The 57,671-nt window shown below is 52.9% G+C and carries 45 protein-coding genes and 1 pseudogene (2 of these 46 only partly in view); 22 read left to right on the top strand and 24 right to left on the bottom strand.

Going from position 1 to position 57,671, the window contains the following annotated elements; all coding sequences use genetic code 11:
- From ycaO to pflA, 4 genes are all read left to right on the top strand, one after another.
- Window positions 1–801 carry the 3' portion of a 30S ribosomal protein S12 methylthiotransferase accessory factor YcaO gene (gene ycaO, locus M987_RS13085; protein WP_014069577.1) on the top strand. The gene continues 960 nt to the left of window position 1, outside the view, so only the last 801 of its 1,761 coding nucleotides appear in the window; the start codon falls outside the window, past its left edge; its stop codon occupies window positions 799–801.
- Between the two features lie 406 nt (window positions 802–1,207).
- The gene (gene focA, locus M987_RS24670; RefSeq protein WP_014069576.1) at window positions 1,208–2,065 is read left to right on the top strand and encodes a formate transporter FocA; all 858 of its coding nucleotides are present in this window, start codon (window positions 1,208–1,210) and stop codon (window positions 2,063–2,065) included.
- 51 nt (window positions 2,066–2,116) lie between these two features.
- Window positions 2,117–4,399 (top strand): formate C-acetyltransferase, encoded by a 2,283-nt coding sequence (pflB, locus tag M987_RS13075; RefSeq protein WP_014069575.1) that lies wholly within the window; start codon window positions 2,117–2,119, stop codon window positions 4,397–4,399.
- A 201-nt stretch (window positions 4,400–4,600) separates the two neighbouring features.
- Window positions 4,601–5,341, top strand: coding sequence for a pyruvate formate lyase 1-activating protein (gene pflA, locus M987_RS13070; protein WP_014069574.1), 741 nt, complete (start codon window positions 4,601–4,603; stop codon window positions 5,339–5,341).
- A gap of 33 nt (window positions 5,342–5,374) precedes the next feature.
- Here the strand turns inward: pflA and M987_RS13065 are convergent, their stop codons facing one another.
- The 9 genes from M987_RS13065 to lrp form a co-directional block, all read right to left on the bottom strand.
- Entirely contained in the window at window positions 5,375–6,523 is a 1,149-nt protein-coding gene (locus M987_RS13065) for an MFS transporter (protein ID WP_014069573.1), read from the bottom strand.
- Between the two features lie 274 nt (window positions 6,524–6,797).
- On the bottom strand, window positions 6,798–7,661 hold the full coding sequence (locus M987_RS13060) for a dimethyl sulfoxide reductase anchor subunit family protein (protein WP_014069572.1): 864 nt from the start codon (window positions 7,659–7,661) through the stop codon (window positions 6,798–6,800).
- Between the two features lies 1 nt (window position 7,662).
- Window positions 7,663–8,280, bottom strand: coding sequence for a DMSO/selenate family reductase complex B subunit (locus M987_RS13055; protein WP_014069571.1), 618 nt, complete (start codon window positions 8,278–8,280; stop codon window positions 7,663–7,665).
- Between the two features lie 10 nt (window positions 8,281–8,290).
- On the bottom strand, window positions 8,291–10,735 hold the full coding sequence (gene dmsA / locus M987_RS13050) for a dimethylsulfoxide reductase subunit A (protein ID WP_014069570.1): 2,445 nt from the start codon (window positions 10,733–10,735) through the stop codon (window positions 8,291–8,293).
- A 208-nt stretch (window positions 10,736–10,943) separates the two neighbouring features.
- On the bottom strand, window positions 10,944–12,236 hold the full coding sequence (gene serS, locus M987_RS13045; RefSeq protein WP_014069569.1) for a serine--tRNA ligase: 1,293 nt from the start codon (window positions 12,234–12,236) through the stop codon (window positions 10,944–10,946).
- Window positions 12,237–12,328: 92 nt separating this feature from the next.
- Window positions 12,329–13,672: a replication-associated recombination protein RarA gene (gene rarA / locus M987_RS13040; RefSeq protein WP_014069568.1), complete on the bottom strand. Its 1,344-nt coding sequence runs from the start codon at window positions 13,670–13,672 to the stop codon at window positions 12,329–12,331.
- Window positions 13,673–13,681: 9 nt separating this feature from the next.
- Entirely contained in the window at window positions 13,682–14,296 is a 615-nt protein-coding gene (gene lolA, locus M987_RS13035; protein ID WP_014069567.1) for an outer membrane lipoprotein periplasmic chaperone LolA, read from the bottom strand.
- A gap of 128 nt (window positions 14,297–14,424) precedes the next feature.
- Window positions 14,425–18,120 carry a DNA translocase FtsK 4TM domain-containing protein gene (locus M987_RS13030; protein WP_014069566.1) on the bottom strand — a complete coding sequence of 1,232 codons (3,696 nt, stop codon included), beginning with the start codon at window positions 18,118–18,120 and terminating at the stop codon, window positions 14,425–14,427.
- A gap of 135 nt (window positions 18,121–18,255) precedes the next feature.
- Window positions 18,256–18,750: a leucine-responsive transcriptional regulator Lrp gene (gene lrp, locus M987_RS13025; protein ID WP_000228469.1), complete on the bottom strand. Its 495-nt coding sequence runs from the start codon at window positions 18,748–18,750 to the stop codon at window positions 18,256–18,258.
- A gap of 544 nt (window positions 18,751–19,294) precedes the next feature.
- On the opposite strand from lrp, the gene trxB reads away from it, so the two are divergent.
- The 5 genes from trxB (at window position 19,295) to infA (ending at window position 25,119) form a co-directional block, all read left to right on the top strand.
- Window positions 19,295–20,263: a thioredoxin-disulfide reductase gene (gene trxB, locus M987_RS13020; protein ID WP_041162025.1), complete on the top strand. Its 969-nt coding sequence runs from the start codon at window positions 19,295–19,297 to the stop codon at window positions 20,261–20,263.
- 114 nt (window positions 20,264–20,377) lie between these two features.
- Window positions 20,378–22,144: a heme ABC transporter permease/ATP-binding protein CydD gene (cydD, locus tag M987_RS13015; RefSeq protein WP_014069564.1), complete on the top strand. Its 1,767-nt coding sequence runs from the start codon at window positions 20,378–20,380 to the stop codon at window positions 22,142–22,144.
- Complete coding sequence (gene cydC / locus M987_RS13010; protein WP_014069563.1) at window positions 22,144–23,865, top strand: heme ABC transporter ATP-binding protein/permease CydC; 1,722 nt, start codon at window positions 22,144–22,146, stop codon at window positions 23,863–23,865. Before cydD ends, cydC begins: the two co-directional genes overlap by 1 nt.
- Before the next feature lie 46 nt (window positions 23,866–23,911).
- Entirely contained in the window at window positions 23,912–24,616 is a 705-nt protein-coding gene (aat, locus tag M987_RS13005; RefSeq protein ID WP_014069562.1) for a leucyl/phenylalanyl-tRNA--protein transferase, read from the top strand.
- A 284-nt stretch (window positions 24,617–24,900) separates the two neighbouring features.
- On the top strand, window positions 24,901–25,119 hold the full coding sequence (gene infA, locus M987_RS13000; RefSeq protein ID WP_002211347.1) for a translation initiation factor IF-1: 219 nt from the start codon (window positions 24,901–24,903) through the stop codon (window positions 25,117–25,119).
- A 70-nt stretch (window positions 25,120–25,189) separates the two neighbouring features.
- Here the strand turns inward: infA and M987_RS12995 are convergent, their stop codons facing one another.
- From M987_RS12995 to clpS, 4 genes are all read right to left on the bottom strand, one after another.
- The gene (locus M987_RS12995; protein WP_014069561.1) at window positions 25,190–25,639 is read right to left on the bottom strand and encodes a hypothetical protein; all 450 of its coding nucleotides are present in this window, start codon (window positions 25,637–25,639) and stop codon (window positions 25,190–25,192) included.
- Window positions 25,623–25,832, bottom strand: coding sequence for a hypothetical protein (locus tag M987_RS24665; protein ID WP_128738896.1), 210 nt, complete (start codon window positions 25,830–25,832; stop codon window positions 25,623–25,625). Before M987_RS24665 ends, M987_RS12995 begins: the two co-directional genes overlap by 17 nt.
- A 622-nt stretch (window positions 25,833–26,454) precedes the next feature.
- A complete protein-coding gene (gene clpA / locus M987_RS12990; RefSeq protein ID WP_014069560.1) occupies window positions 26,455–28,734 on the bottom strand; it encodes an ATP-dependent Clp protease ATP-binding subunit ClpA in 2,280 nt (759 codons plus the stop codon).
- Between the two features lie 27 nt (window positions 28,735–28,761).
- Entirely contained in the window at window positions 28,762–29,082 is a 321-nt protein-coding gene (gene clpS, locus M987_RS12985; RefSeq protein WP_014069559.1) for an ATP-dependent Clp protease adapter ClpS, read from the bottom strand.
- Window positions 29,083–29,349: 267 nt separating this feature from the next.
- Between clpS and cspD the strand changes: the two genes are divergently transcribed.
- Window positions 29,350–29,571, top strand: coding sequence for a cold shock-like protein CspD (gene cspD / locus M987_RS12980; protein ID WP_014069558.1), 222 nt, complete (start codon window positions 29,350–29,352; stop codon window positions 29,569–29,571).
- Window positions 29,572–29,641: 70 nt separating this feature from the next.
- Here cspD and macB read toward each other — a convergent pair whose 3' ends face one another.
- Window positions 29,642–31,582, bottom strand: coding sequence for a macrolide ABC transporter ATP-binding protein/permease MacB (macB, locus tag M987_RS12975; protein WP_014069557.1), 1,941 nt, complete (start codon window positions 31,580–31,582; stop codon window positions 29,642–29,644).
- On the bottom strand, window positions 31,579–32,694 hold the full coding sequence (gene macA / locus M987_RS12970) for a macrolide transporter subunit MacA (protein WP_014069556.1): 1,116 nt from the start codon (window positions 32,692–32,694) through the stop codon (window positions 31,579–31,581). Before macA ends, macB begins: the two co-directional genes overlap by 4 nt.
- A gap of 159 nt (window positions 32,695–32,853) precedes the next feature.
- Here macA and M987_RS12965 point away from each other — a divergent pair, with 159 nt between their 5' ends.
- Window positions 32,854–33,810, top strand: coding sequence for a VirK/YbjX family protein (locus tag M987_RS12965; RefSeq protein ID WP_014069555.1), 957 nt, complete (start codon window positions 32,854–32,856; stop codon window positions 33,808–33,810).
- Here M987_RS12965 and M987_RS12960 read toward each other — a convergent pair.
- Window positions 33,807–35,465, bottom strand: a complete 1,659-nt coding sequence (locus M987_RS12960; RefSeq protein WP_014069554.1) for an ATP-dependent endonuclease — start codon at window positions 35,463–35,465, stop codon at window positions 33,807–33,809. The genes M987_RS12965 and M987_RS12960 overlap by 4 nt on opposite strands.
- Before the next feature lie 375 nt (window positions 35,466–35,840).
- Here M987_RS12960 and aqpZ point away from each other — a divergent pair, with 375 nt between their 5' ends.
- From aqpZ to hcr, 4 genes are all read left to right on the top strand, one after another.
- Window positions 35,841–36,536 carry an aquaporin Z gene (aqpZ, locus tag M987_RS12955; protein ID WP_014069553.1) on the top strand — a complete coding sequence of 232 codons (696 nt, stop codon included), beginning with the start codon at window positions 35,841–35,843 and terminating at the stop codon, window positions 36,534–36,536.
- 177 nt (window positions 36,537–36,713) lie between these two features.
- Window positions 36,714–37,613: a LysO family transporter gene (locus M987_RS12950; protein WP_014069552.1), complete on the top strand. Its 900-nt coding sequence runs from the start codon at window positions 36,714–36,716 to the stop codon at window positions 37,611–37,613.
- Window positions 37,614–37,757: 144 nt separating this feature from the next.
- Window positions 37,758–39,410 carry a hydroxylamine reductase gene (hcp, locus tag M987_RS12945; protein WP_014069551.1) on the top strand — a complete coding sequence of 551 codons (1,653 nt, stop codon included), beginning with the start codon at window positions 37,758–37,760 and terminating at the stop codon, window positions 39,408–39,410.
- A 10-nt stretch (window positions 39,411–39,420) separates the two neighbouring features.
- Window positions 39,421–40,389, top strand: a complete 969-nt coding sequence (hcr, locus tag M987_RS12940) for an NADH oxidoreductase (protein ID WP_014069550.1) — start codon at window positions 39,421–39,423, stop codon at window positions 40,387–40,389.
- 53 nt (window positions 40,390–40,442) lie between these two features.
- On the opposite strand, the gene M987_RS12935 is transcribed toward hcr, so the two are convergent.
- Complete coding sequence (locus M987_RS12935) at window positions 40,443–40,877, bottom strand: DoxX family protein (RefSeq protein ID WP_014069549.1); 435 nt, start codon at window positions 40,875–40,877, stop codon at window positions 40,443–40,445.
- A 152-nt stretch (window positions 40,878–41,029) separates the two neighbouring features.
- Between M987_RS12935 and poxB the strand changes: the two genes are divergently transcribed.
- The 7 genes and pseudogenes from poxB to M987_RS12900 all read left to right on the top strand — a co-directional run bounded on the left by poxB (window position 41,030) and on the right by M987_RS12900 (window position 49,016).
- Window positions 41,030–42,748 (top strand): ubiquinone-dependent pyruvate dehydrogenase, encoded by a 1,719-nt coding sequence (gene poxB, locus M987_RS12930; protein WP_014069548.1) that lies wholly within the window; start codon window positions 41,030–41,032, stop codon window positions 42,746–42,748.
- 38 nt (window positions 42,749–42,786) lie between these two features.
- Complete coding sequence (gene ltaE, locus M987_RS12925) at window positions 42,787–43,788, top strand: low-specificity L-threonine aldolase (RefSeq protein WP_014069547.1); 1,002 nt, start codon at window positions 42,787–42,789, stop codon at window positions 43,786–43,788.
- 14 nt (window positions 43,789–43,802) lie between these two features.
- Window positions 43,803–45,239: an SDR family oxidoreductase gene (locus tag M987_RS12920; RefSeq protein WP_014069546.1), complete on the top strand. Its 1,437-nt coding sequence runs from the start codon at window positions 43,803–43,805 to the stop codon at window positions 45,237–45,239.
- 93 nt (window positions 45,240–45,332) lie between these two features.
- A complete protein-coding gene (locus tag M987_RS12915) occupies window positions 45,333–46,346 on the top strand; it encodes an NAD-dependent epimerase/dehydratase family protein (RefSeq protein WP_014069545.1) in 1,014 nt (337 codons plus the stop codon).
- A gap of 404 nt (window positions 46,347–46,750) precedes the next feature.
- Window positions 46,751–46,897: pseudogene (locus M987_RS24940) on the top strand (tyrosine-type recombinase/integrase); the annotation flags it as partial.
- 261 nt (window positions 46,898–47,158) lie between these two features.
- On the top strand, window positions 47,159–48,619 hold the full coding sequence (locus M987_RS12905) for a PAAR domain-containing protein (protein ID WP_014069543.1): 1,461 nt from the start codon (window positions 47,159–47,161) through the stop codon (window positions 48,617–48,619).
- A complete protein-coding gene (locus M987_RS12900) occupies window positions 48,612–49,016 on the top strand; it encodes a hypothetical protein (RefSeq protein WP_014069542.1) in 405 nt (134 codons plus the stop codon). Before M987_RS12905 ends, M987_RS12900 begins: the two co-directional genes overlap by 8 nt.
- A 573-nt stretch (window positions 49,017–49,589) precedes the next feature.
- On the opposite strand, the gene M987_RS12890 is transcribed toward M987_RS12900, so the two are convergent.
- The 7 genes from M987_RS12890 to gspK form a co-directional block, all read right to left on the bottom strand.
- Window positions 49,590–51,410: a glycoside hydrolase family 19 protein gene (locus M987_RS12890; RefSeq protein WP_014069541.1), complete on the bottom strand. Its 1,821-nt coding sequence runs from the start codon at window positions 51,408–51,410 to the stop codon at window positions 49,590–49,592.
- A 140-nt stretch (window positions 51,411–51,550) separates the two neighbouring features.
- Window positions 51,551–51,997 (bottom strand): type III secretion system invasion protein IagB, encoded by a 447-nt coding sequence (gene iagB / locus M987_RS12885; RefSeq protein WP_014069540.1) that lies wholly within the window; start codon window positions 51,995–51,997, stop codon window positions 51,551–51,553.
- A gap of 139 nt (window positions 51,998–52,136) precedes the next feature.
- Window positions 52,137–54,854 carry a glycosyl hydrolase family 18 protein gene (locus M987_RS12880; RefSeq protein ID WP_014069539.1) on the bottom strand — a complete coding sequence of 906 codons (2,718 nt, stop codon included), beginning with the start codon at window positions 54,852–54,854 and terminating at the stop codon, window positions 52,137–52,139.
- A 251-nt stretch (window positions 54,855–55,105) separates the two neighbouring features.
- A complete protein-coding gene (locus tag M987_RS12875; RefSeq protein WP_014069538.1) occupies window positions 55,106–55,903 on the bottom strand; it encodes a prepilin peptidase in 798 nt (265 codons plus the stop codon).
- Window positions 55,900–56,385 (bottom strand): type II secretion system protein GspM, encoded by a 486-nt coding sequence (gspM, locus tag M987_RS12870; protein WP_014069537.1) that lies wholly within the window; start codon window positions 56,383–56,385, stop codon window positions 55,900–55,902. The genes M987_RS12875 and gspM overlap by 4 nt, the downstream gene beginning before the upstream one ends.
- Complete coding sequence (gspL, locus tag M987_RS12865) at window positions 56,382–57,515, bottom strand: type II secretion system protein GspL (RefSeq protein WP_014069536.1); 1,134 nt, start codon at window positions 57,513–57,515, stop codon at window positions 56,382–56,384. Before gspL ends, gspM begins: the two co-directional genes overlap by 4 nt.
- A gap of 15 nt (window positions 57,516–57,530) precedes the next feature.
- Window positions 57,531–57,671, bottom strand: partial view of a type II secretion system minor pseudopilin GspK gene (gspK, locus tag M987_RS12860; protein ID WP_014069535.1) — the end only. Its footprint extends 870 nt past the window's final position; only the last 141 of its 1,011 coding nucleotides appear in the window; the start codon falls outside the window, past its right edge — the gene reads right to left on this strand; its stop codon occupies window positions 57,531–57,533.

The raw sequence follows: 57,671 nt of genomic DNA, 5'->3' as shown, positions 1-57,671 counted from the left end.
ACCCACTTCATCGATTCAAGCGGTTTGATCTCCTGGGATATGTTTAAACAGGATGCAGACTACCCGTTCGTTGACTGGAGCTTTGCAGGCACCACCGAAGAAGAGTTCGCCACCCTGATGGCTATCTTCAAAGCTGAAGATAAAGAAGTCTACATTGCCGACTACGAACACCTGAGCGTATACGCTTGCCGTATTCTGGTGCCTGGCATGTCTGACATTTATCCGGCAGAAGATCTGTGGCTGGCAAATAACAGCATGGGTGCGCATCTTCGTGAAACGCTGCTGTCACTGCCAGGTAGTGAGTGGGAAAAAGAAGACTATCTGAACCTGATCGCGCAGCTGGACGACGAAGGTCACGATGACTTTACCCGCGTGCGTGAGCTGCTTGGTCTGGCAACCGGTAAAGACAATGGCTGGTACACCCTGCGCATTGGCGAGCTGAAAGCGATGCTGGCCCTGGCGGGTGGTGACCTGGATCAGGCGCTGGCATGGACAGAATGGACGATGGAGTTCAACCAGTCCGTCTTCTCCGCAGAGCGCGCTAACTACTACCGTTGCCTGCAAACCCTGCTGCTGCTCGCGCAGGAAGAAGAACGTCAGCCACTGCAATATCTGAATGCCTTCGTGCGTATGTATGGCGCCGACGCTGTAGAAGCAGCCAGCGCGGCCCTGAGCGGTGAAGAGCCGTTCTACGGCCTGCAAACGGTAGATAACGATCTGAAAGCCTTCCCGGCACATCAGTCACTGCTGAAAGCGTATGAGAAGTTACAGAAGGCAAAAGCCGCTTACTGGTCAAAATAAGCGCATATAACATTACCAACTGTAGGCGGATTCAATCGTCTGGGCTATATTACGGGGCAATTTCATTGCCCCGTTTTTTTATTTCTTTCGCAATGATTTTTGATTGTAATAATAAAGTTAAACACGGGTAAATATAATAATACTTACCCGAGATTAACTGTTACTTTTTATGGTAAATACTCCATTTTAATTAACTGTTTTAAGGGAGCGCGAACGAAAAAATTCAACTCTTTTCATAACTTTTAAAATTTATTTTTATACGGATAATCAAATACTTACTCCGCTTTCGCTGTAAAACCGTACGCATTGCGGGCCTATAAGCCAGGCGAGATATGATCTATATCAATTTCTCTTCTATAATGCTTTGTTAGTATCTCGTCGCCGACTTAATAAAGAGAGAGTTAGTGTGAAAGCTGACAACCCTTTTGATCTTTTACTCCCAGCTGCGATGGCCAAAGTTGCCGAAGAAGCGGGTGTCTATAAAGCAACGAAACACCCGATGAAGACCTTTTATCTGGCGATCACCGCGGGCGTGTTCATCTCCATTGCTTTTGTCTTTTACATCACTGCCACGACCGGTACTGCCACAATGCCTTTTGGTATGGCGAAACTGATTGGCGGTATCTGTTTCTCACTGGGACTTATCCTCTGCGTCATCTGCGGCGCTGACCTCTTCACCTCAACGGTGCTGATTGTCGTCGCAAAAGCCAGCGGAAGAATTACCTGGGGCCAACTGGCACGTAACTGGTTAAACGTCTATGTTGGTAACCTGATTGGGTGTCTGCTCTTTGTTTTGTTGATGTGGTTGTCTGGCGAATACATGACCGCCAACGGCGGCTGGGGGCTTAACGTCCTGCAAACCGCAGACCACAAAATGCACCATACATTTATCGAAGCTGTCGCTCTTGGCATTCTCGCAAACCTGATGGTCTGCCTGGCTGTCTGGATGAGCTACTCTGGTCGTAGCCTGATGGACAAAGCCATGATTATGGTTCTGCCGGTTGCGATGTTTGTTGCCAGCGGCTTTGAGCACAGTATCGCAAACATGTTTATGATCCCTATGGGGATTGTAATCCGCAACTTTGCGAGCCCGGAGTTCTGGACTGCAGTTGGTTCAACCCCGGAAAGTTTCTCTCACCTGACTATTATGAACTTCATTACTGATAACCTGATCCCTGTCACTATCGGGAACATTATCGGTGGGGGTCTGTTAGTTGGGTTGACATACTGGGTCATTTACCTGCGTGGCGGCGACCATCATTGATGGTTTTCTCAGGCAGTAAATAAAAAATCCACTTAAGAAGGTAGGTGTTACATGTCCGAACTTAATGAGAAGTTAGCCACAGCCTGGGAAGGTTTTACTAAAGGTGACTGGCAGAATGAAGTAAACGTCCGTGACTTCATTCAGAAAAACTACACCCCGTATGAAGGTGACGAATCCTTCCTGGCTGGCGCAACTGACGCGACCACCAAGCTGTGGGACAACGTAATGGAAGGCGTTAAACTGGAAAACCGCACTCACGCGCCAGTTGATTTTGACACCTCCGTAGCTTCCACCATTACTTCTCACGATGCTGGCTACATCAACAAAGCCCTTGAGAAAATCGTTGGTCTGCAAACTGAAGCTCCACTGAAACGTGCAATCATTCCGTTCGGTGGTATCAAAATGGTTGAAGGTTCCTGCAAAGCGTACAACCGCGAGCTGGACCCAATGCTGAAAAAAATCTTCACCGAATACCGCAAAACCCACAACCAGGGCGTATTCGATGTTTACACCAAAGACATTCTGAACTGCCGTAAATCTGGCGTTCTGACTGGTCTGCCAGATGCATATGGCCGTGGCCGTATCATCGGTGACTACCGTCGTGTTGCACTGTACGGTATCGACTTCCTGCTGAAAGACAAATACGCACAGTTTGTTTCTCTCCAGTCTGACCTGGAAAATGGCGTTAACCTGGAAGCGACAATCCGTCTGCGTGAAGAAATCGCTGAACAGCACCGTGCGCTGGGCCAGATCAAAGAGATGGCTGCTAAATACGGTTGCGATATCTCTGGTCCTGCGACCAATGCTCAGGAAGCTATCCAGTGGACCTACTTCGGCTACCTGGCCGCTGTTAAGTCTCAGAACGGTGCAGCAATGTCCTTCGGCCGCGTATCCACCTTCCTGGATGCGTACATCGAACGTGATATCAAAGCAGGCAAAATCACTGAACAAGACGCTCAGGAAATGATTGACCACCTGGTCATGAAACTGCGTATGGTTCGTTTCCTGCGTACTCCTGAATATGATGAACTGTTCTCTGGTGACCCAATCTGGGCAACTGAGTCTATCGGTGGTATGGGCGTTGATGGCCGTACTCTGGTTACCAAAAACAGCTTCCGCTTCCTGAACACCCTGTACACCATGGGGCCGTCTCCGGAGCCGAACATCACTGTTCTGTGGTCTGAAAAACTGCCTCTGAACTTCAAGAAATTCGCCGCTAAAGTGTCCATCGACACCTCTTCTCTGCAATACGAGAACGATGACCTGATGCGTCCGGACTTCAACAACGATGACTACGCTATCGCTTGCTGCGTAAGCCCAATGGTCGTTGGTAAACAAATGCAGTTCTTCGGTGCGCGTGCAAACCTGGCGAAAACCATGCTGTACGCAATCAACGGCGGCGTTGATGAAAAACTGAAAATGCAGGTTGGTCCTAAGTCTGAACCAATCAAAGGCGACGTGCTGAAATTCGACGAAGTGATGGACCGCATGGATCACTTCATGGATTGGCTGGCTAAACAGTACGTCACTGCACTGAACGTTATCCACTACATGCACGACAAGTACAGCTACGAAGCCTCTCTGATGGCGCTGCACGACCGTGACGTTGTCCGCACCATGGCGTGTGGTATCGCTGGTCTGTCCGTTGCTGCTGACTCCCTGTCTGCAATCAAATATGCGAAAGTTAAACCAATTCGTGACGAAGACGGCCTGGCTGTTGACTTCGAAATCGAAGGCGAATACCCGCAGTTTGGTAACAACGATTCTCGCGTTGATGACATGGCGGTTGACCTGGTAGAACGTTTCATGAAGAAAATTCAGAAACTGACTACTTACCGTAACGCTATCCCGACTCAGTCTGTTCTGACCATCACCTCTAACGTTGTGTATGGTAAGAAAACCGGTAACACCCCAGACGGTCGTCGTGCTGGTGCGCCATTCGGCCCAGGTGCTAACCCAATGCACGGTCGCGACCAGAAAGGTGCGGTTGCCTCTCTGACCTCCGTTGCTAAACTGCCGTTTGCATACGCTAAAGATGGTATCTCTTACACCTTCTCTATCGTTCCAAATGCACTGGGTAAAGACGACGAAGTGCGTAAAACTAACCTCGCGGGTCTGATGGATGGTTACTTCCACCACGAAGCGTCCATCGAAGGTGGTCAGCACCTGAACGTGAACGTGATGAACCGTGAAATGCTGCTCGATGCGATGGAACACCCTGAGAAATATCCTCAGCTGACCATCCGTGTATCTGGCTACGCAGTACGTTTTAACTCCCTGACTAAAGAACAGCAGCAGGACGTTATCACCCGTACTTTCACTCAGTCCATCTAACTGGAATTGACTGAAATCACGCGTTAAAAAGCGTACAATAAAGGCTCCACGCAAGTGGGGCCTTTTTAACACCTTCCTCTCCATAGTCTCTTTTGCCTGCAATCTATACTTTATGGATAACAGCCAAAACAGACTTAACAGCCGGTTTGAGCTGTGCATACAACAGGTCCTGGACGGGCCGAATCTGGAGATATCACCGCAATGTCAACTATTGGTCGTATTCACTCCTTTGAATCCTGTGGCACCGTTGATGGCCCGGGGATCCGCTTTATCACCTTCTTCCAGGGCTGCCTGATGCGCTGCCTGTACTGTCATAACCGTGATACATGGGATACGCACGGCGGCAAAGAAGTCACCGTTGATGATTTAATGAAAGAGGTCGTGACCTATCGCCATTTTATGAATGCATCAGGTGGCGGTGTAACGGCATCCGGCGGTGAAGCCATTCTTCAGGCTGAATTCGTGCGCGACTGGTTCCGTGCCTGCCGTAAAGAAGGTATTCATACCTGCCTCGATACGAACGGCTTTGTGCGTCGTTACGATCCGGTCATCGATGAACTGCTTGAAGTGACCGACCTGGTCATGCTCGATCTCAAACAGATGAACGATGAGATCCACCAGAATCTGGTTGGCGTTTCCAACCACCGAACCCTGGAGTTCGCCAAATACATCTCCGGTAAGGGTATCAACACCTGGATCCGCTATGTGGTTGTGCCTGGCTGGTCAGATGATGATGACTCTGCACATCGACTGGGCGAATTTACCCGCGACATGGGCAACGTAGAAAAAATTGAGCTACTGCCCTATCACGAACTGGGTAAACATAAATGGGTGGCGATGGGTGAAGAATATAAGCTCGATGGCGTTAAACCACCGAAGAAAGAAACCATGGAACGCGTGAAAGGCATTCTTGAGCAGTACGGTCACAAAGTGATGTATTAAAAAAATCCCGGCGAGTAAGCCGGGATTTTTTTATCAGGCATGTGCCACTGGCGTTGGATGTTCGCCTGCTTTACGCAGCAGCATCAGGAGATAAATAAACGATACGCTGGCAATCATGATAAACAGCAGGTTGTCAGAATAGTTCTGCATCAGCATGGCCGTCAGCGTCGGCCCCAGTAAACTGCCGATGGTATAACTCAGGAGCAGTGCCTGGTTCATTGCCACCAACTGATGATGTTCGACTTTCTCACAGGCCCAGGCCATCGCTACCGGATAGAGAGTAAATCCCGCCGCCCCCAGAATAAACAGCGCAGGTGCCATTGCAGCACTGCTGAGCATCGCGAGGCACCCCATGATCACCACGAAGACCTGAACGCGCAGCACCAGCAGGCGGCCAAAGCGATCGGCAAGACGCCCAATCGGCCATTGCCCGACAATCCCCGCACTGACCATCACCGCCATCCAGAAACCGATCCCGGAATCACTAACCCCCTGATGGTTCAAATACAGCGGCATCAGGCCATAAAGCGAACCCAGCACTATCCCGGAAATGATACAGCCATTAACCCCCAGGCGCGCCTGACGCAGCCTCAGCATCGGCCAGACATGGGTCACTTCCTGGTGTTCGCTCTGCTGGTTAACAATGCGGGTAAAGAGCAACGGCAGAATAGCGGCCAGGATCATGCCCGTCACCCACGGCAGAACGCTCATCAGGTCGGTCGGCAATTTACTGACCATCAGTTGCCCAAGCACGGTTCCAACGTAGTAAACCATCATATATGCCGCCAGCAGGCGACCACGATTGCGCGACGTACCGCTACACATCAGGGCGCTTTCAACCACCACCCAGATCATCGCACAGCCCACACCCGCGATAAAACGCCAGACCATCCAGCTCCAGAATCCCACCATCAGGCCTAACCCAGCGCATCCGGCGGCAAAAATCAGCGATGCCAGATAATAGCTACGGTTAAAACCCACACGCTTAATCAGGCTCCCCGTGACCAGCGTTCCCAGGAGGTTACCTGTAAAAAAGGACGAGCTAACCATACCCACCTGCCAGGTCGGTAAGTTTTCATGGGCGAGCCAAAGCGGGACGAGGGTGTTTAACACCGCTATCGCCAGCGTCAGCAAAAGCAGGCCACAGAGCAACAGGAGCACTGGGCGGGTATAGGTGGGCATGGATTAAAAACCGTGAGGAAGTTCAGATTTCGTGCGCATCATGCCACTGGCAAAAACAAAGTCAATCCACCGATTCAGGGCGCACGCACGATATGCTCCCTGTCGATTTAAAAAACTAATCCTGCTAATGCAACGCTTGCTATCGATATAAACTATCTGATTGTTTTTATTTACCAATACTCAGAATTAAAACCAAACGACAGTCGAAAAATTTCATGATTGAAAACAAAAAAGCCGGGCGCTATGTCCCGGCTTTATATAACAAAAAACAACGTTAACTGGCGATGGCCATACCAACCGTCATATGCAGGCCATAGAACACACCGCGGCCAATCAACTCACCTGCCAGCACCAGCACAAAGGCCAGGGACAACAGCGGTACCGCAGGCTGATGACCCTTAAGCTGAGGCACAATCCAGCACACCAGTGCCGCTACCAGCAACACCACGCGCCAGGCCATCAGCGAGCCGTAATCAGGCACCAGCGCAGACGCCTGCTGAATAGAGCTGTGGATCGTTGCCAGCTCTGCCCCCTGCATCAGGGCTACGATGGCACTCACCACCAGTGCCAGGAGTGAAACAGCCGGCAGCAAACGCATCGCCCAGCCGTCTACGCCCGCCACACGCAGCAACAGGAAGCCCAGTAACGGCCCGCCGATGAACATCGTCAGGAAGAAGCTCATTGGCGTCCAGACGCTGTACCAGGTTGGCACGGTGTCGATAGTGTTATAAACCCGCACCATCATCCACACGAACACCACACCCAGAACCATAGTGACGATTAGCCACAGGCTACGCAGCCCTGTTGGCAACTTTTTCAGTGCAGCCAGCAGCCAGCCCAGCCCCCCCACCGCAAAGAAAATAGCGCCGCTGGCAATTTCGTTACTGAGTGATGATGCACCCACGCGGTTAAGGGAATTAAACGCCCGCATCGGTGAACCGAGGTGCAGGGTTGAGGCGATAAAGCCAATGCCCATCAACACCCACAGGCCAAACATACTCAGCACCAGGCGTTGTTGCTGTTCCGCATTGAGATTTCCCTTGAGCAGCGCCAGAGCGAGGACGATAAAACCACCCGCAACGCACTGCCCGAAGACCGTGAAGATCATCAGCGGCCATTCATTCCATCCACTTCCCATCTCACACCTCCTTCGGATTTGCCAGGTAGCCGGTGGTGTCACCCGTCGGACGGCTGTTGGCGTTAGGTTTAATCACAATGCTCGGCTTCGTGAAGTGCGCAGACGGCAGGGGTGCCACTGCTGCAAGCTGGCCGTGCTTTTGGCGCAGCTCTTCAATCGGGCCAAAGTCCAGCGCACGCAGCGGGCAGGATTCCACGCAAATCGGCTTTTTGCCGTCCGCCACGCGGGTGTGGCAACCGTCGCACTTGGTCATATGGCCTTTGGCGGCGTTGTACTGCGGCGCGCCATACGGGCAGGCCATGTGACAGTAGCGGCAGCCGATGCAGACATCTTCATCCACCACCACAAAACCGTCGTCACGCTTGTGCATCGCGCCGCTCGGGCACACTTTGGTGCAGGCCGGATCTTCGCAGTGGTTACAGGCAATCGACAGGTAGTAGGCAAACACGTTCTGATGCCAGACGCCGTTGTCCTCCTGCCAGTCGCCACCGGCGTATTCGTAAATACGGCGGAAGCTGACATCCGGAGTTAAATCTTTGTAATCCTTACAGGCCAGTTCGCAGGTCTTGCAACCGGTGCAGCGGCTGGAATCAATAAAAAATCCATACTGGGTTGTCATCGGTTACTCCTTACACCTTTTCAACCTGAACAAGGTTTGTGTGGGACGGATTACCCTTCGCCAGCGGCGATGGGCGCTGCGTGGTCAGTACGTTAATACTGCCGGCCTGATCGATGCGATTTGCATCCGGGTTGTACCAGGCCCCTTCCCCTAACGCGACAACGCCAGGCATCATACGCGGTGTAACTTTGGCTTCGATATGCACTTCGCCACGACCGTTAAAGATACGCACGCGATCGCCATTTGAAATACCGCGCGCTTTCGCATCCATCGGGTTGATCCACATTTCCTGACGGCAGGACGCTTTCAGTACATCAACGTTGCCGTAAGTCGAGTGAACCCGCGCTTTGTAGTGGAAGCCCGTCAGCTGCAACGGGAATTTCGCGGTCAGTGGATCGTTGTAGTTTTCGAAACCTGGCGTATAAATTGGCAGCGGATCAATCACATCCCCTTCCGGTAGCTCCCAGCTGGACGCAATTTTTGCCAGTTCTTCAGAGTAGATTTCGATTTTCCCTGACGGGGTGGTCAGCGGATTGGCATGAGGATCGTCGCGGAATGCCTTATAAGCAACATGATGCCCTTCCGGGTCGCGTTGCTTGTACATGCCCTGCTGGCGGAAGGTATCGAAGTCAGGCAGGTCAGGGATCGCTTTGCGGGAAAGTTCATGCAGATGACGCATCCATCCTTCCTGAGAACGTCCTTCAGTGAACTGCTGCTCAACGCCGAGACGCTTCGCCAGCTCAGACGTCATCTGATAGATGGTTTTGCATTCGAATCGCGGTTTAATCGCCTGATCGGTGAAGATCACATAAGACATGTTGCCGCAGGAGGCATCCAGCGCGAAGTCCATCTGCTCTGATGCGGTGCAATCCGGCAGAATGATATCGGCATATTTCGCCGACGAGGTCATGTGACAGTCGATGACCACAATCATCTCGCACTTCTTATCATCCTGAAGGATCTCATGAGTGCGGTTGATCTCGGAATGCTGGTTAATCAGGCAGTTACCGGCATAGTTCCAGATCATCTTAATCGGAACATCCAGTTTATCTTTACCGCGCACACCATCGCGCAATGCCGTCATTTCCGGGCCGCGTTCAATCGCGTCGGTCCACATAAACATGGAAATACTGGTCTGGACCGGGTTGTCCAGAGTCGGCATACGTTCAAATGGCACTTCATAAGAGCCTTCGCGCGCGCCTGTATTGCCCCCATTGATACCCACGTTGCCCGTCAGAATAGAGAGCATTGAAATGGCACGGGTGGCGATTTCACCGTTCGCATGACGCTGCGGCCCCCAGCCCTGGCTGATATAGGCCGGTTTCGCCGAACCAATTTCACGTGCAAGCTGAACAATACGTTCTACCGGAATACCGGTGATCGTGGATGCCCACTGAGGCGTTTTTGCCACGCCGTCACTGCCCTGGCCAAGGATGTATGCTTTGTAGTGCCCGTTAGCAGGCGCACTGGCTGGCAGAGTTTTCTCGTCGTAACCAACGCAGTATTTATCAAGGAAAGGCTGATCAACGAGGTTTTCAGTGATCATCACCCACGCCAGCGCACTGACCAGCGCGGCATCGGTACCCGGACGGATAGGGATCCACTCATCTTCACGCCCGGCACCAGTATCGGTGTAACGCGGATCGACGATGATCATGCGGGCATTAGATTTAGCACGAGCCTGCTCGAGATAGTACGTCACCCCGCCGCCGCTCATACGCGTTTCACCCGGGTTGTTACCGAACAGCACCACCAGTTTACTGTTCTCGATATCAGATGGACTGTTGCCATCAGCCCAGCCGCCATAAGTGTAATTCAGCCCTGCGGCGATCTGCGCGGAAGAGTAGTCGCCATAGTGATTGAGATAACCGCCGCAGCAGTTCATCAGGCGCGCAACCAGCGTTTTTCCTGGTGGCCAGGAGCGGGTCATGGTGCCGCCAAGCGTACCTGTACCGTAGTTCAGATAGATGGATTCGTTGCCGAACTCTTTGATTAAACGCTGCATGTTGGTCGCGATGATGTCGTAGGCTTCGTCCCAGCTAATGCGCTCGAACTTCCCTTCCCCGCGTTTTCCAACGCGTTTCATCGGGTACTTGAGACGATCCGGATTATAGACGCGACGGCGCATTGAGCGGCCACGTAAACAGGCGCGAACCTGGTGTAACCCGTCATAGTTATCGTCACCGGTGTTATCCGTTTCGACATATTTGATTTCGCCATCCACCACGTGCATCCGCAGCGGGCAACGGCTACCACAGTTAACGGTACAGGCGCTCCACACCATTTTTTCCGGAGCTGACGCCGGAGACAGCGCATCCGCCGCCGACACCATACGAGAAAAAGGCAGAGTTAACGCACTGCTGGCAACAGCCAGACCGCCTATTGCCGTGGTTTTCATCAACCCACGGCGAGTGACCTCGGCAGCCAGTAAAGCATCAGGCGCTTTGATTTTCATAAAGACTCACTTTGGTTGCTCACAAATAAAAGAGATACGGTAGAAACCGCTATATAGTTTTATATATAACGGATTTCTCCGTTATTAGTTTTTTATGCTGGCTTTCATTCGGAGGAGTATTACTACTTTAGAGGGAGGCGATATTGTTTCGTGTCAAAGCAGGGGCATAAAAAAAGCGCCCGTAGGCGCTTTTTTAATTTAAGACAAATTAACCGATGTACTGCTGGCCTTTCATGTACGGACGCAGCACTTCCGGGATCTCAATACGACCATCAGCCTGCTGGTAGTTTTCCAGCACCGCAACCAGCGTACGACCCACAGCCAGACCAGATCCGTTCAGGGTATGAACCAGACGGGTCTTCTTGTCTGATTTGCTGCGGCAGCGAGCCTGCATCCGGCGAGCCTGGAAATCCCAGACGTTAGAGCAGGAAGAGATCTCACGGTAAGTATTCTGTGCAGGAACCCAGACTTCCAGGTCGAAGGTTTTGCAGGCACCAAAGCCCATGTCACCCGTACACAGCGCCATACGGCGGTACGGCAGACCCAGCAGTTCCAGCACTTTCTCAGCGTGGCCGGTCATCTCTTCCAGCGCGTCCATGGACTCTTCAGGACGGACGATCTGTACCATCTCAACTTTGTCGAACTGGTGCATACGGATCAGACCACGGGTGTCACGACCGTAAGAACCTGCTTCAGAACGGAAGCACGGAGAGTGTGCAGTCAGTTTAATTGGCAGGTCGTCTTCGTCGATGATCTCATCACGCACGAGGTTGGTCAGCGGCACTTCAGCGGTTGGGATCAGCGCGTAGTTGCTGCTGTCTGCTTCTTCGTCCAGAGGACGCGTGTGGAACAGATCGCCGGCAAATTTCGGCAACTGGCCAGTCCCGTACAGCGTATCGTGGTTGACCAGATACGGTACGTAGGTTTCGCTGTAGCCGTGCTGCTCAGTGTGCAGATCGAGCATGAACTGAGCCAGCGCACGGTGCAGGTGAGCAATCTGCCCTTTCATCACCACAAAGCGAGAACCGGTCAGCTTAACTGCGGCTGCAAAGTCCAGGCCAGCGTGCATTTCACCCAGCGTTACGTGATCGCGAACCTCGAAGTCGAACTCGCGAGGCGTACCCCAACGTTTCACTTCAACGTTGTCGTTTTCGTCTTTGCCGACAGGAACGCTGTCGTCAGGAATGTTCGGGATAGCCAGTGCGATATCACGGATTTCGGTCTGAAGAGCGTCCAGCTCGGCTTTCGCCTGATCCAGCTCTTCACCCAGTTTGTTCACTTCCAGGCGTAATGGCTCAATGTCTTCCCCGCGTGCTTTCGCCTGGCCGATGGATTTCGATCGAGAGTTACGCTCTGCCTGCAGATTTTCAGTTTGTACCTGCAGAACTTTACGACGCTCTTCAAGAGCGCGCAGCTTATCTACATCCAGCTTAAAGCCCCGGCGTGCCAGTTTTTCAGCGACTGCGTCTGGCTCATTACGCAGCAGATTGGGATCGAGCATGCTTATCCTGTGCTTATCGAATTAAAATAGGAAAATGTGACCACAGCCTGCGGTCACAAGGATACTATGCCAACATTACCGCAACGATTGAACTAACGGTAGCGTTTTATAGGGCTATTTTGATCCTGTCCGGCGAGCCAGGCGAGCTTTTCGCCAATCTTGCCTTCAAGACCTCTGTTTGTGGGGTGATAATAGCGGGTTTGTGCCATCTCCTGCGGAAAATACTCCTCTCCGGCGGCGTAGGCATTGGGTTCGTCGTGGGCGTATCGGTATTCTTGCCCGTAACCCATCTCTTTCATCAGTTTGGTTGGCGCATTACGCAGATGAACCGGTACGTCATAGTCAGGACGTTCACGTGCATCTGCCAAAGCCGCTTTAAACGCGGTGTAGACAGCATTACTTTTTGGCGCACAGGCCAGGTAAACAATCGCCTGTGCGATTGCTCGCTCCCCTTCCGCTGGCCCTACGCGGGTGAAGCAATCCCAGGCTGAAATCGCAACCTGCATCGCGCGCGGGTCGGCATTACCGACATCTTCCGACGCAATGGCCAGACAGCGGCGCGCCACGTACAGGGGATCACCACCGGCGCTAATGATCCGCGCATACCAGTACAGTGCTGCATCCGGTGCACTGCCTCGCACCGACTTGTGCAGGGCCGAGATCAGATCGTAAAAACGATCGCCTTTATTGTCGAAACGCGCGCTGCGTTCACCGGCAATTTCGGTGAGCAGTTCAGGTTTCAGCACACGCTTACCGGAATCATCCACTTCGGCCATATCAGCCATCATTTCCAGCGTGTTTAACGCACGGCGCGCATCCCCATTGACCAGCTCCGCAATCGCAAGCCGTGTTTCGTCCGGCAGGATGATATCCTGCCCGCCATAACCCCGCGCCTTGTCCTCCATCGCCTGAGTGAGAACCTTTTCGATATCGTCGGTTGTCAGCGATTTGAGCAGATAAACACGCGCACGGGAAAGCAGTGCCGAGTTCAGTTCAAAGGAGGGGTTTTCGGTCGTCGCGCCAATGAAGAAAATTGTGCCATCTTCAATGTGCGGCAGGAACGCATCCTGCTGGCTCTTATTGAAACGATGGACTTCATCAACAAAGAGGATAGTACGGCGTCCGGCATTACGGTTCTGTCTTGCGCGCTCGATAGCTTCGCGGATCTCCTTCACGCCGGAGGTCACTGCGGAAATGCGTTCAACATCGGCGTTTGCGTAACGGGCGATCACTTCAGCAAGTGTCGTTTTACCCGTGCCTGGTGGCCCCCACAGGATCATGGAGTGTAGATGGCCGGCCTCAATAGCACGGGGCAACGGCTTACCCGCAGCCAGCAGATGCTGCTGACCGATGTACTGCGCTAAATTTTCTGGCCGCATACGAGCGGCCAGAGGTTGAAACGCATTATCTGAAAAATCGAGCGACAGGTTGCTCACTCACGCCTCTTACTTATTGCGTTGGTCGTCCACCGTTACGCCCTGCGGCGGGGTAAAGGTGAATTTCGATGCATCGACAGCGCCGTTTTGCTGGGATTTGAGCTGGTAGCTGCTACGCTGATCGTCCTGCTCAACCGCACCAAACTGATTGATGGTTCCGTTGGTGCTCACGTTAATGGTGAACTGTTTCAGGTTTCCGTTGCTGCCTTTCGGCGTCAGAACAAACTCATCACCATTCTGTTTGATATTGTACTGCTGCCAGTCGCTGGACTGGTTACGGGCAATCAGCATAAACGGGGTATTACTGGTGGCATCTTTCAGCCAGGTGGCGGTTGCCTGCTCAACAAACGGGTTGAAGAACCACAAGGTTTTACCGTCTGACACCAGAATGCTTTCATCCGGCTGTGTCATATGCCAGTTAAACAGATTAGGGCGTTTTACCCACAAATCCCCCTGACCTTCCTGCACCGCGTTACCGCTGCCGTCAGTCACTTTTTGGGTGAAACTGGCGTGGAAGCTACTGACTTTATCCAGTCGGCTTTTAAGGTCGCTGGCTGCATCAGCCCAGACGCTGCTGGCAACAAAACTGGTCAGTAATGCACAGGCGATTGCGAATTTTTTCATTGTTATTCCTTAAAATACGTCATCCCGATATGGGGTTCTGTCGTCTATTGTGAACCTGCCCGCAGGCAGGCGACAGAAGAAAATGCTTAATTTTTGCTGATTTACCCTTCTTTTCAATCGGTGAAGGGTCAATCAAACGGCGGCGGAGCCAGCACCTCACGGTTACCGTTATGCCCCTGCTCGCTCACGATGCCCTGCGCTTCCATCTGCTCGATGATGCGGGCCGCACGGTTGTAACCGATACGGAACTGACGCTGCACCCCGGAAATGGACGCTTTACGTTTCTCAGTCACGAAGTTAACCGCCTGATCGAATAACGGATCCAGCTCTTCACCACCATCAAAGCCACCGCCACCGCCTTCACTTTCAGTGTCAGAGGTAATGCCATCCACGTACTGCGGACGACCACGCGCTTTCCAGTCCTGTACCACCGCGTGAACTTCCTCATCGCGGACGAATGCACCGTGAACACGTACTGGCGAGGTGGAGTTCGGGCCGGAGTAGAGCATATCACCCATACCCAACAGCGATTCTGCGCCGCCCTGATCAAGGATGGTACGCGAGTCAATTTTACTCGATACGGTAAACGCGATACGCGTTGGGATGTTCGCTTTAATCAGACCAGTGATAACGTCCACGGATGGACGCTGCGTCGCCAGTACAAGGTGAATACCGGCTGCACGCGCTTTCTGCGCCAGACGGGCAATCAGCTCTTCGACTTTCTTACCGACGGTCATCATCAGGTCAGCGAATTCGTCTACCAGTACGACGATATAAGGCAGTTTTTCCAGCACCGGATGCTGAGCATCCATACTGTCACCCGGCTTCCAGTAAGGATCCGGAATCGGGCGCCCCATACGTACTGCTTCAGCGATCTTCTCGTTATACCCCGCCAGGTTACGTACGCCGAGTGCCGACATTAACTTATAGCGACGCTCCATCTCATTAACGCTCCAGCGCAGGGCGTTAGCAGCGTCTTTCATGTCGGTGACCACTTCCGTCAGCAGATGCGGGATACCTTCATAAACAGAGAGTTCCAGCATTTTCGGGTCGATCATGATGAAACGCACATCTTCCGGCTGCGCTTTGTAGAGCATACTCAGGATCATGGCGTTCACACCGACCGACTTACCCGAGCCCGTCGTACCCGCCACCAGCAGGTGCGGCATTTTCGCGAGGTCAGCCACCACTGGATCGCCTGCAATATCTTTACCCAGCACCACGCTCAACGGTGATGGATTCTCGCGGAATTTGGCGTTATCCAGCACTTCACGCAGATAGACGGTCTGGCGTTTCTTATTTGGCAGTTCCAGGCCGACATAAGGTTTACCCGGGATAACTTCTACCACACGCACCGCAACGGTCGACAACGAGCGCGCCAGGTCACGAGACAGGTTAGAAATTCGCGCGGCTTTAACACCAGGCGCCAGATTCAGTTCGAAACGGGTGATAACTGGACCTGGGGAATAGTTCACTACGTCCGCCTTAATGCGGAAATCAGCCAGACGCGCTTCCACAAGACGCGCCATCTGTTCCAGCGCAAAGGTATCTACCGGTTCAACTTCTGACGGAGGCGGCGTTAACAGATCCAGCGACGGCAGCGGCGTGCTTGGGCGTTGCAGCGGACGGCTATCACCGTTGCGCATCAGCAGCGGGTGAATCAGACTTTCCTTCGGCTGTGCTGGTGGCTGCTGGAACTGCGGCGCGTGCTGAGGCTGTTGCGGCTGCGCATAAGCCTGTGACGCTGGCTGCTGCACGTGCGGTGCAGGTGCAGGCTGCTGGTACGCAGTTTGCGTTTCAGGCATCACGCCTGGGGTGAATAACGGCTCGCTCGGGCCATCGTCAACCAAATCTTTCATTGGCGAGAATTCGAAGTCAGATAACGAGAACGGATTTGCTCCCGCAGGCTGCTCACCGGAATAGCGTTGCTGCTGAGTGGCAGCAAACTGGCGCGCTAACTCTGCTTCGGCTGCGTCATCTTCATCTTCTTCATGAACATGAGTCGGCCGGGCTTCGTGTTGATACTCTTCGCCATAACGCTGCTGCTGTTGTGCAGCAAATTGACGTGCCAGCTCATCCTGCTGCATCTCATCGGCATCATCTTCATACTCAGATTCACGCGCTTTCTCCTCAGCCATACGCTGAGAAGGTAATTTGATGCCATAGGACGCCAGCTCGCGGCGGGTAGGAACACGCACGCGATTAGGACGAGGAAGCTGCGGGCCAATACCCTCTTTCACCTGTGGACGCGGTGCGCCACCGGATGCCAGGCTAAAGACAGGCGCAGCCACTGCCGCCGCCGCGGTAGCGTGCTTCACGCTTTCCGCCACCGGTGCAACAACCGGTGTCGGATCGACTGGCGGTACCGAAACGGAAGGAGCTCTGGTGACGGGTTCTTGTACCGGTTCCGGTACGGGCTGATACCAGGCGGCCAGTTGTTCGCGCTCACGCGCGCGGCGTTCTTCAACCTCTTCAAAATAGTACATTGGTGGGCGAGTCGGTTTGACCTCTTCCACTTCAACCTGTGGTTCAGCTTGTGGCTCAACATACGGCTGAGCAGGCTCAACTGGCGCATATTCCTGATAAGGCTGAGACACCGGCGCGTCATACTCTGCGTACGGCTGTGGCGCGTATTCCGGTTCTGGCTGGTACGGCTGCTGCCACTGTTCCTGCGGCTGTGCTGGCGCATAGCTCTGCGGTTCAGGGGCAATGACCGGCTGATGCGCAGGAATGACAGGCGCTTCTTGCCACTCAACCGCAGGTTGCTGGACAACAGGCTCTGGCTCATACACCGGCGCGGAAGGCATGACTGCCTCAACAGGCGCAGCATAGGCCTGAGCGGCTGTCGTTGCCGCTGCTGCTGCCGCGACAGGTTCGGTAACTGAATGACCATTTAACAACGGGTCATATTCGTCGTAATCACCCGGCATGGCACGACTGCCAGAGAAGAGCACATCATCAGGGTCAACAGGAGTACCCGCGGCACGGTATTCAACCTGCTCATCGTCATCCATGCGTTTGCCGGAGAAGAGTGCGGCATCGGTTTTACGCCCTAACGGATTAGCAAATTTTTCGGCCACGCGTTTGCGGCGCGCCAGCGCGCCACGCATTATACGCGTACGGCGAGATTCTCGATGCTGACTTGGAGGTGTATCCTCTTCGTCCTCATCTTCGTATTCGTCTTCATCTACCCAGGTATCATCACGACGGGTACGGTTGCTGGCAAACGTCAGAATATTAAGGATCAGACTGCCGAGTTTTTCGGCAATGCTCACCCATGACCAGCCAGTAAACAGTGTTAACCCCGCCGCCCAGATACAGAGCAGCGTGATGGTGCCGCCGCTGCTGTGCAGCATTGGTTGCAGTGCAGTACTCAGCAAGCTGCCAATCACCCCACCGGAAGCGAAATACCAGATATCGTCGGCGTTAATCGCCGCCAACCCGCAGGAGGTCAGGATCAGCGCCAGGGCGCCAATCAGACGCAGCGAAACCGCGAAATAATCGATGTATTCATCGTTCTGACGATGACGCCAGGCAAACCAGCAGCCACCGATGATGATCACCGGGATGGTATAGGCCATGACACCGAAGATGAAAAACAGGGTGTCCGCAAGCCAGGCGCCGGGCGTGCCACCTAAATTATGGATAGGTTCATGCCATGCGGTTTGCGACCAGCTCGGATCTGAGGGGTTGAAACTGAGTAAGGCTGCCATCAGCCAGACGGCAAAAAGGGCAATAACAATCAGCAACGCCTCAAGGAGTCGACGTCCGCTGCTTAGCTTCGATAGTGTGACTTCTTTGTCTTCAGTATATTCCTGGCTCAAGAAAGGCTCTCCAGGTATCAGGCATGTCCTGCCTGTTTGCTAAAACGGACAACAGCGCCGGGTATCCCCGGCACTGTTGCTGTATGGATTAACAGGAGTGTAATCAAACTACGCTGATTTTGCACCTGTTCCGTGTTAGCGCGTCTTAATAACCAGACGATTGCTCTGTTTGACCTCTTCCATCACCACATAAGTACGGGTGTCGTTCACGCCTGGCAGACGCAGCAGGGTTTCACCCAGCAGCTTACGGTAGGCGGACATATCAGGCACACGGGTTTTCAAAAGGTAGTCGAAATCACCGGAAACCAGATGACACTCTTGAATTTCTTCAAGTTTTTGTACAGCGGCGTTAAATTGCTCAAACACATCCGGCGCACCACGATTCAGAGTAATCTCAACAAATACCAGAAGTGAGGCATCCAGATAATGCGGGTTCAGCAGAGCCGTATAGCCCTGAATAAAACCCTGTCTTTCCAGTCGGCGCACACGCTCAAGGCACGGCGTCGGGGAAAGTCCCACACGTTTTGAAAGCTCGACGTTGGAAATACGCCCATCCTTTTGCAATTCATTAAGAATGTTACGATCGATACGGTCGAGATCTTTGCCAGGGCGCTTCTTGCTATCTACCATTATTATTGTCTCTCTGTATTCCTTCCCTACTCCTGCCTGGACCCTGTGCACATCACTGTTCAGAGCCTGTACCCGTTATTCATCACATCGCCTGATTATGTAATATGCGCGATGCGGATTCGGGTTCTACGGTAAGAAGACCGGTGCCTGAAATGGCTGCCACCGACATCACGTATGGCGTCTGTCCACACCATGCGTAGATTTCACTGACCCGGTAAAAATGGCATTTACGTGCATGTCTATGCGACACACTGTTAACGCGGTTTTTTTCTTCCTTCAATGTTTTCGCAAAAGCGCAGGGGATTGTCAAAGCAAAACATCGATTTTTAGTACAACATGCCGGATATTCATAACGACTGGCCATTAATCCTCATTTTATTGCCTTATAATCGACCGGTTTTCAGTAGAAAGCGTTATGTTATAGCGCTCAATCCATCGCCAGCGTCTATTGCACATATCGATATCAAAATTGCTGCGCTCTTTTTTTACGGCAACAAATTCCCTACAATCCTGCCAAATGTCTGCCAACAACAATGGGGATCTCATGGGCACGGCCAAACACAGTAAGCTGCTAATTCTTGGTTCTGGACCTGCGGGATATACCGCGGCCGTCTATGCTGCGCGCGCTAACCTGCAACCGGTTTTGATTACCGGTATGGAAAAAGGCGGTCAGTTGACCACCACGACTGAAGTAGAAAACTGGCCAGGCGACCCGAACGACCTGACCGGGCCGCTGCTGATGGAGCGCATGCACGAACATGCGACCAAATTCGACACCGAAATTCTGTTCGATCACATCAACAAGGTTGACCTGCAAAATCGTCCGTTCCGCCTGACAGGCGACAGCGGTGAGTACACCTGTGATGCGCTGATTATCGCGACAGGTGCTTCTGCGCGTTACCTCGGACTGCCGTCTGAAGAAGCGTTCAAAGGCCGTGGCGTTTCTGCCTGTGCAACCTGCGACGGTTTCTTCTACCGTAACCAGAAAGTCGCGGTTATCGGTGGCGGTAACACCGCAGTAGAAGAAGCGCTGTATCTGGCGAACATCGCCTCTGAAGTGCACCTGATTCATCGCCGCGACACCTTCCGCGCGGAGAAGATCCTGATCAAACGTCTGATGGATAAAGTGGCGAGCGGCAATATCGTGCTGCACACCAACCGCACTCTGGAAGAAGTTACGGGCGATCAGATGGGCGTTGCTGGCCTGCGCATCCGCGATACGCAGAACACCGACAACGTAGAATCACTGGAAGTGGCGGGTCTGTTTGTGGCTATCGGCCATAGCCCGAATACCGCTATCTTTGACGGCCAGCTTGAGCTGGAAAACGGCTACATTAAAGTGCAGTCTGGTATTCACGGCAACGCGACCCAAACCAGCATCCCGGGCGTCTTCGCTGCGGGTGACGTGATGGACCATATTTATCGTCAGGCGATCACCTCTGCCGGTACCGGCTGTATGGCCGCGCTGGACGCTGAACGTTACCTTGATGGGCTGGCTGAAACAGGTAAATAATCTTTACAAGTCAGTAACAAACGTAAATAAAGGCGGCGATAAGTCGCCTTTATTGTCTCTCCGTTGTAACATTGCCGTGCCCAATTTCTAATAACGTCACCTGCAAAGTACGCAATGGAAAAAACCCGTCAACAAGAGTTAACTCGCTGGCTTAAAAAGCAAAGCGTTATTTCCCGCCGCTGGCTGAATATTTCCCGTTTGCTGGGACTTATCAGCGGTCTGTTGATTGTTGCCCAGGCATGGCTGCTGGCCCGCATTCTCAATCATATGATCATGGAGAACATCCCGCGCGAAGCGCTTCTGATGCCCTTTATCGTATTAGTCCTGATCTTTGTTCTGCGCGCCTGGGTGGTCTGGCTGCGTGAACGTGTCGGGTTCCACGCCGGACAGCATATACGCTTCGAAATTCGCCGCCAGGTGCTCGACAGGCTCCAGCAAGCGGGCCCCGCATGGATACAGGGCAAGCCTGCCGGAAGCTGGGCGACGCTTATCCTTGAGCAGATTGACGATATGCACGACTATTACGCGCGCTATATTCCACAGATGGCACTGGCCGTATGCGTGCCGCTGCTGATTGTGGCTACCATTTTCCCATCTAACTGGGTTGCCGCCCTTATTCTGCTCTGTACCGCTCCACTTATTCCGCTGTTTATGGCGATGGTGGGGATGGGCGCGGCAGATGCAAACCGCCGCAACTTCCTGGCGCTTGGCCGTTTAAGCGGCCATTTCCTGGACCGCCTGCGCGGGATGGAAACCTTGCGTATTTTTGGCCGCGGTGAAGCCGAAACCGAAAATATCCGTGTGGCGTCGCAGGATTTCCGTCAGCGGACAATGGAAGTATTGCGTCTGGCGTTTCTGTCGTCCGGCGTACTGGAATTCTTCACCTCCCTGTCGATTGCGGTGGTGGCGGTGTACTTTGGTTTCTCTTATCTTGGCGAACTCGATTTTGGCCATTACGGCACTGGCGTTACGCTTTCAGCCGGTTTTCTTGCCCTGATCCTAGCGCCTGAGTTTTTCCAGCCGCTTCGCGATCTTGGTACCTTTTACCACGCCAAAGCACAGGCCGTAGGTGCCGCTGACAGCCTGAAAACTTTCCTTGAAACGCCGCTTGCTCACCCGGAGCGCGGTGAAATTACGCTGAACAGCAAAGAGCCGGTTACCGTTGAAGCAGTCGATTTCTCTGTTTTATCACCTGAAGGTAAGGTGCTGGCCGGGCCGCTGAACTTTACGCTTTCGGCGGGTCAACGCGTTGTTCTGGTTGGAACCAGCGGTTCAGGTAAAAGCTCACTGCTGAATGCGTTATCAGGTTTTATGGCGTATACCGGGTCGCTGCGAATTAATCATGCCGAACTGCGCGAGCTTGACCCTGATGCATGGCGCAAACAACTCAGTTGGGTGGGGCAGAATCCACAATTACCTGCCGCCACTCTGCGTGAGAACGTGCTGCTTGCACGCCCTGATGCGCGCGAAGATGAGCTGCAATCGGTTCTTGACCGTGCGTGGGTCAGTGAGTTTCTGCCTTTGCTTTCGCAAGGTGTTGATACGGTAGTAGGCGACCAGGCGGCAGGTTTATCCGTCGGTCAGGCTCAGCGTGTTGCCCTTGCCCGCGCATTGCTTAATCCATGTCAGTTAATGCTGCTGGATGAACCCGCGGCCAGCCTTGATGCTCACAGCGAACAACGGGTGATGCACGCCCTGGACGCAGCATCATTGCAACAAACCACACTCATGGTCACGCACCAGCTGGAAGGTATCACCGACTGGGATCAGATTTGGGTCATGGAGAATGGCCATATTGTCGAGCAAGGCGATTACGCCTCTCTCGTTGCTGCGCAGGGGCCCTTTGCCACCCTGCTGGCTAACCGTCAGGAGGATATCTGATGCGCGCCCTGCTCCCTTATCTTGCCCTGTATAAACGTCACAAATGGATGCTGACGCTCGGGATTGTTCTGGCGATTGTGACTCTGCTTGCCAGCATCGGACTGCTCACGCTTTCCGGCTGGTTCCTGTCGGCCTCTGCGGTGGTGGGCGTTGCCGGGCTGTACAGCTTTAACTATATGCTGCCCGCTGCGGGCGTACGCGGTGCGGCGATTACCCGTACAGCCGGACGTTATTTTGAGCGTCTGGTCAGCCACGATGCGACATTCCGTGTGCTTCAACATCTGCGTATTTACACCTTCAGCAAATTACTGCCCCTCTCCCCTGCCGGGCTGGCGCGTTTTCGCCAGGGTGAATTACTCAACCGCGTGGTCGCAGATGTCGATACCCTGGATCATCTCTACCTGCGCGTGATTTCCCCGCTGGTGGGGGCGTTTGTGGTGATTGTGGTGGTTACCCTTGGGCTTTGTACGCTTGATGTCCCTATCGCTCTGACGCTGGGCGGCATTATGCTGCTGACGCTTTTCCTCCTGCCGCCGCTGTTTTATCGCGCAGGCAAGCCAACCGGAGAAAACCTGACGCGTCTGCGCGGGGAATACCGCCAGCAGTTGACATCATGGTTACAGGGACAAGCTGAACTCACTATCTTTGGTGCCAGCCAGCGCTACCGCGCCCGGATGGAAAGCACAGAGCTGAACTGGCATGAAGCCCAGCGCAGGAAATCTGAACTGACGGCCTTTTCGCAGGCTCTGATGATGCTCATTGGTGGTTTTGCCGTCGTGGCAATGCTGTGGATGGCATCCGGCGGTGTGGGTGGCAATACGCAGCCTGGTGCGCTCATCGCACTGTTTGTCTTCTGTGCGCTGGCAGCATTTGAAGCGCTGGCACCTGTCACTGGTGCTTTCCAGCATCTCGGGCAGGTTATCGCCTCCGCAGTACGTATTACCCAAATCACTGAACAAGAGCCAGAAGTACAGTTCCATGCGCAGCAAACTACCGTTCCGGCGCAGGTTGCTCTTCAGCTCCAGGACATCACCTTCGCCTATGCCGGGCAAACGCAGAACGCGCTGGAAGGCGTTAATCTGTCGGTCCCTGCCGGTGCGCGTATCGCGCTGCTCGGGCGGACAGGCTGTGGTAAATCAACACTGTTACAGCTGTTAACCCGCGCATGGGATCCGCAGCACGGGAACATTTTGTTTAACGATGTACCGCTACGCGAATTTAGCGAGCACGCCCTGCGTAAGACCGTCAGCGTTGTGCCGCAGCGCGTGCACCTGTTCAGTGCCACGTTACGTGAGAACTTACGTCTGGCAGCCCCCGAAGCCAGTGACGACGTACTGAGTGCAATGCTTGAACGTGTTGGGCTGCACAAGTTGCTCGAAGATGACGGTCTGAATAGCTGGCTGGGTGAAGGTGGTCGTCAGCTTTCTGGAGGGGAGTTACGCCGACTGGCGATTGCACGAGCATTACTGCACGATGCGCCACTGATGTTGCTGGATGAACCAACCGAAGGACTGGACGCCACGACAGAGAGCCAAATCCTTGATTTGCTGGCCAATGCTATGGTTGGTAAAACGGTGATTATGGTGACACACCGTCTGCGCGGACTGGCGAGTTTTGATCAGATAATTGTGATGGACAACGGTCACATTATTGAGCAAGGTAGTCACACAGAACTGTTAGCGAAACAGGGTCGCTACTACCAGTTTAAACAGCGTCTGTAGACTATATTTGAACCGATCCTAACTCGCGTATTGGAGTTCTGCTGTCATGCGCCTGGTCCAGCTTTCTCGTCATAATATAGCGTTCCCGTCCCCGGAAGGTGCGCTACGTGAGCCCAACGGATTGCTGGCATTAGGCGGCGATCTCAGCCCTGCTCGGCTATTGATGGCATACCAGCGCGGGATCTTCCCCTGGTTTTCCCCGGGCGACCCCATTTTGTGGTGGTCGCCCGATCCGCGTGCCGTGCTGTGGCCTGCGCATTTTCACCTCAGCCGTAGCATGAAGCGATTTCACGCCAAATCGCCTTACCGCGTGACCCTCAACCATGCTTTTGGCCAGGTCATTGAAGGATGCGCCAGCGATCGTCACGAAGGGACATGGATCACCCAGGATATCATTACCGCTTACCACCGTTTGCATGAGCTGGGTTATGCGCATTCCATCGAAGTCTGGGATAAAAGCGAACTGGTTGGCGGTATGTACGGGGTGGCGCAAGGAACACTCTTCTGTGGCGAGTCGATGTTCTCCCGGGCGGTGAATGCCTCGAAAACGGCGCTGCTGGTTTTCTGCCAGGAGTTTGCCAACCGCGGTGGACAGTTGATGGATTGCCAGGTGCTTAATGAGCATACCGCCTCGCTTGGCGCCGTTGAAATCGCCCGTCGCGACTACATTGAGCATCTGGATATTTACCGTCAGGAGACGCTCCCGCGCGACTTCTGGGTACCAAGAACGCTGTTTCTGCCCAATGCCTAAATGTTTTCCGCATATTTTTTATGAGGGTGTTATAATTACGCCGCAGAGTAGCTTCTGCCTGTTGCCCCGCCGCCGTTTGGGACCCTCGCTTCAGATAACGTCCTGACGTTTATCCTGTTGTCTCCCCTTTACGAATGCGTTTCTCGTTCGGTTGTACCGTGACGCTTGGGCAATGCGCCGAAACTGTTTTGCTGCGTTTTAAACGCGCAATTCTTTACTTAATTGATGAATTTCGGCATTATCTTGCCGGTTCAAAACTTGGTAGTGATACCCCAGAGGATTAGATGGCCAAAGAAGACAATATTGAAATGCAGGGTACCGTACTTGATACGTTGCCTAATACCATGTTTCGCGTAGAGCTGGAAAACGGTCACGTGGTAACTGCGCACATCTCCGGTAAAATGCGCAAAAACTATATCCGCATTTTAACGGGCGACAAAGTGACTGTTGAACTGACCCCGTACGACCTGAGCAAAGGCCGCATTGTCTTCCGTAGTCGCTAATTTTTTCGCCTGTAATGGCAGATGAATATTTAAAAGGTCGGGTAATCCCGGCCTTTTTTATTTAATGAACTTAGTGTTGATGCACGGGAAGACGTATTGTCATCCTGGGCTGCAATGGCATGATTAAATCCCCGGCCATTGAATGCGCCATGTCATGCAGCAACCCCGTCAGATACGGCAACATATCGTGGTCAAAATGCGAAATCAGCAGCACATGATTCAGAGCCCGGCAGTAATCACACTTCGTTTCCGTATCTTCCAGTAGCCACTCTTTTTTGCCCGGCAGTTCTTCTTCCGCCTCAAATTCCACCACCTGAAAATCACGCATTGATTCTGTGAGTCCGGTTTTGACTTCCTCGAGGTACGCCCCCAGACAACGACAAACGGGTTGAGTCTGCGGAAGTGATTTGCAGTCCAGAAGAATTTCTGTGAGTAGTTTGCAGCGCTCGGCAAGGGTTGTGAGATCGGGGTTGAGGGAGAGTTCGGTGTAGAGCTGGGAGAAATTATGTTCTGTATTCATTGGGTAATTCCTTCACACACATTGAATTTACCACCGCTGGAAACGCCAGATTCGCTGGCGGCGGACGAAAAGGAATTGGCGTACCAGTGTGTGTTACTGGCGCTTCAAAAGAAGCTTCCGATTCGCCCGCCAGATGCAGAATGATACCCTTTTCCATAGGGCGAACGAAGCCCGCAGCAATAATACTGCTCACACACTTTCAGGACGCCAATCCTGACACCTGATTTTGCAGGTGCGTCGCCATTTTATTACTGTAAATTTATCCAGCAATCATCATCGAGAGAAACTGGAAAGCGCCTCGCAAAATTTCAGCGATGGCTTATTTCCAATGAAATATGGGCTAACAGCGACACACTGGTCCGGCTGAAAATCGCCGAAGCGTTTACGGAAGGCCGGGGCGACGCACATGGATGCGCGGCGAGGGCGGCTTTACAGGGACGTTTCATCCGCCCGTCCCCGATTAGCCTGGAGCAAACGCTGAGGGTCACCGCGAAGCGGCGATTTTCTTGCCGGGAGCCCGGGTCGCCAGGGTAGCGGCGGTGAGCTACCCTGGCACGTTCACCGGTAATGTGGTGACAGAGTAGCAAGGAACATAAAGTGAACGGAATAACCACCACAGCCGTATGTTCCCCCTCACCCCAGCCCTCTCCCCAAAAAGGAGAGGGAGCTGTCCGTGCTCGTATTTTGTGGGGATTCCTCAACCCACCAGGAGAAGGAACAAACACTAAAAACGACAACGCCGTTGCCGTTTTGCTTTTACCTTGCTGGCATAAAAAAACCGGGCAAATGCCCGGTTTTTAAGTTCAACGTTTAATTTAGTGAGCCGCTTCAGGCTTATGCTTCTGCGCACTCTGAAAATCGTACGTCAGCTCATTCTTCGCCTGATCCAGCGCCACCGTCACCTGGCCGCCGTCCACCAGTGAACCAAACAGCAGCTCATTCGCCAGCGGTTTCTTCAGGTTGTCCTGAATCACACGCGCCATTGGACGCGCTCCCATCGCACGGTCGTAGCCTTTCTCAGCCAGCCAGTTGCGGGCCTCCTGGCTTACTTCCAGCGACACGCCTTTCTGATCCAGCTGAACCTGCAGCTCAACGATGAACTTATCCACGACCTGATGGATCACCTCAGTCGACAGGTGATCGAACCAGATAATGTTGTCCAGACGGTTACGGAATTCCGGCGTAAAGATCTTCTTGATCTCTTCCATCGCATCGGTGCTGTTATCCTGGTGGATAAGCCCAATGGATTTACGCTCGGTTTCACGTACCCCGGCGTTGGTGGTCATCACCAGCACCACGTTGCGGAAGTCCGCCTTGCGCCCGTTGTTATCGGTCAGCGTACCGTTGTCCATCACCTGCAACAGGATGTTGAACACGTCCGGGTGCGCTTTCTCGATTTCATCAAGCAGCAGTACCGCGTGCGGATGCTTAATGACCGCATCGGTGAGCAGGCCGCCCTGGTCAAAGCCCACATATCCCGGAGGCGCACCAATCAGACGACTGACAGTGTGACGCTCCATGTACTCAGACATGTCAAAACGCAGCAGCTCAATGCCCAGCGCTTTAGAAAGCTGAACCGTCACCTCGGTTTTCCCCACACCGGTCGGGCCTGCGAACAGGAAGGAACCGACAGGCTTATGGTCATGCCCCAGTCCGGCACGGGCCATCTTGATAGCCTCAGTTAAGGCCTCAATGGCTTTATCCTGACCAAAGACCAGCATTTTCAGGCGATTGCCGAGCGTACGCAGCGTGTCGCGGTCGCTCTGAGAAACGCTCTTCTCAGGGATACGCGCGATACGGGCGACTACAGACTCAATATCCGCCACGTTAACGGTTTTCTTACGTTTGCTGGCTGGCATCAGGCGCGCACGCGCACCCGCCTCATCAATCACATCGATCGCCTTATCAGGCAAATGACGATCGTTGATGTATTTCACCGCCAGCTCTACCGCCGCACGTACCGCTTTCGCGGTGTAACGCACGTCGTGGTGCGCTTCGTACTTCGGTTTCAGGCCGTTGATGATCTGCACCGTTTCCTCGACGGATGGTTCAGTCACATCGATTTTCTGGAAGCGACGCGCCAGCGCACGGTCTTTCTCAAAGATGTTACTGAACTCCTGGTAGGTCGTGGAGCCAATCACGCGGATCTTGCCGCTGGAGAGCAGCGGTTTGATCAGGTTAGCAGCATCCACCTGCCCACCAGAGGCCGCACCTGCACCGATGATGGTATGAATTTCATCGATAAACAGAATGCTGTTGGTATCTTGTTCAAGCTGTTTTAACAGCGCCTTGAAGCGTTTTTCGAAATCGCCACGGTATTTGGTGCCCGCCAGCAGCGAACCGATATCCAGCGAATAGATCGTGCAATCGGCAATCACTTCCGGCACATCGCCCTGCACAATACGCCAGGCCAGACCTTCGGCAATCGCAGTTTTACCCACGCCAGACTCACCCACCAGCAGCGGGTTGTTCTTGCGGCGACGGCACAGCACCTGGATCGCGCGCTCCAGCTCTTTATCGCGGCCAATCAGCGGGTCGATACCGCCAACGCGAGCAAGCTGGTTAAGGTTGGTGGTGAAGTTTTCCATACGATCCTCCCCGCCTGCTTGCTCTTCATTGTTATTGACCTGATTGCTGGAATCCGATGCCTGGTTAGGCTCGTCTTTTCGCGTTCCGTGAGAGATAAAGTTAACCACGTCGAGTCGGCTGACTTCGTGTTTGCGCAGCAGATAGGCAGCCTGTGACTCCTGCTCGCTAAAGATGGCAACCAGCACATTAGCGCCAGTCACTTCGCTACGCCCGGAAGACTGGACGTGGAAGACCGCGCGCTGCAATACCCGCTGGAAGCTAAGCGTCGGCTGCGTGTCGCGCTCTTCTTCACTGGCTGGCAGCACCGGTGTGGTTTGTTCGATGAAGGCTTCGAGTTCCTGACGTAGCGCCACCAGATCCACGGAGCAGGCTTCCAGCGCTTCGCGGGCGGATGGGTTGCTAAGCAGTGCGAGCAGTAAATGCTCGACGGTCATAAACTCATGTCGGTGCTCACGCGCTCTGGCGAAAGCCATGTTTAAACTGAGTTCCAGTTCTTGATTGAGCATAGGCACCTCCCCCAATTTTATGCCTTATCAGGCCTTTTCCAGCGTACACAGCAACGGATGCTCGTTCTCCCTCGCGTAGTCGTTCACCATCGCCACTTTGGTTTCTGCCACTTCGGCGGTAAAGATGCCGCAGATAGCTTTGCCACGATAATGAACGGTAAGCATCAGTTGCGTTGCACGTTCTACATCATAAGAAAAGAACTTTTGTAGCACGTCAATAACAAATTCCATTGACGTGTAATCATCGTTCATTAACATTACTTTATACATGGATGGCGGTTTTAGCGCGTCACGCACTTTGTCTTCCGCCAGCTGGTCAAAATCCAGCCAGTCGTTCGTCTTACCCATTTTGCATAATCACTATGAATCTACCTCAGATGTTAGATAACAATCATCTATTACTGTCATCCGCGATGTCTGTCACAAACTGTTGCAATAGCGTTAACTGCTTCAAATTTTGGTTGATTATTGTCCCAACTCCAACGCCAAACTCTTGACGCCTTGTTTCGTTTATCTAAATTGTACAGGCGTGAGATGGCGAGGTTTTGAACAGCCCCCACTCCACCACCGGTTCATTCCATCTTAATTTATAAGATTTACGAAGGATGTCGAAGCATGGAAATGGGTACTGTTAAGTGGTTCAACAACGCCAAAGGGTTTGGGTTTATCTGCCCCGAAGGCGGCGGCGAGGATATCTTCGCTCACTATTCCACCATTCAGATGGATGGTTACAGAACGCTCAAAGCCGGACAATCGGTTCGGTTCGATGTACACCAGGGGCCGAAGGGCAATCATGCCAGCGTCATCGTGCCCATCGAAGCAGAAGTTGTTGCTTAGCCCTCTGTTTCATTGTGTACATCCCGCAGGCAAAATGCCAGCCCGATCGGCTGGCATTTTTATTTTCGGGCTATTCCCGAGCCAGCGCATCCACCGGATCTAACCGCGCTGCGTTTCGCGCCGGCAGCCAGCCAAACAAAATACCGGTAAAGGTTGAACACAAAAATGCCGTGAGGATCGCCACCGGCGAGAAGCCAATCTCCCAACCGGGTAAAAAGAGCTTTAAGGTGAAGGCGATAATCATCGATAAGGCAATCCCCATCGCGCCCCCCACCAGGCACACCAGCACCGCTTCAATCAAAAACTGTTGCAGCACATCGCTGGCCCTGGCCCCAACCGCCATGCGAATGCCAATCTCTCGTGTGCGCTCTGTCACCGACACCAGCATGATATTCATCACTCCGATGCCACCCACAACCAGCGAAATCACCGCGACCAGCGTCAGGAACAGCTGAAGAGTATGTGTGGTCTTTTCGGCCGTTTTCAACAGGCCGTCCATGTTCCAGGTAAAGAAATCCTTCTTCCCGTGGCGCAACGTCAGCAGACGCTCAAGCTGCTGTTCGGCAAGCGCGCTGTCGTAGCCCTCTTTCACGCGCACGGTGATAGAGTTCAGCCACGACTGCCCCATGATCCGCCCGGAAATCGTGGTGTAGGGCAGCCAGACGCGCAAAATCTTGCTGCTGCCAAACATAGACTGTTTCTCTTCCGCCACACCGATGACCGTGGCAGGCATGTTTCCTACCAGGATAACCTCACCCACAACATTCGTCTTATCCGGGAAAAGCTGCCTGCGCGAGTTGGCGTCCAGCACAACCACCTGCGCCCGGCCAGCCAGTTGTTCCGCGTTAAAGGTTGCCCCTTCGCTGAAGGTCATTCCGTACACGTTAAAATAGTCACCGTTAACGCCGTTAGCACTGGCCGCCACGTCGATATTGCCGTAGCGCAGGCGTAAATTTTGCGATACCGCAGGCGTGGCGGAGTTAACCCACGGCTGTTTTTGGATCGCCATTAAGTCATCGTACTTCAGCGCCTGCTGATACTGAGGCTCGTCATCGCCAAAATCTTTGCCGGGATAGACATCAATGGTATTGGTGCCTATCGCCCGGATATCTGCCAGCACCATCTGTTTTGCCGCATCACCCACCACCACAATCGACACCACCGAGGCGATCCCGATGATGATGCCGAGCATGGTGAGCAATGTGCGCATCTTGTTGGCCGCCATCGCCAGCCAGGCCATCGTCAGGGCTTCGCGAAAACCGCTGGCAAACTGCCCCCAGCCGCCTGACGCAGGCAATACCTCTTTCGGTGCTGCCGCCTTTGACGGGTTTGGAGGCGGGTTGCTGACCAGCTCGCCATCGTGGATCTCAATGATCCGTTCCGCCTGTGCCGCCACCAGCGGATCGTGGGTGACGATAATCACCGTATGCCCCTGGTCACGCAGCTGATGGAGGATCGCCATCACCTCTTCGCCGGAATGGCTGTCGAGCGCACCGGTCGGTTCATCCGCCAGAATCACCTGCCCGCCGTTCATCAGCGCGCGTGCAATACTCACACGCTGCTGCTGGCCGCCTGAAAGCTGTGAGGGCTGGTAATCCACACGCTCCGCCAGTCCAAGACGCGTCAGCAACGCCTGCGCGCGTTCCAGCCGTTTTTTCCGCTCAACGCCGGCATAAACCGCAGGCACTTCAACGTTCTGCGCCGCACTCAGGTGAGAAAGCAGATGATAACGCTGGAAGATAAACCCAAAGTGTTCACGGCGAAGTTTCGCCAGCGCATCGCCATCCAGCGTGGAGACATCCGTCCCCGCCACGCGATAGGTGCCGCGGGTAGGTTTATCCAGGCAACCAAGGATGTTCATGAGCGTGGATTTACCGGAGCCAGACGCCCCGACAATCGCCACCATTTCACCCGCTTCCACGCGCAGGGAGATCCCCTTTAACACATCAACCGGCCCATCACCTGATGGATAGCTACGGTGAATGTTGTTCAGCTCCAGCAATGCCGTCATTTAGCGGCTCCGGGATGGCTTTCGCTGATAACCACTTCTTCGCCCTCTTCCAGCCCTTTGGCAATCACCACATCGGTGTCATTGCGTGCACCAATCGTGACTTCACGTTCGCGGGTTTCACCGGCACGCAGCACTTTGATTTTATAGCGGCTGTCGCCTGCCGATTCCCCCAGGGCAGACAACGGAATGGTGAGCACGTTTTTCACCCCGGTCAGTTGAATGTGTACCTGTGCGGTCATATCCAGACGCAGCACACCCTGCGGGTTTGGCACTTCAAAGCGGGCATAGTAGAAGATGGCATCGTTCACTTTTTCCGGCGTCGGCAGGATATCTTTCAGCACGCCTTCATAGCGGGTTTGCGGGTCACCCAGCACCGTAAACCAGGCATTTTGTCCCGGCTTAAGATGGATAACATCCGCTTCAGATACCTGTGCTTTAACCAGCATGGTACTCATATCCGCCAGCGTCAGGATATTCGGTGCCTGTTGCGCGGCGATCACCGTTTGTCCCTGGAGGGTGGTGATTTGCGTCACTTCCCCGGCCATTGGTGCCACGATTTTCGTGTAATCGAGGTTGGTTTTTGCCGTATCCAGCGAGGCCTGATTGCGCTTGATTTGCGCGTCAATGGTGCCAATCTGCGCCTGTTTGACTGCAAGCTCGGTCGCGGCGGTGTCCAGATCCTGTTTCGAGATGGCCTGTGTTTTGGCCAGCGCCTGCTGACGGGTTAACGTCACCTGGGCGAGATTACGCTCCGCCTGTGCCTGGCTACGCTGGGCGCGCAGCTCCATTAGCGTGGCTTCCACTTCACGGATCTGGTTTTCCGCCTGCTCAGGATCAATAACCCCCAGCAACTGACCTTTCTTCACCTTGTCGCCAATCTCAACCGACAGGGTTTTCAACTGACCGCTGACCTGAGCCCCGACATCAACCTTGCGCAGGGCATCCAGCTTGCCTGTCGCCAGGACGTTTTGTTGCAGCTCACCCGGACGTACGATCAGCGTCTGGTATTGCGGCACGGGCGCATTCAGCACCTGCCACAACCAGTACCCGCCCACTAACACGACCACCGCCAGCAGCAGTAACAGCTTTCTGCGTTTTCCCTTGAGGTTCATAAATATTCCAAATAAATGTTCTGGCAATCATAACTGTTGATTCTAACTAAACCACTCCTCAACGAAACCCCTGTTTCCTGGAATCGTCACAATTTGTTTACGAGATGTTGATATACCTCCTGCTGAAATAAAGGTCTGCCAAAAGAAGCGAGATCTATCATGTCTTCCATCGTCGACACACCCTTTTCACATCAGCCGCAACCCAAATCCGGCTGGCAGCTGTTCAAAAGCCTTGCGTCTGGCAATCTCACGCCCGGGCTTGCATGGCAAAATCCCTCTTATCGACGTAAATTCATGTTACGTTCGCTGGCAACGCCATTCAGTACCGCGCGCCTGCTGGCAAACCTGGCAAAACAACCCCGCTTAATGCAAATGCTACAGGTGCAGCCTGGTCTGCCGTGTCGTCTGCATCGCCCGTGGCTGACGGTCAATTTGACCCGCCAGCACGCGCTGGAGTCTATCAACTGGCACTACCAGGCAATGAGCCGTCATCTTCCGGTAACCCTGATGAATGGCTATTTGTCTAAACCGGGTACGACGCTGCTGACCTTAACAGGCAAAGATGAACAGCAATTTACTGTGCGTCTGTGCGCCGATGCCTTCCTTGATAAAGAAGGTGAAGCGACGCTGGCGTTTTGCGACCATCAAAACACCGTGCTGGCTGAGATGACCTTTACCCTTTGCCAGTATGAAGGGAAATCCACGCTCTTTATTGGCGGATTGCAGGGTGCAAAAGCGCATGTTCCTCACGAGCTGATCCAGGGCGCGACGAAAGCCTGCCACGGCCTGTTCCCAAAACGTCTGCTGGTCGAAGCCGCAATGACGCTGGGAGCCGCCTTCCCGGTTGAGCAGATTGTTGCGGTGAGTAACGCCACCCACATCTACCGAAGCTGGCGTTATCGCAAGAAAAAAGAGGGCAAACTGCTGGCAGATTACGACAGCTTCTGGCTTTCCATTGGCGGTGAGCAACGTGATAACGGCAACTTCGCGCTGCCGCTCACCATGCCGCGCAAACCGATGGAAGAGATTGCAAGCAAAAAGCGCTCTGAGTATCGCCGCCGTTATGAATTGCTGGATAGCCTGATCGCGCAGGTTACCCAGGCAACCCGCAGTTAATCAGCTCTCCCGCGTGCCAGCCACAGCACGCGGGAGAACATTTTCCGCAGTAACGTCGGCACCGACTCCACGCCCCTTCTTCCCGCCTCTGCCGCCACTTCAATGGCTAAATCCGGTTTTGACGAACGATGAATCGCCTTGGCGATCACCCGGCGCAAATTCATTGGTACATCAACCGGCACCATGGCGACGCGGTGGAAAACGTCATCAAATCCCTGACGATACATAAAGTGTTCCATATCCATGGCCGGAAGCATGGTCAAATGGTCACGCTCTTCTTCCCGCTCGTTATTCAGCAGGCTGCGAACGGTGGCGGCGTATTTTTTCCCCGCTTCGTCACCGTCCACCAGAACGTACCATTCAATTCCCATGCGACGGGCAAACTTGATGAGTGGCTTTAGCCCCGACTGGGCAAACTCAATCACCTTAATGCCTTCGGCATCGAAATGGTGCCCACACTGGCGCGCCAGCTCGTTAATGACCCAGGTCTCCGTTTCCCCTTCCACCAGCAGCCAGCAGCGTGCAAAGAGCGACGAAGCGCGATTAAAACGGATATGGAATGCGATGCGGCGGCCATCTTCCGCATTTAAGCCACCCGGCCCTAACCGGTAAGCAGAAACGCGTGAGGATTCACGCACCAGACGGCAAACATACTCAACGGGGGTGAGCGACAGCAGTTCCCCGGAGTTGGTGGTCGTTATGCGTTGCAACGGCAGCAGATTCAGCAAATGCCAGGCAACGGAAAGCATAATGGGATGCAGACGGGTTTCAGGATCTTCCACCAGTAGTAACGGGCGGGCGTCCCTGTCCAGCCGGACAGTCCCCTTCGCCTGCAACAGTGTGGAAAACAGCCCCAGCAGGATCACCCGGTGGCTGCGCCCGCCGGGTTTGTCGATCATCCGGTTGATGATGTCGAGATACCGCCAGCTTCGCTGTTCATCATGAGAGCGGCGACGCATCAGGCGGTTGCGGGATTGCGATGTCCCCTGCTCGGAAAAGTAGTGTTCCAGCAGCTGTACCATCGCCGAGAGCCCCTGGCGGATCTGACCGTCGGTTAAATTTTGCGGGCGGGAAACCAGTTCGCGCGCCAGAAAATCCAGTTCGCGTGCGGTGACTTCCGCTTCCGGCATATTCGGTACGGTGCCGTTACGGATACGGCGCATAAATCGCGCATCACGCAAACGCAGCACCGGGGTCAGGCGAATAAGGTGGCGGGCCAGTTCGTCGATATTGTCCAGCGGAATGGGGTTGCCTTTTCCATCAAGGAATTCTCGCAGGGTTAACACGCTGTCGTTTTCGCCCAACTCGCCTTCCAGGCGGTAGAAAATACGGTGGAAGTCATCGTCGCAAGGAACCCAACACGGTGACATCGGGCGGAAGCGGCGCACACGGTGTCGACCTGGTTCAGACTCGCGAAACGTCAGAATAATATGCAGATGTTTTTCACGCCCCATCACGTCGCCCGGCGGAAACCAGAAGTCATCATGCACAAAGTGGTACAGATCATCTTCCGGTGACAGCAGCAACGTAAGCGCATCCAGCAGGCTGGACTTACCCCAGGCGTTCTCCCCGATCAGAACGTTGTTCTGCTCAAGCGTCAGCGACAGGCGGTTAATACCGCGAAATCCCACAATCTCCACACGTTCGAGAAGCATAAATCCCCCGCGAAAAGGTCGCTTTTTCCTTCAAGTTATCAGCAGTATAGCGGGCGGAAGCCCTGCATAACACAGGAATACACCTCAGTTATTCCGAAGCCGCAAGAAAAAAATCAGAATTTCCCCTCCACCTTTTGTTTGAAATAGGGATAACCAGACAAGATACTACCGACCGAGAATTGGACTATGCTGTATTAACCTCCAGTTTGAACAAGGATTGACATCACATTGCCTTAAATCAAATTTATCGAATTTATTTAAGTGGCGAAGGGGTGTTGTTGGTTTCTAAAATAATGACTCTTTGAGTCGTCATCCCTTTATGACGATATAACCCGTACGCGGGAAAGTGTGCGGAAATTTATTTTTGAGGTGGTTATGTTCAGAAAATTAGCGGCAGAATGTTTTGGTACATTCTGGCTGGTGTTTGGTGGCTGCGGTAGCGCGGTTTTGGCAGCAGCATTCCCGGAATTAGGGATTGGTTTTGTTGGTGTGGCTCTGGCATTTGGCTTAACCGTATTAACTATGGCGTTTGCAGTCGGACATATTTCTGGCGGTCATTTTAATCCGGCGGTGACATTAGGTCTGTGGGCGGGCGGTCGCTTCCCGGCAAAAGACGTTATTGGCTATATTGTTGCTCAGGTTATTGGCGGCATTATTGCGGCGGGCGTTCTGTATGTTATTGCCAGCGGTAAAGCAGGCTTTGATGCAGCAGCCAGCGGCTTTGCGTCTAACGGCTTTGGTGAGCACTCTCCGGGCGGCTACTCCATGATGTCTGCCATCGTGATTGAAATTGTGCTGACCGCCGGCTTCCTGCTGGTTATTCACGGCGCAACAGACAAACATGCACCAGCCGGTTTCGCACCCATTGCCATTGGTCTGGCGCTGACGCTTATCCACCTGATTTCTATTCCGGTCACCAACACCTCGGTCAACCCGGCGCGCAGTACCGCTGTAGCGATTTTCCAGGGTGGCTGGGCGCTTGAACAGCTGTGGCTGTTCTGGGTGATGCCAATCATCGGCGGTATTCTGGGCGGCGTGCTTTACCGCACCCTGCTGGAAAAACGCGATTAACTGTTTTCTCCCTCTCCCAGTGGGAGAGGGTCGGGGTGAGGGCATCAGACCGCCCCCCCCCTACATAAGCCGGGTAAGCGTTCGCGCTACCCGGCTTTCTTTTGCCGCTTTACTGGGCAGCCTTTATTGGGTAGTGTCTCTGGCGCTCAACAGATACCCATAAGGACCCGGCTGTTCATGTTTTCAGGACTCTTAATCATTCTGCTGCCCCTGATTGTGGGCTACCTTATTCCACTTCATCGTGAATCAGCATTAAGGCTCATCAATCGCTTCCTCAGCTGGATTGTCTACGTCATTCTATTCTTTATGGGAATTAGCCTGGCTTTCCTGGATAACCTGGCCGTCAATCTGCTGGCCATCCTTCATTATTCCATCGTGACTGTTGTGGTTATTTTGCTGTGCAACATTGCGGCGCTGTTCTGGCTCGAACGGACTATTCCGTGGAAAAATCATCACCACCAGGAAAAGTTGCCTTCACGAATTGCAATGGCGCTGGAATCATTAAAACTGTGCGGCGTGGTAGTACTGGGTTTCCTGCTGGGATTAACCGGATGGGCATTTTTACAACACGCCACCGAAGCCAGCGAATATACCCTGATATTCCTCCTGTTCCTGATCGGTATTCAGTTACGAAATAATGGCATGACGCTGAAGCAGATTGTCCTTAATCGCCGTGGAATGATGGTTGCGGTGGTGGTCATTGCCAGCTCAATGGTCGCAGGTGTTATTAATGCCTTTATTCTCGACCTGCCGCTGAAAACGGGCCTGGCAATGGCTTCCGGGTTTGGCTGGTATTCGCTGTCGGGTATTCTGCTCACTGAATCTTTCGGCCCGGTCATTGGCAGCGCCGCCTTCTTTAATGACCTGGCTCGCGAGCTGATTGCCATTATGCTAATCCCGGGCCTTGTGCGCCGCAGTCGTTCCACCGCTCTGGGTTTGTGCGGTGCAACCTCGATGGACTTTACCCTGCCGGTGTTACAACGCTCCGGGGGGCTGGAGATGGTGCCTGCCGCCATCGTACACGGCTTTATTTTAAGCCTGCTCGTTCCTGTTCTGATGGCGGTCTTCTCCGCCTGATACTTCTTTGGCGGTAGCCTGTCTGCCGCCAAAATTGCGCTAAATCAATATCCCTCTATTTTGTAGCAGAAAGAACTTTTCACCGTTCTGGCACAAGCATAACCTTAAACATGTATATCAAATATAACTTTAACAGGTGTGATTATGTTTTGTGTGCAATGTGAACAAACCATCCGTACCCCGGCAGGCAATGGCTGCTCCTACGCGCAGGGTATGTGCGGCAAAACGGCAGAAACGTCAGACCTCCAGGACCTGCTGATTGCTGCCCTGCAAGGCCTCTCTGCCTGGGCGTTTAAAGCCCGTGAATACGGCATTATCGACCACTACGTAGACAGTTTTGCACCTCGCGCATTTTTCTCCACGTTAACGAACGTCAACTTTGATTCTCCTCGCATTGTCGGTTATGCCCGTGAAGCCATCGCCCTGCGTGAAGCGCTGAAAGCACAATCCCTGAATGCAGACGCGAATGCCCGTGTTGATAACCCAATGGCCAGCCTTCAGCTGGTGAGCGACGACCTCGGCGATTTGCAGCGTCAGGCGGCAGAATTTACCCCGAACAAAGACAAAGCGGCGATTGGCGAAAACATTCTCGGCCTGCGTCTGCTGTGCCTGTACGGCCTGAAAGGTGCTGCGGCCTATATGGAACACGCACATGTGCTCGGCCAGTACGACAACGATATCTATGCCCAGTACCACAAAATTATGGCATGGCTCGGTACCTGGCCTTCCGATATGAACGCTCTGCTGGAGTGCTCAATGGAAATCGGCCAGATGAACTTCAAAGTGATGAGCATTCTGGATGCCGGTGAAACCAGCACCTACGGTCACCCAACCCCAACGCAGGTCAACGTCAAAGCCACCGAAGGCAAATGTATCCTGATCTCCGGCCATGACCTGAAAGATCTGTACAACCTGCTGAAACAGACCGAAGGCACGGGCGTGAACGTCTACACCCACGGCGAAATGCTACCTGCTCACGGCTACCCGGAACTGCGTAAATTCAAACATCTGGTCGGGAACTACGGCAGCGGCTGGCAGAACCAGCAGGTTGAATTTGCCCGCTTCCCGGGCCCAATCGTGATGACCTCGAACTGCATCATCGACCCAACCGTTGGCGCGTATGATGACCGTATCTGGACCCGCAGTATCGTCGGCTGGCCGGGTGTGAGCCACCTCGAAGGTGACGATTTTGCACCTGTTATCGCCCAGGCGCAGCAGATGGCTGGCTTCCCGTACAGCGAAATCGAACACCTGATCACCGTCGGCTTTGGTCGCGAAACCCTGCTGGGTGCAGCCGATTCCCTGATTGATCTGGTCAGCCGTGAAAAACTGCGCCACATCTTCCTGATTGGCGGTTGCGACGGTGCGCGCGGTGAGCGTAACTACTTCACCGATTTCGCCACCAGCGTACCGCAAGACTGCCTGATCCTGACTCTGGCGTGCGGTAAATACCGTTTCAACAAGCTGGACTTCGGCAACATCGAAGGCCTGCCGCGTCTGGTCGATGCAGGTCAGTGTAACGATGCTTACTCTGCCATCATTCTGGCGGTAACCCTGGCGGAAAAACTGGGCTGTGGCGTGAACGATCTGCCGCTGTCACTGGTGCTCTCCTGGTTCGAACAGAAAGCGATTGTCATCCTGCTGACCCTTCTCTCTCTGGGTGTGACCAACATCGTGACCGGCCCGACTGCGCCAGGCTTCCTGACGCCAGATCTGCTGGCCGTGCTGAACGAGAAATTCGGTCTACGTTCGGTTACCACCGTTGAAGAAGATATGCAGCAGCTGCTGAGCGCATAAGGAGCCATTCATGACGATGCCAACCTCACAATGTCCGTGGCGGATGCAGGTTCATCACATCCATCAGGAAACGCCGGATGTGTGGACGCTGTCACTGCTGTGCCATGACTACTATCCGTACCGTGCAGGTCAGTATGCGCTGGTCAGTGTCCGCCATTCCGCAGACACCCTGCGCGCCTACACCATCTCCTCTACGCCGGGTGTGAGCGAATACATTACGCTCACCATCCGTCGGATTGATGACGGTGCAGGTTCACAGTGGCTGACCCGTGATGTGAAGCGCGGGGATTATATCTGGCTGTCTGATGCACAGGGTGATTTTACCTGTGATGATAAGACGGAAGATAAATTCCTGCTGCTGGCAGCGGGTTGTGGGGTTACTCCGGTGATGTCGATGCGTCGCTGGCTGGCAAAAAATCGTCCGCAGGCCGATGTACAGGTGATCTTCAGCGTGCGTTCGCCGGAAGATGTCATTTTTGCCGACGAATGGCGTAACTACCCGGTAACGCTGGTGGCTGAAAATAACGCGACACAGGGTTTTGTTGCCGGTCGCCTGAGCCGTGAGCTGCTGCAAAGCGTGCCGGATATCGCGTCCCGCACCGTGATGACCTGCGGCCCTGCGCCGTACATGGATATCGTGGAAGAGGAAGTGAAAGCGCTGGGCGTGACCCGCTTCTTTAAAGAGCAGTTCTTTACCCCGGTGGCAGAAGCCGCGACCAGTGGCGTGAAGTTCACCAGGCTGCAACCGGCTCAGACCTTCTTCGGCCGCGCAGGCACTACGCTGCTGGAAGCACTGGAAAGCAACAAAGTCCCCGTTGTTGCCGCCTGTCGCGCTGGCGTGTGCGGTTGCTGTAAAACGAAAGTGGTGGATGGCAACTATACCGTCACCAGCACCATGACGTTAACGGACGCAGAAATCGCCGAAGGCTACGTGCTGGCGTGTTCCTGCCATCCGCAGGGCGATCTGGTTCTCGCATAAAAAAGACAGCCCGGTGGCGCTACGCTTACCGGGCCTACAACAACAAACCCCGATTACTTATACGCGGGATCTTTCCCCACCGCGTAACGCCCCGCCCCTAAAAATGCCACGGCCAGCGCGCCGATAAAGAAGTACACCAGGCTTTCAATCGCCCATGCGCCAACCGCATCCAGTGCGAAGGTTTTGCCCGTCCCCACCATCAGCCACGCGATCACCATCGTAAACGCCAGTACCAGTGCCGCCGGACGCGTGAAAAGACCGAGAACAATCAGAACCGGGGCCACCACTTCACCAATTAACACACCGTAGGCGATAAACCCTGGTAACCCTTTCTCCACCAGCATTCCGCTAATAAACCCTACTCCACCAAACAGCTTATGCAGGCCGTGAAACAACATCAGCCCCCCCACGGCAAGTCGTAACAAGAGTTTGCCGAGTTCGTCGCACGCTAGCTTTTTATTAACAGCAATTAACATTATTTTAACCATTTGTAATTATTCCTGTTTTTACCCGAGGCATCATCAGATTATGACGAATAGTCACCAATGAAAAGCACCCTTTAATAAGGGGGATCTACCGGGCGTTGCGGCGAGTTTCATCTAAGCTTGTAAGCGGTATCACAAACAGGAGAAGGATCACCATGAAACAAACCGTGGCTGCATACATTGCCAAAACGATTGAACAGGCTGGCGTAAAACGTATCTGGGGTGTCACCGGGGATTCACTGAATGGGTTAAGCGATAGCCTCAACAAGATGAAAACCATCGAATGGATGCCAACCCGTCATGAAGAAGTGGCTGCGTTTGCCGCAGGTGCAGAGGCACAGCTGACCGGCGAGCTTGCCGTTTGCGCGGGCTCCTGCGGGCCTGGAAACCTGCATCTGATTAACGGTCTGTTTGACTGTCATCGTAACCATGTTCCGGTGCTGGCGATTGCCGCACATATTCCATCAACAGAGATAGGCAGCGGCTATTTTCAGGAAACGCATCCTCAGGAACTGTTCCGTGAATGCAGCCACTACTGCGAACTGGTTTCCACCCCGGAACAGATCCCTCAGGTGCTGGCGATTGCCATGCGCAAAGCGGTACTGAATCGCGGAGTTTCGGTGGTGGTTTTACCGGGTGACGTTGCGCTGAAAGCCGCGCCTGAAAGTGCCAGTACACACTGGTATCACGCGCCACAGCCCGTCATTACCCCCACAGAAGAAGAACTCAAAAAACTGGCTCAACTGCTGCGTTACTCCAGCAATATCGCCCTGATGTGCGGCAGCGGCTGTGCGGGCGCGCATAAAGAGCTGCTGGAATTTGCCGGCAAACTTAACGCGCCAATTGTCCACGCCCTGCGCGGTAAAGAGCACGTGGAGTACGATAACCCGTACGATGTGGGCATGACCGGGCTGATTGGTTTTTCCAGCGGTTTCCACACCATGATGAACGCCGACACGCTGGTTTTACTGGGTACCCAGTTCCCTTACCGTCCGTTCTATCCGGCTGATGCCAAAATTATTCAGATTGATATCAACCCGGCAAGTATTGGCGCGCATAGCAAGGTAGATATGGCGCTGGTGGGTGATATCAAATCGACGCTTGCCGCGCTGCTGCCCCACCTTGAACAAAAAACAGATCGTAAGTTCCTTGATAAAGCCCTGAGCGATTACCGCGATGCGCGTAAAGGACTGGACGATCTGGCGAAACCGAGTGACAAAGCCATTCATCCGCAGTACCTGGCGCAGCAGATCAGTCATTTCGCCAGCGACGATGCCATCTTTACCTGTGACGTGGGCACGCCTACCGTCTGGGCCGCGCGCTACCTGAAAATGAACGGCAAGCGGCGTCTGCTGGGCTCGTTTAACCACGGCTCAATGGCCAACGCCATGCCACAGGCGCTGGGCGCCAAAGCCACCGCACCAGAACGTCAGGTGGTGGCGATGTGCGGCGACGGTGGGTTCAGCATGTTGATGGGGGATTTCCTGTCAGTGGTGCAGATGAAGCTGCCGCTCAAAATTGTGGTCTTTAACAACAGCGTACTGGGCTTTGTGGCAATGGAGATGAAAGCCGGTGGCTATCTGACGGATGGCACTGAACTGCACGATACCAATTTCGCCCGCATCGCCGAAGCCTGTGGTATTACCGGTATTCGGGTGGAAAAAGCCGCCGACGTGGACGAAGCGCTGCAACGGGCATTTTCCCTCGATGGCCCCGTACTGGTAGATGTGGTGGTCGCCAAAGAGGAGCTGGCTATTCCGCCGCAGATCAAGCTGGAGCAGGCCAAAGGATTTAGTCTCTATATGCTGCGCGCCATCATTAATGGCCGTGGTGACGAGGTAATCGAACTGGCAAAAACCAACTGGCTCAGGTAAAACATCTGGCATCGCCCGTTAAAATATAAGGACTTGCCATGATTGATTTACGCAGTGATACCGTTACCCGTCCGACGCGCGCCATGCTCGAAGAGATGATGGCCGCCCCGGTCGGGGACGATGTGTACGGCGATGACCCGACGGTAAACGAACTTCAACGCTATGCGGCGGAGTTAAGCGGTAAAGAGGCCGCGCTGTTTCTGCCAACCGGCACTCAGGCAAACCTGGTGGCGCTGCTGAGCCACTGCGAGCGCGGTGAAGAGTATATCGTCGGCCAGGGCGCGCATAATTACCTGTATGAAGCAGGCGGTGCGGCGGTGCTCGGCAGCATTCAGCCGCAGCCGATCGACGCTGCGCCTGACGGCTCTCTGCCGCTCGATAAAGTCGCAGCAAAAATCAAAGCCGACGACATCCACTTCGCACGCACAAAACTGCTCAGCCTGGAAAACACCCATAACGGCAAAGTTCTGCCGCGTGAATACCTGAAAGCGGCGTGGGAATTTACCCGCGAGCGCAAACTCGGCCTGCACGTTGATGGCGCGCGTATTTTTAACGCCATTGTGGAGTACGGCTGCGAACTGAAAGAGGTCGTGCAGTATTGCGACTCTTTCACTATCTGCCTCTCCAAAGGTCTGGGCACGCCGGTGGGTTCACTGTTGGTGGGTGATGCGGATTACATCAAACGTGCAAATCGCTGGCGTAAAATGACCGGCGGCGGAATGCGTCAGGCCGGGATCCTGGCAGCGGCTGGCTTATATGCGCTGAAAAACAACGTTGCGCGTCTGAAAGACGACCACGACAATGCGGCCTGGATGGCATCGCAACTGCGTAAGATTGGCGCAGACGTGATGCGTCACGACACCAACATGCTGTTTGTTCGTGTCGGCGAAGATAACGCAGCCGCGCTGGGCGAATTTATGAAGGCGCGCGGCGTTCTGCTGAATGCCTCCCCGGTTGTACGCCTGGTGATGCATCTTGATGTCAGTCGTGAGCAACTTGCCGAGGTGGTGAGCCACTGGCAGGCATTTTTACAGCGTTAACAAAGGAGCGTAACGTGCCGCAACGTATTCTGGTGCTGGGTGCCAGTGGCTATATTGGCCAGCACCTGACGACGGTATTAAGCCAGCATGGCCATCAGGTGCTGGCTGCGGCACGCAGTATTGAACGGCTGCAAAAGCAAAACCTGCCCAACGTCACCTGCCACAGCGTAGATTTAAACTGGCCGCAAGGTTTGTCTCGGCTGCTGGAAGGTGTCGACACACTCTATTATCTGGTGCACAGCATGGGTGAAGGCGGTGATTTTATCGCCCATGAACGCCAGGTAGCGATGAATGTCCGCGATGCCCTGCGACAAACGCCGGTTAAACAGGTGATTTTTTTAAGCTCGCTCCAGGCACCGGCTAACGAGCAGTCCGATCACCTGCGCGCACGTCAGCTGACCGCAGAAACATTGCGCAGTGCCGGGATCCCCGTGACCGAACTGCGGGCCGGGATCATCGTCGGGGCCGGTTCAGCCGCCTTCGAAGTGATGCGCGATATGGTCTATAACCTGCCGGTGCTGACCCCCCCACGCTGGGTGCGTTCACGTACCACGCCCATTGCGCTGGAGAACCTGCTGCATTATCTGGTGGCGCTGCTGGCGCACCCGACTGACCAGCATCGGGTGCTGGAAGCCGCAGGCCCGGAGGTGTTGAGCTATCAGGAACAATTCGAACATTTCATGCGGGTCAGCGGCCGCCATCGCTGGCTGGTCCCTATTCCCTTCCCGACAAGTTGGATCTCCGTGTGGTTTTTGAATGTCATTACCTCGGTGCCGCCAACCACAGCAAAGGCCTTGATCCAGGGGTTAAAACACGATCTGCTGGCCGACGATCGCGAGCTTCGCGCGCTGATCCCACAAACGTTGATCCGTTTTGATGACGCCGTACGCAACACCCTCAAGGAAGAAGAGAAATTGGTGAACTCCAGCGACTGGGGCTACGACGCCCAGGCTTTCGCCCGCTGGCGCCCGGAATATGGCTACTACCCTAAACAGGCCGGCTGCACGGTAAAAACCGCCGCCAGCCTGGAAGCCCTTTGGGAAGTGATTAACCAGATTGGCGGCAAAGAGCGCTACTTCTTTGGCAATATCCTCTGGCAAACCCGTGGCGCAATGGATCTGCTGATTGGGCATAAGCTCGCAAAAGGCCGTCCTGCGCATCCGTACCTTAATGTGGGTGATACCGTGGACAGCTGGAAGGTGATTATCGTTGAACCCGAAAAGCAACTGGCGCTGCTGTTTGGCATGAAAGCCCCCGGGCTTGGGCGGCTCTGTTTTACCCTGAAAGATAAAGGCAGCCACCGGGAACTGGACGTTCGGGCATGGTGGCATCCGCACGGAATGCCGGGTCTGTTCTACTGGTTGTTGATGATTCCGGCGCACCTGTTTATCTTCCGGGGAATGGCAAAACGCATTGCGCAACTTGCAGAACAAAAGAAGGAAAGGATCTAAATAAAACTCTTATTCTTTCACCTTTCCCATTGCATACAGGCGTAATTCACGGAAGAATGCGCACGAAATTCTTTTTCAACACAGTGGATCGATATGAAGGTACTGGTTACCGGTGCAACCAGCGGCTTAGGCCGAAACGCGGTCGAGTTTCTGCGCAACAAGGGCGTTAGCGTCAGAGCTACCGGCCGCAATGAGGCGATGGGCAAGCTGCTGCAAAAAATGGGCGCAGAATTTGTTCATGCCGATCTGACGGAACTGGTTTCCTCGCAGGCGAAAGTGATGCTCGCCGGTATCGATACGCTGTGGCACTGCTCCAGTTTTACCTCCCCGTGGGGCACTCAGGAAGCCTTTGATCTCGCCAACGTGCGCGCCACGCGTCGCCTGGGCGAATGGGCCGTTGCCTGGGGCGTGCGAAACTTTATCCACATCTCTTCGCCATCGCTCTATTTCGATTATCACCATCACCGCGATATTCAGGAAGATTTCCGTCCGGCCCGTTTTGCCTGTGAGTTTGCCCGCAGCAAGGCGGCCAGTGAAGAGGTGATCGACCTGCTGGCGCAGTCTAACCCGCATACACGGTTTACCGTACTGCGCCCGCAAAGCCTGTTCGGACCGCACGATAAAGTGTTTATTCCGCGCCTGGCGCAGATGATGCACCACTACGGCAGCGTGTTGTTACCGCGCGGCGGCGATGCGCTGGTGGACATGACCTACTATGAAAACGCCATTCACGCTATGTGGCTGGCAAGCCAGCCGGATAGCGATAAGCTGGTGTCTGGTCGCGCGTATAACATCACCAACGGCGAGCCCTGCACGCTACGAAGCATTGTGCAGCGTCTGATTGACGAGTTGCAGATCAACTGCCGTATTCGTTCTGTGCCGTACCCGATGCTGGATATGATTGCCCGCAGTATGGAACGTTTTGGGAATAAATCCGCCAAAGAGCCTGCACTGACGCATTACGGCGTGTCGAAGCTGAACTTTGATTTCACGCTGGATATTTCGCGCGCGGAGGCTGAGCTGGGTTATAAGCCGATTGTGACGCTGGATGAAGGGATTACCCGCACGGCGGCATGGCTGCGGGATCACGGGAAGTTGCATCGGTAAGGGATTCAGTCTCATGTAGGCCGGGTAAGCGCAGCGCCATCCGGCAAAAGACAGGGAGTGCGGCTTGATGTCCGCACCCAACTCCTCTCCCACAGGGGAAGAGGCAAAAAAATATTACGATAAAAAGAACAAGGTGTTGTCTGTTTCTCCGTCGATTTCGAAAAAAATAGCATCATTTCATCATCTTCAATTCCTCAATTGAATTGATCGACATAATAATTTCACGTTGTCCTGAACGTGAATATTTGTTCCCTAATCAGGGTTAAGATCAAAAGATCAAACGCTGGAAAGATAAATTAGCCTCTGGTTTGAATGGAAAATATTCACAGGAAAAAAAACATATGTCCAGCGATATGCTGTCTGATAATGTTGAACGCTTCTGTAAAAAACACCAGGTGAATAAATTTATCCCACGAGATTTCCGTCGAACGTTTAAGACTCTGGCTGGACAATTGAAAATCACAAAAGAAATTCGTGACAGAATTCAGCACCACGCTTTACATGATGTATCATCTGTTCACGATGACAGATACGATTACAGCGAAGAATAGCTGGAAGCACTTTTGAAATGGGAAAATAAACTGCATGAGTTAATGAAGTTCTAAATAAGTTATTCCACAGTAATCATCACTACCAGGAATGATATGCAATATATAATTCTCGGTGGTGATGATTTGATTTTTAGTGACTTTTCCCCACGTAATAAATGTGATCCCCCCCCAAAAAAACTCTCATATGTAAAATGTATAATATTTTACAGTCAAAATGACACTTAATTATTAACGATTCAACTAATGGAGAAGGAGAATATTATGGCGAGAGGATATTTTTTGACTGTGGGCAGTCAAACAACATGTGGTGGCTCAATCATTACAGGTTATGCGCAACATTCATTAACAGGGCAACCTACAGCCAGAAATGGAGATAAATACATATGTGGAGTTGATAAACAAGTTCATACCATTTTGGGCGGAATTCCGTTCTATTCTATAGATGGTGTAGCAGCAGCAGGTACTTTGCATAGTCGGGGAAGTTGTGATTGTAAATGTGAATTTATCCCTTCTGATTATTCGATGTCTTATGATGATGAGCCTGTATCCAGACCTCAAAGACTTCAATCGTCCATACCAATCCCGATAGCACCAAAACCGGTGTCAGCACCAACTTTTCCTCCTCAGCCACCAGCAGCCACACCTCCAAAACCAATTTCCCCTGTGCCAGTGAAAGAGGAAGAACAGCGCGAACCAGTAGATGCCGGGTATTGTATACTCCCATATGGAAGCCGCACCCGAGCATATGACCCCCATCTGTTTCTGAATCCACCCGGCGGCGTGCGCGAACTGTATTTTTCATTGAACGGTGAAGATAAGCAGTATAAAGCCGGTTCTATCCTGCTCATTGTTGACCCGGAGAAGCAGGACGAGAAACAAATAGCGCACTTGCAAGCTGCGAAGGAACGAATTGACACAGCCCTGGCCCCGCTTTCACATCAGCAGGCGCGATTTCTGTTTAAAAATAAAGACACCATTGAAATGTTTGCTGCCGCTGCCAGTAAAACCAGCGAGATTTACGGGTACTCAGGACAGGTCACAGAAGCAGCAAAGGGATATTTCCAGCGGGTTGAAAATATCCTCGTCAGTATCGAGAAATCCTATCAAAACCACTACATCACCAGTGGGGCGTTGATCAGTGAGCAGTTTTACGTTGAGCGCCGTCAGTTGCTTGGTCAGCTTGATAGTGTCCTTAAAATGTTCTCAAAGCACCGTTTCATGTTCAATGAATATACCGACCTCAAAAAATCACTTGGACTCTCAACCCATGCAATTACCCATCTCTGGAATGAAACAGGGGTAAACGATATTGAAGGTTATGCGACTCATATCGAGAAGCTGGTGAAGTACGTTAAGATGATGGAAACTGCCGGGAAGATTGGCGTTGGCCTGGCTGCATTAGATACTGCCGCTAAAATCACGGAAGCCTGCGCTACGGGCCGGGAATGTGCAAAAACTTCATTCACTTCAATTGGTGAGTTTTCTGGTAGCATGTTAGGAGGATTTATTGCCGCGAAAGCTGTTGAAAAGGGGGCAGCAACCGTAGTCTGCTCTCTCATTTTAGGTGCAGCAACAATTGAAGCTGGCGGCGCGGGAGCATTACTGTGTACATTAGGTGTCGCAGGAGGGATTACATATGGAAGCGATAAAACATCCTGTTGGCTTGGTGAAAAAGCTGGTGAGAAATTGAACACTTTGTATGAGATTATAAATAATGAATGATTTTATCATTTCACTAAGTATAGTTATCATATGGTTAATTGCCATGTTTCTTGGATTAGCTAGCATAATTATGTCTCGACTAAATCGCAAAAGATATAAAGAAATCTGTGCGTTATATGAGGATGAATATGGTAACTTGCCATGGGCAACACAAATTTACGATAACATTAATAGTCTGTACATAAAATTTGCATATGCTATGAAGACAGATTTTATTTTCAGACCTTTGATTTGGAATAAAAAGTCAAGCTTTTCCAAAAATGATGATAAGGATTTCATTCGTGGATTACCTCAACGTCTAATTAGACCATTTTATATAGAATATTATATTACAGCTATGAGTCTGGTGTTTTTTTTAATCGCAATAGCTTTAGTCCTTATTGATGAATATCGATGATTCTATTAATCAGGTATAATGATAAAAAGCAAGCCCATAAAGGGCTTGTTTTTATCCTAAAAGTATCATCCCCTCAACAAATATTTCCCACACACTCATTCCTCAATCTGATAATTTATTTTTTGAACTTCATTATGAACATTAAATTAAATGTCGATATTCTAATTTTCGAAACGCCCAGACACCCGAGCATTTTAACTGTATGATTTAAAAGAATTTATTTTGAAGAAATTCAAAACCCGTCCCCTCTTCCACAGGGCTGAGGGTTCCCCAGTAATTTTTGTCTTGATTCAGCGATGATTTTACGCCATTGAATTAATAGACTTACAGCGGTGTCATGATCCAGCTGAAAATCGCCGAAGCGACGATTTTCTTGCCGGGAGCCCGGGTCGCCAGGGTAGCGGCGGTGAGCTACCCTGGCACGTTCACCGGTATTGGGGTGACAGAGTAGCAAGGAACATAAAGTGAACGGGATAACCACCACAGCCGTATGTTCCCCCTCACCCCAGCCCTCTCCCCAAAAGGGAGAGGGAGTAGATACGAAAACGGCAACCCGAAGGTTGCCGTTTGCTTTTACAGAGCCGTCCAGGCATCAGCCCACGCCAGGCCAGCACCTGGTTCGTAGTATGCCGGAGCATTGTTACACCAGCCGCTGTTCGGGAACGGTTTGCACTGGAACAGTTTACCGTGGTTGTTCACGATATCACCTGCGTTGTACTTACTGTTCGCGCTCCACGCTGCGTAAGAGCCGGAAGTACCTTCATCCTGAGATGGGGTAGCCGCTTTCGCTTTCACGTTCAGCAGGTAGGACGTGGTGCTGCTCAGCTCGCCATCGCTGACGGTCAGGCTGACTTCATACTGCTGCGCTGTAGCAGATTCTGGTGCCGTGAAGGTCACAACCGCTTTGTCCTGACCGGTTACAGTCTGGCCATCCTGAGAGCGCCAGGTGTAGGTCAGTTTGTTGCCATCAGCGTCGGTAGAACCTTCAGCGCTCAGGGAAACCTGCGCACCCGCTTCCACAGCCCCGATTGGGCCTGCGATCTGCGCCACCGGCGCATGGTTCACCACTGCCGGGGTTTCATCCGGAACTGGCGTTGGAGCCGGCGTTTCATCTTCTGCTGGCGTCGGCGTTGGCGTGACCGGGGTTTCACCCGGCGTGGTGGCAGAGCCGTCGTCGTTGATGATGTTCACGTTATAGAACTTCTTAACGCAGTTAGTGTAGTCACCTTCTTTGAACGCGCTGAATGGCGTCTGGTAACCCACCAACTGGCAAGAGTAAGTCTTACCGTCTGGCGTATCTGCACTCCATCCCCAGTCCTGTTCCCAGTAGATCTTCAGCGCACCGGAGCCGCCTTCATCGAACTGCTTCATGTTCGCACAGCCCAGCACTTCATTGGCCGGAACAGGCACTTTCAGGTAGTTCGCGAACTCTTTGTAGTACTTGATACGGTTTTCAGACTGAGCAATTTCAGTCGGGCCGCCGCACTCTACGCCGCCGTTAATGATCTGTGTGGTCACCCCGAAGCCCGGTACCAGACCGTTCGCTTTGTCGTGATCGTTTGGCTGCCAGGTGCCGTCAATAACCTGCAACATGCTTGGTTTTGGTGGCTGTGGGTAGGCGAAGAAGAAGATAGCAGAAGCCAGGTTCAGCCAGGTGTCCGCTACCAGCTCCGGTTTGTCCAGCAGGGTGCGGACAGTACCGAACATCGCTTCGGAGAACGGACCGTAGTTGTAGTTGTAAGACAACTGTTTAGCCCCGCGGCCAAAGTAGCTCACGAAATCGCCGTCTTTGTCTTTACCGCATGGCCAGGTCTGCCCCTGCCAGATGTCAGGATTACATTCGCCGTTATAGCCGCCTTTCTGACCCTCGGTCCAGCCCATTTCACGAACGTGAACCAGCGCCTGACGCCATTCAGCCTCCGGACGCCAGCTTTCATGACCACCGGTTTCCTGCGCAAAGTGGGCAAACATCGTTGCCAGCTCTTTACGGCAGATGGCATCACTGTCACGACCGTCGTTATAGGTCTTACACAGTGCCGGGAATTTTCCCACTGCTTTCAGGAAATTACTGTAGGTATAAGACTGAGCGCGCATCGGGAACAGATATTCCCAGTCACTTGCCTTAACGATCCCTTCAACGCGTTTCACGTTGTTCGGGTTAGCCGCGCGACCTGGCTCAATCTGCTCAACAAGGCTGTTGTCCAGAGTCGCAATGGTGTCTTTCACCGAAGTCATCAGCGGGAAATCAGTGAGCTCTTTTTCCTTTTTCGCCAGGTCGCTGGCTTTCATGGTGTACGGTTCGCTGCTGGTTGCCTGCAGCGTTGCAGCCTGAGCCATAAACGGTGCAATACATGCACCTGCAACGAGAACGCTCAGTAATGTCCTTTTAGTCATTTCAATATAATCCTGTATTTAAGCAACAATGGTTTATGCATTCCCAGCTTATGTATTATTCCATTAATAAATAAACCTGGAAGTGCGGTTCTTTTCATTTTTTGAAGAACACCATCCGGTACCCTTCAAAAAATAAAAGATCAATATGCATTTGTTCTTTTCGGTTTTATTTCCTGGTACTTCGTCCAAACCTTATGGGCATAAATCATTCGCTGCTGATAATTCTCTTTTTTTAACCCAGCGTTATAGGCACCTACCGCTTCCCAGTTATAGCCATAGACTTTGATCATGCTCGACAAAATAGATGCACCGACCATAATGGACGTACAGGGCTCGGCAATAAGTCGATACTCGTCAATCCCCTTCCGCTGTAATTCACTAAAATGCGTACTGTTAATTTGCATTAAACCGACATCTCTTGAACCATCATGGTTCCAGCCCACAGCATACGGGTTCATGCCTGATTCCACGTTGGCGATGGCAAATAACAGATAAGGATCGACATGATAATAATGTGCGGCCCTGTCCCAGCAATTTGCAAATACACTTTGGCTAAAGATAAGTAATAACAATATGAAGCGTTTCATTTCTTTACCTGTTTATCGAATTACGTCCCTCTCTTTGCGCACATCTCTATTTTATTTTAAGTTGTTGACCACACCAGAAGTGGGGTGTGGTCAACGCATTGCAGGGTGATATCAATCCTGCAATTTCAGGTTAAGAAGTTTATTTGCAGTCAGCGGACGCGCCTTCTTTCACCCATACATCGCTATTCGCTGGGTTATCACCACGGGTCCACCATTTCGCACGGTATACAGAACCTTTATAAGTGGTGGTTTCACCGCCGTTATAAACGACATCTGAGCGCCAGTTCATTTTCACCTGGCTAACCAGTTCCCATGCATCAGCGTCAAAGCCAGGTTTATTGCCCTGAGTCCAGTACTTCGCTTTCCAGACCAGGTTGTCGCTGCTGACGGTATCGCCAGTGTTGTAAACCTTACTGGAAGACCATGCCGCATATTTGCTGGCGTTAGCATCAACCGGTGTATCACAGCTACCGGTCGCAGGCGGGGTAACATCATCCGCAGGTGGAGTCACGTCGTCTGCTGGCGGGGTAACCTCGTCAGCCGGTGGCGTGACATCATCTGCTGGAGGCGTCACGTCTGCTGGTTTTGGTGTAACCACTACCTGGACGTTGGACTGAACGCTGGTTTTACCATCGCTGACGACAACGCTAAGGGTGTAGCTGGACTCAGAAGCCACTTCCGGTGCAGTGATATTCACGTTAGCGGTATCAGTACCGGTCGCATGCATATCTGCTGGTACGCTCCAGGAATAGGTCAGTGCATCACCATCAGGATCCGCTGCCTGCGCATGCAGAGCATAAGTTTCACCCGCCTGGAGAGTGACGGCTTCCATCGCGTTCACGACTGGCGCCTGGTTGGCTTTTGGTGCCTTGTTGACAACCTGCACGTCAACAGAATTGCTCAGCCCTTTAGCATCAGTCACGGTCAGACGGAATGCCAGCGACTGGTTAGCGGTCACGGCAGCCACATTGAAAGAGGCTTTCGCTTTGGTGCTGTTAGTAATGGTCACCGTTGGGCCAGAAATCTGGGTCCATTTGTAGGTAATAGCATCGCCATCCGGGTCAGTGGATGCTGAACCGTCGAGATTCACAGTAGCCGGGCCGGTCACGGTCTGATCGGTCGCCGTCGCAATCGGTGCATGGTTGGTCACCACCGGATCAACCGGTGCAGCCCCCCCCAGCAGGCTTTCGTTCATCGCGTTCAGGATGTCGCCGGTATCGGAATCGATAGACCAGGCAAACAGACCGCCCAGGTTATTCGCCAGCACGTATTTACCTTTTGCGGTGGTAGAACGCGCATCTTCATAAGAGATCAGGTCACCCGTTGATTTGTTGAAGACGTATGGCGCTTCAGCCGTTGCGTCGTAACCGGATTCCCAGCCTGGCTTGCCTTTGTATTCGTTAACGATCTGACGATAGTCAACCACGCCCGGCTCCCAGGTGCCTTTCACCATACCGGTTGCAGTGCCGGTGAATGGGTTGTCGCCGGTGTAACCATGCACACCTGTCCATCCGCGACCATACATGCCTGCGCCGACAACGATCTTACCAGGCTGAACACCCTGTGCCAGCAGCGCATTCACGCCGTTTTCGGTGGTGTAGTTGGTATCCGGACGCCATGCTGGCGCACGCAGTGCTGCCTGATGGCCCAGTTCGGTGTTGCTCCAGCCGCCGTAGAAGTCGTAGCTCATCAGGAAGATGTGGTCGAGGTACTGCTGAGCAGCGGTGTAGTCCACGTCTTCAATCTTATCTTTACCGGCACCGATAGCACTGGTCAGTTCATATGAACGACCGGTCTGAGCAGACAGCTCGTTCAGCATGGTACGCAGATCGTGCATCAGCGCAGTATATGTAGCTTTATCCTGCTGCGGGTTGCCCAGACCTTCACTCACACCACCGCCACCTGGGAATTCCCAGTCGATATCCACACCGTCGAAGAATTTCCAGGTCTGCAGGAAATCTTTAACAGAGGAGACAAAGCGTGCGCGGATAGCTGGGTCGCCCATGTGGAAGAACGGATCGGACAGGGTCCAGCCACCGATGGACGGCAGCACTTTCAGATCAGGGTGGGCTTTCTTCAGCGCCATCAGTTGGCCAAAGTTACCTTTATACGGGTCGTCCCAGTCAGAAACGCCGGCCTGCGGTTTTTGCAAAGCAGCCCATGGATCGTGGATAGCCACAGTAAAGTCAGGACGGCCCGCACAATCGCGCTGAAGCACGGAGAAGCTGTTACCGCCTTCAACGGTTTTCAGACCGTCGTTGATGCCGTCACCGCCGCAGATCGGAATAAAGCCATAAAGGATATGGTTAAGGTTTGCTGCCGGAATTTTATCGACGGAGAAGTTACGGTCGTAAACACCCCATTCAGGGAAGTAAGCGGCAACTACTTTATCGGTGTGTTTCGCGAAGGATTTGTTGTTTTCATGCATTGTGGTGTTCAGCGGCAGCAGGTGGCTACCGTCTGTGTCTGCAACGATCACCAGTTTGCTGGCGCTTTTAGTACAACCGCTCGCATTACAGACTTCAACCTGCTCCTGATAACGTCCGCCTTTTTTCACTTTAAAGGTGGCAGAGCCAGACGCACCCGACGCACCAGACCACACAGTCTGGCCATCCAGCAGAACTTTCGCGGAGGTTGGCGCATCGCCACTCCAGACGTTCCATTCCGCTTTGACATCCACGCCATCGCTATGGACTTTGACGAGGCTGTTATAATCCTGCGCGGCCTGATCCACTTCAACCAGGGCAAATTTATCATTGCCGGAGCCGATAGTAGGTGCACCTGGCGCAGCTGCAAATGCAGAGCTGGTTGCCGCTGCAATGAATAGCGCCAGATATTTAGGCTTAATAAATTTCATTTTATTTCCTGATAAATTTATTCGTAAACGTGTGTGCCCATATCTTCCTTTAAAATATGGGATGATCTTACATTTTCTTTATTTAAACAAAAAACCATTACCAATAATCTTTATGACGTGCTGTATTCCTCCACAAAAAGATACAAGTCCAAAATCCATGTAGCTTATGTCTTTCACAATACACTGAAAGAAAAAGGTGTTCCCTCCCTCTCTTCGTCGAAAAAACCCTAATAAAATCTTGACCTGAATATTTAAATGATGAACCCGAATTGCTGAGCGATTAATACAGCCATTCCAGCAAATGCCAGGTAGGGTCCGAAAGAAATAGAGAGGTTATTTTTATTTAAATTATTAAATGAAAAATAACCGACAATACCACTGAGCGCTGCGACTAACACAATCGCAGGCAGCGCCTGCCAGCCGCACCAGGCACCTAATGCCGCCAGCAGCTTAAAATCACCGTAACCCAACCCTTCCCGCCCGGTCGCCAGGCGAAAAGCCCAGTAAAGCAACCAAAGGGACAGATACCCAACCACGGCCCCCAACAGGGCGTCACGAAGCGGTAGCGCGTTGTCAAAGGCATGTATCAATAGCCCCACCCAAAGCAGAGGCTGTGTCAGGCAATCCGGAAGCAATTGATGCTGCCAGTCGATCAACGCCAGCGGCAGCAAAAAAGAAACCATGAGCCAGAGCGAAAATAACCCCTGTTCGCCTGGCATAAACCCGGCACTAACGCCAAAAAACAACGCGGTACAAAGTTCGATGAAAAATAACCGAAACGGGATAGCGGTACGACACTGCCTGCATCGTCCGCGCAATACCAACCAACTGACCAGCGGTATATTTTCCCAGAAAGCCAGTGGGTGCTTGCAAACCGGGCAGTGGGACGCAGGAAAGAGAAGATTGCTGCTTCCCTCTTCCTCCATCACCATGCCGGGAACGCGCTCGGCAACCACGCCCAAAAAACTGCCCACGATGGCACCTAATATCCCACTCATTACCGGGAAACCTGGCGGATAGGCTTCCCGAATCAGTGTGAAGCTCGTCATGCGTGGCGCGCCCAGGTGAGCTGAACTTCGGCTTTCACATCGCTGAGATGATCAACAGGCGTGAGGTTCATTTTCTGGATCCGCACCCCGGAGGCCAGGTTAATTTCACGTAGCCAGTTTTTTAATTCATAGACATTAACGCGATTCACCACGAAAGATAATGTTTGCCCATCCTGACGCACGTCGGTCAGCGGCAAATTAATTTCGTGCGCACTGTTCTCAACCACCATGCGCGGATTATTTGTTTTGACCTGCTGAACCTGAAGGTGATTTTTATCTATTTCAGCTCGCATCCAGTTAAGCGTCTCTTGTTGTTTCACAAGCGTCAACTGGCTATTTCGATTCATATTATCCAACGGGGTGACTCCTGCGTAATAAACAATAGCGCCCAGCATGGCCACAACGCCTAATTTTAAAATCATCTTTTCCCGGGTGCTGTAATTCTGGTAACGTGATTTCAGCAGCGCGACTCGCTCTTTCATTTATATTTACCTGTAATCATGGCGGTATAAGGTGCAACGGTTGAGACAGGCTGTAAGGAAAAATCAAAACTGGCGCTGGCCTGATTCACAAAATCCTGTAAAGCCGGTTGCTCCTGAGCACTGACGCTTAGCGTCAGGGTGTTATGCTCACCGTCAAACTCCATCAGATTAATTTCCATCGCAGGCACTGATTGTTTCGCCTTCTCCAGGTCGTCAAGTTGCAGGAAGAACCCTTTGCTATGTTTCTTAATATTTTGCCCAAAGTGGTACTTGATGTTGGTCTGTTGAGGCATACTGGGGAAGTAATGCTGGTAGACCTGCGTAATTTCCTGCTGGAGGAGGTTTTCCTGCTGTACCAACATCCACGCCATGGCGATACGCGGCCCCAGTAACAAACCGAGTGATAACAGGCCCATTACGGCAATAGCGGCGTTAATCCCTTTTGCTGATTTCCCCTTCCCGGCTTTGGCACTGAATTCACCGTGCAGGAGATTGACGCGGCAGGTTTGCCACTGCGGCTGGATCAGCACCAGCGGGTGCTGCCAGTGGTGCAGGACATCCACCTCAACGCCTTCTGGCTTCTCGCCGTAACAGCACACTTCGCTTTCTCCCGCCTTTTGCATCAGCAGTGGCAACAGACTCGTCTCAATCTCCCCGGCGGTATGGGGCGATAAACGCAGCCAGTAGCTTTCATTCAGAGCAACAAGCGTGCTTCCGCCCTCCTCCACCGGCAACAGCCAGGCATCCGGCAGCGCCTGAATAACCTTTAATCCAGCCTGCTGAAAACAGCGTAACCACTCGTGCAGCACATCGGCATCAACAGCCACTGCATCGACCTCAGCGCCCTTTTTATTGAGTACCGTCCAGTGAAGGTTATCCACATCGCCGATCAGCGTCTCTTCCGCCATCCACGAGAACGCCGTCGCCTGAGAGGCCACCTTCTTCGGCAGCATAAAATGGCGGAAGATCATGCAGCTTGCAGGCAACAGTAAACAGACACGTGCGGCAAGCGGGTGCTCCGCCAGCGCGTCCAGGCTTTCCAGGGTCTCAACCTGCTGACTGCCGGATTCACACCACATTATTTTCCCGCCTTCACAACTGTCGGGACGAACAAAAAGGACCTGTTTCATAACGTTCTACTTTGGTTATTCAATCATTCGATAACGACGTTGCCACGTCACAATTTCACCGGCTTCGTTATTCACCTGAAGCTGGCTAATTACGCGAAGCGTTAACTCATCGGTATTGCCGGTATAGTTGACACGGAAATAGCGACTGTTGATGGC

The organism is Enterobacter soli ATCC BAA-2102, assembly GCF_001654845.1.
Lineage (GTDB): Bacteria > Pseudomonadota > Gammaproteobacteria > Enterobacterales > Enterobacteriaceae > Enterobacter > Enterobacter soli.
This window is presented reverse-complemented; position numbering and strand designations above follow the sequence as displayed.

Excerpts from the sequence above, each read along its gene's own strand:
- hcp (WP_014069551.1), top strand. The coding sequence starts at position 37,758 with ATGTTTTGTGTGCAATGTGAACAAACCATCCGTACCCCGGCAGGCAAT.
- clpA (WP_014069560.1), bottom strand. The coding sequence starts at position 28,734 with ATGCTCAATCAAGAACTGGAACTCAGTTTAAACATGGCTTTCGCCAGA.
- aat (WP_014069562.1), top strand. The coding sequence starts at position 23,912 with ATGCGCCTGGTCCAGCTTTCTCGTCATAATATAGCGTTCCCGTCCCCG.
- M987_RS12950 (WP_014069552.1), top strand. The coding sequence starts at position 36,714 with ATGTTTTCAGGACTCTTAATCATTCTGCTGCCCCTGATTGTGGGCTAC.
- hcr (WP_014069550.1), top strand. The coding sequence starts at position 39,421 with ATGACGATGCCAACCTCACAATGTCCGTGGCGGATGCAGGTTCATCAC.
- trxB (WP_041162025.1), top strand. The coding sequence starts at position 19,295 with ATGGGCACGGCCAAACACAGTAAGCTGCTAATTCTTGGTTCTGGACCT.
- M987_RS12960 (WP_014069554.1), bottom strand. The coding sequence starts at position 35,465 with ATGCTTCTCGAACGTGTGGAGATTGTGGGATTTCGCGGTATTAACCGC.
- M987_RS13060 (WP_014069572.1), bottom strand. The coding sequence starts at position 7,661 with ATGGGAAGTGGATGGAATGAATGGCCGCTGATGATCTTCACGGTCTTC.
- pflA (WP_014069574.1), top strand. The coding sequence starts at position 4,601 with ATGTCAACTATTGGTCGTATTCACTCCTTTGAATCCTGTGGCACCGTT.
- cydD (WP_014069564.1), top strand. The coding sequence starts at position 20,378 with ATGGAAAAAACCCGTCAACAAGAGTTAACTCGCTGGCTTAAAAAGCAA.
- dmsA (WP_014069570.1), bottom strand. The coding sequence starts at position 10,735 with ATGAAAATCAAAGCGCCTGATGCTTTACTGGCTGCCGAGGTCACTCGC.
- M987_RS12890 (WP_014069541.1), bottom strand. The coding sequence starts at position 51,410 with ATGACTAAAAGGACATTACTGAGCGTTCTCGTTGCAGGTGCATGTATT.
- cspD (WP_014069558.1), top strand. The coding sequence starts at position 29,350 with ATGGAAATGGGTACTGTTAAGTGGTTCAACAACGCCAAAGGGTTTGGG.
- M987_RS12900 (WP_014069542.1), top strand. The coding sequence starts at position 48,612 with ATGAATGATTTTATCATTTCACTAAGTATAGTTATCATATGGTTAATT.
- M987_RS12905 (WP_014069543.1), top strand. The coding sequence starts at position 47,159 with ATGGCGAGAGGATATTTTTTGACTGTGGGCAGTCAAACAACATGTGGT.
- M987_RS13055 (WP_014069571.1), bottom strand. The coding sequence starts at position 8,280 with ATGACAACCCAGTATGGATTTTTTATTGATTCCAGCCGCTGCACCGGT.
- gspM (WP_014069537.1), bottom strand. The coding sequence starts at position 56,385 with ATGAAAGAGCGAGTCGCGCTGCTGAAATCACGTTACCAGAATTACAGC.
- M987_RS12935 (WP_014069549.1), bottom strand. The coding sequence starts at position 40,877 with ATGGTTAAAATAATGTTAATTGCTGTTAATAAAAAGCTAGCGTGCGAC.
- gspL (WP_014069536.1), bottom strand. The coding sequence starts at position 57,515 with ATGAAACAGGTCCTTTTTGTTCGTCCCGACAGTTGTGAAGGCGGGAAA.
- M987_RS13065 (WP_014069573.1), bottom strand. The coding sequence starts at position 6,523 with ATGCCCACCTATACCCGCCCAGTGCTCCTGTTGCTCTGTGGCCTGCTT.
- infA (WP_002211347.1), top strand. The coding sequence starts at position 24,901 with ATGGCCAAAGAAGACAATATTGAAATGCAGGGTACCGTACTTGATACG.
- M987_RS12880 (WP_014069539.1), bottom strand. The coding sequence starts at position 54,854 with ATGAAATTTATTAAGCCTAAATATCTGGCGCTATTCATTGCAGCGGCA.
- macB (WP_014069557.1), bottom strand. The coding sequence starts at position 31,582 with ATGACGGCATTGCTGGAGCTGAACAACATTCACCGTAGCTATCCATCA.
- M987_RS12875 (WP_014069538.1), bottom strand. The coding sequence starts at position 55,903 with ATGACGAGCTTCACACTGATTCGGGAAGCCTATCCGCCAGGTTTCCCG.
- M987_RS12915 (WP_014069545.1), top strand. The coding sequence starts at position 45,333 with ATGAAGGTACTGGTTACCGGTGCAACCAGCGGCTTAGGCCGAAACGCG.
- clpS (WP_014069559.1), bottom strand. The coding sequence starts at position 29,082 with ATGGGTAAGACGAACGACTGGCTGGATTTTGACCAGCTGGCGGAAGAC.
- M987_RS12995 (WP_014069561.1), bottom strand. The coding sequence starts at position 25,639 with ATGAATACAGAACATAATTTCTCCCAGCTCTACACCGAACTCTCCCTC.
- serS (WP_014069569.1), bottom strand. The coding sequence starts at position 12,236 with ATGCTCGATCCCAATCTGCTGCGTAATGAGCCAGACGCAGTCGCTGAA.
- macA (WP_014069556.1), bottom strand. The coding sequence starts at position 32,694 with ATGAACCTCAAGGGAAAACGCAGAAAGCTGTTACTGCTGCTGGCGGTG.
- cydC (WP_014069563.1), top strand. The coding sequence starts at position 22,144 with ATGCGCGCCCTGCTCCCTTATCTTGCCCTGTATAAACGTCACAAATGG.
- ltaE (WP_014069547.1), top strand. The coding sequence starts at position 42,787 with ATGATTGATTTACGCAGTGATACCGTTACCCGTCCGACGCGCGCCATG.
- iagB (WP_014069540.1), bottom strand. The coding sequence starts at position 51,997 with ATGAAACGCTTCATATTGTTATTACTTATCTTTAGCCAAAGTGTATTT.
- pflB (WP_014069575.1), top strand. The coding sequence starts at position 2,117 with ATGTCCGAACTTAATGAGAAGTTAGCCACAGCCTGGGAAGGTTTTACT.
- aqpZ (WP_014069553.1), top strand. The coding sequence starts at position 35,841 with ATGTTCAGAAAATTAGCGGCAGAATGTTTTGGTACATTCTGGCTGGTG.
- poxB (WP_014069548.1), top strand. The coding sequence starts at position 41,030 with ATGAAACAAACCGTGGCTGCATACATTGCCAAAACGATTGAACAGGCT.
- lolA (WP_014069567.1), bottom strand. The coding sequence starts at position 14,296 with ATGAAAAAATTCGCAATCGCCTGTGCATTACTGACCAGTTTTGTTGCC.
- lrp (WP_000228469.1), bottom strand. The coding sequence starts at position 18,750 with ATGGTAGATAGCAAGAAGCGCCCTGGCAAAGATCTCGACCGTATCGAT.
- M987_RS12965 (WP_014069555.1), top strand. The coding sequence starts at position 32,854 with ATGTCTTCCATCGTCGACACACCCTTTTCACATCAGCCGCAACCCAAA.